49 protein-coding genes, 1 tRNA gene and 4 pseudogenes (1 of these 54 cut by a window edge) are annotated in these 57,415 nt (G+C 54.9%); 31 read left to right on the top strand and 23 right to left on the bottom strand.

Annotation, left to right across the window (positions count from 1 at the left end):
• The 3 genes from CWM52_RS19715 to CWM52_RS19705 form a co-directional block, all read right to left on the bottom strand.
• A protein-coding gene (locus tag CWM52_RS19715; protein ID WP_100685636.1) for an efflux RND transporter permease subunit crosses the window boundary here: on the bottom strand, positions 1-1,851 show its 5' portion. The gene continues 1,233 nt to the left of window position 1, outside the view; 1,851 of the gene's 3,084 nt are visible here — the first part of the coding sequence; it begins with the start codon at positions 1,849-1,851; the stop codon falls past the left edge of the window.
• Complete coding sequence (locus CWM52_RS19710; protein WP_100685635.1) at positions 1,848-2,957, bottom strand: efflux RND transporter periplasmic adaptor subunit; 1,110 nt, start codon at positions 2,955-2,957, stop codon at positions 1,848-1,850. The genes CWM52_RS19715 and CWM52_RS19710 overlap by 4 nt, the downstream gene beginning before the upstream one ends.
• 73 nt (positions 2,958-3,030) lie before the next feature.
• Positions 3,031-3,645: a TetR/AcrR family transcriptional regulator gene (locus CWM52_RS19705; RefSeq protein ID WP_100685634.1), complete on the bottom strand. Its 615-nt coding sequence runs from the start codon at positions 3,643-3,645 to the stop codon at positions 3,031-3,033.
• A 465-nt stretch (positions 3,646-4,110) separates the two neighbouring features.
• Between CWM52_RS19705 and CWM52_RS19700 the strand changes: the two are divergent.
• Positions 4,111-4,365, top strand: a pseudogene (locus tag CWM52_RS19700) (IS30 family transposase); the annotation flags it as partial.
• 29 nt (positions 4,366-4,394) lie between these two features.
• Positions 4,395-4,508: pseudogene (locus tag CWM52_RS27175) on the top strand (hypothetical protein); the annotation flags it as partial.
• 110 nt (positions 4,509-4,618) lie between these two features.
• On the opposite strand, the gene araD reads toward CWM52_RS27175, so the two are convergent.
• On the bottom strand, positions 4,619-5,314 hold the full coding sequence (gene araD, locus CWM52_RS19690) for an L-ribulose-5-phosphate 4-epimerase (RefSeq protein ID WP_100685633.1): 696 nt from the start codon (positions 5,312-5,314) through the stop codon (positions 4,619-4,621).
• Between the two features lie 439 nt (positions 5,315-5,753).
• Here araD and CWM52_RS19685 point away from each other — a divergent pair, with 439 nt between their 5' ends.
• The 7 genes from CWM52_RS19685 to CWM52_RS19655 all read left to right on the top strand — a co-directional run bounded on the left by CWM52_RS19685 (position 5,754) and on the right by CWM52_RS19655 (position 13,833).
• Positions 5,754-6,563, top strand: coding sequence for a DeoR/GlpR family DNA-binding transcription regulator (locus tag CWM52_RS19685; RefSeq protein ID WP_100685632.1), 810 nt, complete (start codon positions 5,754-5,756; stop codon positions 6,561-6,563).
• A 276-nt stretch (positions 6,564-6,839) separates the two neighbouring features.
• Positions 6,840-7,844: a substrate-binding domain-containing protein gene (locus CWM52_RS19680; RefSeq protein ID WP_058670807.1), complete on the top strand. Its 1,005-nt coding sequence runs from the start codon at positions 6,840-6,842 to the stop codon at positions 7,842-7,844.
• Positions 7,845-7,911: 67 nt separating this feature from the next.
• Positions 7,912-9,426: a sugar ABC transporter ATP-binding protein gene (locus CWM52_RS19675; RefSeq protein ID WP_058670808.1), complete on the top strand. Its 1,515-nt coding sequence runs from the start codon at positions 7,912-7,914 to the stop codon at positions 9,424-9,426.
• Complete coding sequence (locus CWM52_RS19670) at positions 9,419-10,405, top strand: ABC transporter permease (RefSeq protein WP_058670809.1); 987 nt, start codon at positions 9,419-9,421, stop codon at positions 10,403-10,405. Before CWM52_RS19675 ends, CWM52_RS19670 begins: the two co-directional genes overlap by 8 nt.
• Positions 10,406-10,418: 13 nt before the next feature.
• The gene (locus CWM52_RS19665) at positions 10,419-11,465 is read left to right on the top strand and encodes an ABC transporter permease (protein ID WP_058670810.1); all 1,047 of its coding nucleotides are present in this window, start codon (positions 10,419-10,421) and stop codon (positions 11,463-11,465) included.
• Complete coding sequence (locus CWM52_RS19660) at positions 11,465-12,358, top strand: L-ribulose-5-phosphate 3-epimerase (protein ID WP_058670811.1); 894 nt, start codon at positions 11,465-11,467, stop codon at positions 12,356-12,358. Before CWM52_RS19665 ends, CWM52_RS19660 begins: the two co-directional genes overlap by 1 nt.
• The gene (locus tag CWM52_RS19655; RefSeq protein WP_100685631.1) at positions 12,355-13,833 is read left to right on the top strand and encodes an FGGY-family carbohydrate kinase; all 1,479 of its coding nucleotides are present in this window, start codon (positions 12,355-12,357) and stop codon (positions 13,831-13,833) included. Before CWM52_RS19660 ends, CWM52_RS19655 begins: the two co-directional genes overlap by 4 nt.
• 40 nt (positions 13,834-13,873) lie before the next feature.
• Here the strand turns inward: CWM52_RS19655 and CWM52_RS19650 are convergent.
• Positions 13,874-14,031, bottom strand: a pseudogene (locus tag CWM52_RS19650) (IS1 family transposase); the annotation flags it as partial.
• 59 nt (positions 14,032-14,090) lie between these two features.
• On the opposite strand from CWM52_RS19650, the pseudogene CWM52_RS26885 reads away from it, so the two are divergent.
• Positions 14,091-14,383 (top strand): annotated as a pseudogene (locus CWM52_RS26885) (hypothetical protein); the annotation flags it as partial.
• On the opposite strand, the gene CWM52_RS19640 reads toward CWM52_RS26885, so the two are convergent.
• Positions 14,370-14,457: transfer RNA gene (locus CWM52_RS19640), tRNA-Ser, on the bottom strand. The pseudogene CWM52_RS26885 and the gene CWM52_RS19640 sit on opposite strands and share 14 nt — an antisense overlap.
• A 144-nt stretch (positions 14,458-14,601) precedes the next feature.
• Positions 14,602-16,230, bottom strand: coding sequence for an ABC transporter substrate-binding protein (locus CWM52_RS19635; RefSeq protein WP_100685630.1), 1,629 nt, complete (start codon positions 16,228-16,230; stop codon positions 14,602-14,604).
• 268 nt (positions 16,231-16,498) lie between these two features.
• On the opposite strand from CWM52_RS19635, the gene yccA reads away from it, so the two are divergent.
• Both yccA and tusE read left to right on the top strand, forming a co-directional pair.
• Positions 16,499-17,158, top strand: a complete 660-nt coding sequence (gene yccA, locus CWM52_RS19630) for an FtsH protease modulator YccA (protein ID WP_004860189.1) — start codon at positions 16,499-16,501, stop codon at positions 17,156-17,158.
• 88 nt (positions 17,159-17,246) lie between these two features.
• Complete coding sequence (gene tusE, locus CWM52_RS19625; RefSeq protein ID WP_100685629.1) at positions 17,247-17,576, top strand: sulfurtransferase TusE; 330 nt, start codon at positions 17,247-17,249, stop codon at positions 17,574-17,576.
• Here the strand turns inward: tusE and yccX are convergent.
• Genes yccX through CWM52_RS19610 form a run of 3 tightly spaced genes read right to left on the bottom strand, consistent with a single transcriptional unit; the run spans position 17,573 to position 19,269 of the window.
• Positions 17,573-17,854 carry an acylphosphatase gene (yccX, locus tag CWM52_RS19620; protein ID WP_100685628.1) on the bottom strand — a complete coding sequence of 94 codons (282 nt, stop codon included), beginning with the start codon at positions 17,852-17,854 and terminating at the stop codon, positions 17,573-17,575. The genes tusE and yccX overlap by 4 nt on opposite strands.
• Positions 17,855-17,905: 51 nt before the next feature.
• Positions 17,906-18,694 carry an AraC family transcriptional regulator gene (locus CWM52_RS19615; RefSeq protein ID WP_100685627.1) on the bottom strand — a complete coding sequence of 263 codons (789 nt, stop codon included), beginning with the start codon at positions 18,692-18,694 and terminating at the stop codon, positions 17,906-17,908.
• A 20-nt stretch (positions 18,695-18,714) separates the two neighbouring features.
• Positions 18,715-19,269, bottom strand: coding sequence for a kinase inhibitor (locus CWM52_RS19610; RefSeq protein ID WP_100685626.1), 555 nt, complete (start codon positions 19,267-19,269; stop codon positions 18,715-18,717).
• Positions 19,270-19,459: 190 nt separating this feature from the next.
• On the opposite strand from CWM52_RS19610, the gene rlmI reads away from it, so the two are divergent.
• Positions 19,460-20,662 carry a 23S rRNA (cytosine(1962)-C(5))-methyltransferase RlmI gene (rlmI, locus tag CWM52_RS19605; RefSeq protein WP_100685625.1) on the top strand — a complete coding sequence of 401 codons (1,203 nt, stop codon included), beginning with the start codon at positions 19,460-19,462 and terminating at the stop codon, positions 20,660-20,662.
• Between the two features lie 59 nt (positions 20,663-20,721).
• Positions 20,722-21,039, top strand: a complete 318-nt coding sequence (hspQ, locus tag CWM52_RS19600; RefSeq protein ID WP_100685624.1) for a heat shock protein HspQ — start codon at positions 20,722-20,724, stop codon at positions 21,037-21,039.
• A gap of 36 nt (positions 21,040-21,075) precedes the next feature.
• Here hspQ and CWM52_RS19595 read toward each other — a convergent pair whose 3' ends face one another.
• Positions 21,076-21,489, bottom strand: a complete 414-nt coding sequence (locus CWM52_RS19595; RefSeq protein ID WP_004860175.1) for a CoA-binding protein — start codon at positions 21,487-21,489, stop codon at positions 21,076-21,078.
• Between the two features lie 153 nt (positions 21,490-21,642).
• Here CWM52_RS19595 and mgsA point away from each other — a divergent pair, with 153 nt between their 5' ends.
• Positions 21,643-22,101 carry a methylglyoxal synthase gene (gene mgsA / locus CWM52_RS19590; protein WP_100685641.1) on the top strand — a complete coding sequence of 153 codons (459 nt, stop codon included), beginning with the start codon at positions 21,643-21,645 and terminating at the stop codon, positions 22,099-22,101.
• A gap of 28 nt (positions 22,102-22,129) precedes the next feature.
• Here the strand turns inward: mgsA and helD are convergent, their stop codons facing one another.
• Positions 22,130-24,184, bottom strand: a complete 2,055-nt coding sequence (helD, locus tag CWM52_RS19585; protein WP_100685623.1) for a DNA helicase IV — start codon at positions 24,182-24,184, stop codon at positions 22,130-22,132.
• 122 nt (positions 24,185-24,306) lie between these two features.
• Between helD and CWM52_RS19580 the strand changes: the two genes are divergently transcribed.
• Positions 24,307-24,753, top strand: a complete 447-nt coding sequence (locus CWM52_RS19580) for a YccF domain-containing protein (RefSeq protein ID WP_100685622.1) — start codon at positions 24,307-24,309, stop codon at positions 24,751-24,753.
• A gap of 17 nt (positions 24,754-24,770) precedes the next feature.
• On the top strand, positions 24,771-26,906 hold the full coding sequence (gene yccS, locus CWM52_RS19575; protein WP_100685621.1) for a YccS family putative transporter: 2,136 nt from the start codon (positions 24,771-24,773) through the stop codon (positions 26,904-26,906).
• Here yccS and CWM52_RS19570 read toward each other — a convergent pair.
• Positions 26,894-27,517, bottom strand: coding sequence for a TfoX/Sxy family DNA transformation protein (locus CWM52_RS19570; protein ID WP_100685620.1), 624 nt, complete (start codon positions 27,515-27,517; stop codon positions 26,894-26,896). The two genes, yccS and CWM52_RS19570, sit on opposite strands and share 13 nt — an antisense overlap.
• Positions 27,518-27,976: 459 nt before the next feature.
• On the opposite strand from CWM52_RS19570, the gene sulA reads away from it, so the two are divergent.
• Positions 27,977-28,486 carry an SOS-induced cell division inhibitor SulA gene (gene sulA, locus CWM52_RS19565; protein ID WP_100685619.1) on the top strand — a complete coding sequence of 170 codons (510 nt, stop codon included), beginning with the start codon at positions 27,977-27,979 and terminating at the stop codon, positions 28,484-28,486.
• Between the two features lie 352 nt (positions 28,487-28,838).
• Entirely contained in the window at positions 28,839-29,912 is a 1,074-nt protein-coding gene (gene ompA, locus CWM52_RS19560) for a porin OmpA (protein WP_100685640.1), read from the top strand.
• A 104-nt stretch (positions 29,913-30,016) separates the two neighbouring features.
• Here the strand turns inward: ompA and matP are convergent, their stop codons facing one another.
• Positions 30,017-30,469 (bottom strand): macrodomain Ter protein MatP, encoded by a 453-nt coding sequence (matP, locus tag CWM52_RS19555; protein ID WP_100685618.1) that lies wholly within the window; start codon positions 30,467-30,469, stop codon positions 30,017-30,019.
• A gap of 185 nt (positions 30,470-30,654) precedes the next feature.
• On the opposite strand from matP, the gene CWM52_RS19550 reads away from it, so the two are divergent.
• Entirely contained in the window at positions 30,655-32,412 is a 1,758-nt protein-coding gene (locus tag CWM52_RS19550; protein WP_100685617.1) for an AAA family ATPase, read from the top strand.
• Positions 32,413-32,481: 69 nt separating this feature from the next.
• Positions 32,482-33,000 carry a bifunctional 3-hydroxydecanoyl-ACP dehydratase/trans-2-decenoyl-ACP isomerase gene (fabA, locus tag CWM52_RS19545; protein ID WP_100685616.1) on the top strand — a complete coding sequence of 173 codons (519 nt, stop codon included), beginning with the start codon at positions 32,482-32,484 and terminating at the stop codon, positions 32,998-33,000.
• Positions 33,001-33,067: 67 nt separating this feature from the next.
• Here the strand turns inward: fabA and rmf are convergent, their stop codons facing one another.
• The 6 genes from rmf to rlmKL all read right to left on the bottom strand — a co-directional run bounded on the left by rmf (position 33,068) and on the right by rlmKL (position 40,986).
• A complete protein-coding gene (gene rmf, locus CWM52_RS19540) occupies positions 33,068-33,235 on the bottom strand; it encodes a ribosome modulation factor (RefSeq protein ID WP_004871568.1) in 168 nt (55 codons plus the stop codon).
• Between the two features lie 255 nt (positions 33,236-33,490).
• Entirely contained in the window at positions 33,491-34,051 is a 561-nt protein-coding gene (pqiC, locus tag CWM52_RS19530; protein WP_100685614.1) for a membrane integrity-associated transporter subunit PqiC, read from the bottom strand.
• Positions 34,051-35,688: an intermembrane transport protein PqiB gene (gene pqiB / locus CWM52_RS19525; RefSeq protein ID WP_100685613.1), complete on the bottom strand. Its 1,638-nt coding sequence runs from the start codon at positions 35,686-35,688 to the stop codon at positions 34,051-34,053. Before pqiB ends, pqiC begins: the two co-directional genes overlap by 1 nt.
• Complete coding sequence (gene pqiA, locus CWM52_RS19520) at positions 35,678-36,946, bottom strand: membrane integrity-associated transporter subunit PqiA (protein WP_100685612.1); 1,269 nt, start codon at positions 36,944-36,946, stop codon at positions 35,678-35,680. The genes pqiB and pqiA overlap by 11 nt, the downstream gene beginning before the upstream one ends.
• A gap of 14 nt (positions 36,947-36,960) precedes the next feature.
• The gene (locus CWM52_RS19515) at positions 36,961-38,868 is read right to left on the bottom strand and encodes an ABC transporter ATP-binding protein (protein ID WP_100685611.1); all 1,908 of its coding nucleotides are present in this window, start codon (positions 38,866-38,868) and stop codon (positions 36,961-36,963) included.
• Positions 38,869-38,880: 12 nt separating this feature from the next.
• Complete coding sequence (gene rlmKL / locus CWM52_RS19510) at positions 38,881-40,986, bottom strand: bifunctional 23S rRNA (guanine(2069)-N(7))-methyltransferase RlmK/23S rRNA (guanine(2445)-N(2))-methyltransferase RlmL (protein WP_100685610.1); 2,106 nt, start codon at positions 40,984-40,986, stop codon at positions 38,881-38,883.
• Between the two features lie 98 nt (positions 40,987-41,084).
• Here rlmKL and CWM52_RS19505 point away from each other — a divergent pair, with 98 nt between their 5' ends.
• Positions 41,085-42,194 (top strand): YcbX family protein, encoded by a 1,110-nt coding sequence (locus CWM52_RS19505; protein WP_100685609.1) that lies wholly within the window; start codon positions 41,085-41,087, stop codon positions 42,192-42,194.
• Between the two features lie 6 nt (positions 42,195-42,200).
• On the opposite strand, the gene zapC is transcribed toward CWM52_RS19505, so the two are convergent.
• Together zapC and pyrD are read right to left on the bottom strand one after the other, a co-directional pair.
• Positions 42,201-42,743: a cell division protein ZapC gene (gene zapC, locus CWM52_RS19500; RefSeq protein ID WP_100685639.1), complete on the bottom strand. Its 543-nt coding sequence runs from the start codon at positions 42,741-42,743 to the stop codon at positions 42,201-42,203.
• 166 nt (positions 42,744-42,909) lie between these two features.
• Positions 42,910-43,920 (bottom strand): quinone-dependent dihydroorotate dehydrogenase, encoded by a 1,011-nt coding sequence (pyrD, locus tag CWM52_RS19495; RefSeq protein ID WP_100685608.1) that lies wholly within the window; start codon positions 43,918-43,920, stop codon positions 42,910-42,912.
• A gap of 250 nt (positions 43,921-44,170) precedes the next feature.
• Between pyrD and ssuE the strand changes: the two genes are divergently transcribed.
• The 5 genes from ssuE to ssuB are packed head-to-tail and all read left to right on the top strand — an operon-like array spanning position 44,171 to position 48,415.
• Complete coding sequence (ssuE, locus tag CWM52_RS19490; RefSeq protein WP_100685607.1) at positions 44,171-44,746, top strand: NADPH-dependent FMN reductase; 576 nt, start codon at positions 44,171-44,173, stop codon at positions 44,744-44,746.
• The gene (locus CWM52_RS19485; protein ID WP_100685606.1) at positions 44,739-45,701 is read left to right on the top strand and encodes a sulfonate ABC transporter substrate-binding protein; all 963 of its coding nucleotides are present in this window, start codon (positions 44,739-44,741) and stop codon (positions 45,699-45,701) included. The genes ssuE and CWM52_RS19485 overlap by 8 nt, the downstream gene beginning before the upstream one ends.
• On the top strand, positions 45,698-46,843 hold the full coding sequence (gene ssuD / locus CWM52_RS19480) for an FMNH2-dependent alkanesulfonate monooxygenase (protein ID WP_100685605.1): 1,146 nt from the start codon (positions 45,698-45,700) through the stop codon (positions 46,841-46,843). The genes CWM52_RS19485 and ssuD overlap by 4 nt, the downstream gene beginning before the upstream one ends.
• Before the next feature lie 10 nt (positions 46,844-46,853).
• A complete protein-coding gene (gene ssuC, locus CWM52_RS19475) occupies positions 46,854-47,645 on the top strand; it encodes an aliphatic sulfonate ABC transporter permease SsuC (RefSeq protein WP_100685604.1) in 792 nt (263 codons plus the stop codon).
• Entirely contained in the window at positions 47,642-48,415 is a 774-nt protein-coding gene (gene ssuB, locus CWM52_RS19470) for an aliphatic sulfonates ABC transporter ATP-binding protein (RefSeq protein ID WP_100685603.1), read from the top strand. The genes ssuC and ssuB overlap by 4 nt, the downstream gene beginning before the upstream one ends.
• Before the next feature lie 91 nt (positions 48,416-48,506).
• Here ssuB and pepN read toward each other — a convergent pair whose 3' ends face one another.
• On the bottom strand, positions 48,507-51,122 hold the full coding sequence (gene pepN / locus CWM52_RS19465; protein WP_100685602.1) for an aminopeptidase N: 2,616 nt from the start codon (positions 51,120-51,122) through the stop codon (positions 48,507-48,509).
• 330 nt (positions 51,123-51,452) lie between these two features.
• Between pepN and pncB the strand changes: the two genes are divergently transcribed.
• From pncB to CWM52_RS19445, 4 genes are all read left to right on the top strand, one after another.
• On the top strand, positions 51,453-52,655 hold the full coding sequence (gene pncB, locus CWM52_RS19460) for a nicotinate phosphoribosyltransferase (protein ID WP_100685601.1): 1,203 nt from the start codon (positions 51,453-51,455) through the stop codon (positions 52,653-52,655).
• 177 nt (positions 52,656-52,832) lie between these two features.
• The gene (asnS, locus tag CWM52_RS19455; protein ID WP_100685600.1) at positions 52,833-54,233 is read left to right on the top strand and encodes an asparagine--tRNA ligase; all 1,401 of its coding nucleotides are present in this window, start codon (positions 52,833-52,835) and stop codon (positions 54,231-54,233) included.
• A gap of 591 nt (positions 54,234-54,824) precedes the next feature.
• Positions 54,825-55,907 (top strand): porin, encoded by a 1,083-nt coding sequence (locus CWM52_RS19450; RefSeq protein WP_100685599.1) that lies wholly within the window; start codon positions 54,825-54,827, stop codon positions 55,905-55,907.
• A 184-nt stretch (positions 55,908-56,091) separates the two neighbouring features.
• Entirely contained in the window at positions 56,092-57,282 is a 1,191-nt protein-coding gene (locus CWM52_RS19445) for an amino acid aminotransferase (protein WP_100685598.1), read from the top strand.
• The last annotated feature ends 133 nt before the right edge of the window (positions 57,283-57,415 follow it).

Here is a 57,415-nt window from a genome sequence, read left to right as displayed (position 1 = left end):
GTCGGGTAGCTCGGGCGCCATCGCCAGATAAAAACGCGGCGAGCCCTGGCCAATATAGGCGGTAACCATTTTCGCTTCCGGCTGTTTTTGCAAAAACGCCTCTATTTTGGCCGCTGCGGAGCTGGTCTGGCCAATAGAGGTACCGTAGGGCATCTGCACTTCGACCAGAACTTCCGGCCGGTCAGAGGTGGGGAAAAATTGTTTTTTCACCAGCCCCATTCCGAGGATGGCCAGAACGAAAATAGCGACGACGGAACCGGCCACGCCCCATTTCCTTGCGATAACGCGGGCCAGCATACGGCGAAAGCGGTTATAGCTCGGCGTGTCATAGATGGCGCTATGGCCGCCTTCCACTTTGGCAATATCCGCCAGCATCTTCACCCCCAGATACGGCGTGAAAACAACGGCAACCAGCCACGAGGCGATCAGGGCGAGGCCAACAATCCAGAACATATTGCTGGTGTATTCCCCGGCGGTAGACTGGGCAAAGCCATTAGGCATAAAGCCAATGGCCGTCACCAGCGTTCCGGCCAGCATTGGCGCGGCGGTATGGCTCCAGGCGTAGGCTGAAGCGTTAATTCTGTCGTAGCCCTCCTCCATTTTCACCACCATCATTTCGATGGCGATAATGGCGTCATCGACCAGCAGCCCCAGCGCCAGAATGAGCGAGCCGAGGGTGACGCGGTCAAAGTTGATCCCGGCGGCTTCCATCACCACAAAAACAATCGCCAGCGTCAGGGGGACCGCCGCCGCAACCACGACGCCCACGCGCCAGCCCATGCTGACAAAACAGACCATCATCACGACCAGCAGGGCGGCGAAGAACTTGATCATGAATTCGTCGACCGACGCGCTGATATTCACCGCCTGATCGGTGACTTTCGTCAGGGTCATCCCCAGCGGCATACTGGCATTGATTTTTGCCGCTTCGCCATCCAGCGCTTTCCCTAACGCCAGGCCATTCCAGCCTTCGCGCATGACAATCCCCAGCAGCAGCGCCGGCTGATCCTGGTTACGAATCTGCAAAGTGGGAGGGTCTTCGTAACCTCGTTCAACCGTTGCCACATCGGACAACTTGAGCGTCTTACCCTGAGCGATCAATGGCGTATCGCGGATCTTCTGTAATTCATCGAAAGCGCCATCGAGGCGGATAAAAATTTGCGCGCCGCGAGTCTCAATGGAACCCGCCGGGGTTAAGGTGTTCTGGCTGTTCAGCGCATTGAAAATATCCTGCGCAGAGAGCCCCAGCGTCGCCAGACGCTGATGCGAGAAGGAGATATAAATCCGTTCAGCCTGCTCGCCGATAATATTCACTTTCTTCACGCCAGGGACGTGCAGAAACTGCTGGCGTAATCGTTCGGCATCACGAACTAACAGACGCTGCGGCTCTCCTTTCGCTTTCAGCGCAAAGAGCGCGAAGGTCACGTCGGAGAATTCATCGTTAATCATCGGCCCCAGCACGCCGGCGGGGAGATTTTTGGCTTCATCGCCCAACTTTTTTCGCGCCTGATAGAACTCTTCCTGCACCTGAGACGGCGGCGTGCTGTCCTGTAATGACAGCGTGATAAACGCCATGCCGGGGCGGGTATAGGTTTCCGTGCGGTCATACCACTTGAGCTCCTGCAGGCGTTTTTCCAGCGGCTCGGCAACCTGATCCTGGATTTCCTGCGCCGTCGCTCCGGGCCAGACGCTGATAATGGTCATCTGCTTGACCGTAAAGGGCGGATCTTCCGCTCGCCCGAGGCCAAAAAACGCGTAAATACCGGCAATCGTCAGCAGAATAATCAAAAACAGGGTGATCGAGCGCTCGCGTACCGCCAGCGCTGACAGATTGAAGCGTTTTGCGCTCATGGTTTGCTCCCGGCCTGAACAGCATCGTGTTGTTCAGCCAGGTGGACGGCTTCGCCTTCGTGCAGCAGATGTGCCCCTAACGCCACAATCTGCTCGCCCGGCTGCACATCGCCCGTTACCTGCACCGCTTCCTCACCCACGCTAAGCACCTTGACGGGCTGCCAGACGACCGTTATCGGCGGCGCGGTAATTCGCCAGATGCCGGGCCCTTTGCCCGCATCGTAAAGCGCAGCCAGCGGCACCTGCATCACCGGGCGTTCCTCGCTATTTTTTGGGATTTGCAGCGTCACGGTGGCCCCCAGCGGGGCGTTCGCCAGCGGGCCTTCCAGCACATATCGCGCCTCGAAGGTGCGGGTCGCCGCATCGGCAGAATCGGACAGCAGCCGCAGCCTGGCGACGACAGGCTGTGTTTCGTTGCCATAGCGCGTGGCCTGCGCTTCGCTACCAATGGCGGGACGCAACGTTTCCGGCAGTTGCACCAGCGCTTCGCGCTGCCCCGCTCTCGCCAGCCGGATCACCGCCTGCCCGGCGCTGACCACCTGGCCGGGTTCGCCGAGCGTCTCCATTACCACGCCGTCGGAATCGGCCAGCAGTACAGCATAGCCCGTCGCGTTTTGCGCCACGTTTGCCTGAGCCTGGGCGGCGCTGAGATCCGCTGTAGCAGAATCGGCCGTCGCTTTAATCTGGTCATACTCAGATGCGGAGACGGCGCCGGAGGCAACGAGGCCGCGATAGCGCGCCTCATCGCTGGAGGCTTTTCTTGCGCGCGCCCTGGCGGCATCAACAACCTTGCGCTGAGCCAGTGCCTGTAGCTTCAGGTCGACAGGGTCCAGCCGCATCAGCGGCTGACCGCGTTTAACGGTCTGGCCGGTATCAACAAAGCGTTCGAGGATCTTACCCTGCACCCTGAAACCAAGATCGCTTTGCGTTCTTGCAACAACCACACCGGTAAAGGTACGAGAAGTGTTGCTCGCGGGTTCAACGGACGCGGTTCTGACAAGCGGCGGCCGCGTGCGCGGATCGTCATTCGCGGAATTGTCGCCGCAGGCCCCCAGAATGAACGGCAGGAGGCAAACGGCAAAACGGGCTGAATTAAGCCTGAGCATGGGAACCTTTGTGAATTATCAGGATGGGATCCGCATTCTCAGACTAGTGACCAATAAAGTCAATGGTCACAAATCAGGGGGCGAGGCTTCTTAAAATCAGTGAGGAAAGCAGTACCGCTGCTTTGGGAGCCGCTTCGAGATTGAACTGCAGCTGCACGGGGTTAACGAAAGGACACATCACCAGATATACCGCATTGGTGGCCTCGTCCAGCGGCGTTTTCCTTTCAAACTCCCCGTTCTTCCGGCCTTCAGCCAGAATGCTCTCAATCAGTTTCAGCAGATGCGCTGCATACTTTTCCGTTGAAGGCCACTTTTCCCGCGCGGCTACGGCGGCTATGTCGTAAAGCTTGCGATCGTGAAAGAACAGTTCGCTCCCCGCCTCGGTGAGTGCCCCGAAGAGACGACGGAGTTTCTCGCTGGCTGACGGCGCATCGGCGATTGCGGAATCGACTGCCTCCATGATCAACGACAGGCGGTTAGCGCAGATCACCTCGCCGATAGCCTGTTTGGAATCAAAAAACTTATAGATATAGGACTTTGAAAAACCTATAGATTTAGCAAGTTCTGCCACGGTGGTTTTTTCATAGCCATAATGGCCGAAATGCGCAAAAGCGGCTTCGACAATTTGCTCTCGCACGCTGTGATCAAGTGGACCACGTGATGGTGGGACGTTCATATTCTTAGTCATGTTTTCAGCTTAGCGTGATAGCCATTGATTGACAACGCGTAACCATTTTAGAAATTAGTCACAACCTCAGCTTGTTTCAAGGTCGCGCAATGTTCTCCTCGTAGGTGACTGCTGGTACGCAGAGCCGCGGTTTCTTGTGGGATAAGCGGTTGGATCGGCTACGGATACTCCAGTATCGAAATTGTACCAGACAAACCGCCCTGCCAGTAAAAGCGCCGAATTCCTGTCTCAAAGCTTATCTCAATGGCAGAAGTGAATGCCACCGCTGGAATGACCTCTGCCGCACGGGAGAAGAGTGTTCTGTCGCGACAACCTCAGCGACTAGCAGGCTTATCAGGCAAACGGTGGCATGATGCAAAGCGGGAAGCGACTGGCACCTTCCACGACATCAAGGCAAAGGCGATATCAGACTTTGAAGGGGTACGCTCCCTGTCAGCGAAAGGCCACCTGAAGCCCCCCTGACAGAGCCACACCCGGTTTACTGTAGCCACAGATATTCAGGTTTACTTCTGCGATCCTCAATCCCCCTGGCAACGTGGCTCTAATGAAAATACGAACAGATTGCTCAGGCAGTATTTTCCAAAAGGAACTGACTTATCGGTTCACCGCCAACAAAGACTAAACCGTGTTGCCAGGCAGCTCAACGAGAGGCCACGAAAAACACCAGACTATGAATCACCCGCAGAGCGGTTCAATGAGTGTGTTGCATCCATCGGTTGAACTCACAGCCGAAAGCGCAAAGTCGGTCGGCGCAGGTGAATCTGGCGGTGGCGTTCAGTCATTACAACGAGCATCATCCCTACCGTGCGCTGGGGTACCGCTCACCACGGGAATATATACGCAGGAAGTTATCGCAACCGTAAGGGAGAAAAAGCGTCTGGATATATAGGGTCAAATCCACATTACCTAAAACTGGCATGGCCGATCCACCATACCAGAACGAATAAATTCTCTCTTCCTGAGTAAAACGCGATTATTGCCCGTAATACGCATTCACCCCGTGCTTACGCAGGAAGTGTTTATCCAGCAGCGTCTGCTGCATACTGTCAACGCCGGGCTGTAGCTGACGGGTGAACAGATTCATATAGGCGATCTCTTCCAGCACTACGGCATTATGCACGGCATTATCCGCATCGGTGCCCCAGGCAAAGGGACCGTGGCCATTGACCAGCACCGCAGGGATATCCTTCGCGCTAATCCCCTGCTGATTCACCGTTTCCACAATGACATTCCCGGTTTCATGCTCATACTGACCGTTAATTTCCTCATCGCGCATCAGCCGGGTGCAGGGAATCGTGCCATAGAAATAATCGGCGTGAGTGGTGCCCAGCGCCTTTAGCGGCTGACCGGCCTGCGCCCAGATCGTCGCGTGGCGAGAATGAGTATGTACCACGCCGCCGATATGCTCAAAGGCACGATACAGCACCAGATGCGTCGCGGTATCGGAAGAGGGTTTTTTATCACCCTCTACCACTTTCCCGGTTTGCAGATCGACCACCGCCATATCTTCCGGCCGCATATCTTTATAATCCACGCCGGAAGGTTTAATCACCACCAGACCGCATTTACGATCGATTCCGCTGACGTTTCCCCAGGTAAAGGTAACCAGCTTGTGGGCGGGTAATAATAGGTTTGCTTCAAATACCTGTTGTTTTAATTTCTGCAGCATAGTTTAACCTCACGTAATAAAAAATTATTTGCAGATGACGAATAAATCGCTGCAAATATTCATTTCATCAATTAAGAAGGAGCGAATGGTTTATTACGTTACGTCTAATACCCCGCGGCGAAAAGCCTGTGGGAATGGCAAAATTAGCCAAACAAACGAAAACGGTCGAATTTGGTCACAAACGGGCATTTATGACTTGACCATTTATGTTGATTTAAAGCTGTTAATGATTTTTTATCTGCAATAACGCCCGCTTTTAAGTGATAAAAATCACATTAAAATGCAAAAAAGAAATAAAAAACATCAAAACATTGTGATATTTATCACGTTAGGGTATATGAAAAAACCAGCTATCAGGTTTCTTGAAATCAGTCACTTTAAAAATAACTGAAAAGTATGAATATTAGGCCATGTGATAAGCAATGGAATCGGGCTATTTATGTTACAGGCTGAGCGTTACAAGATGATTTGTAGCTATGTGCAACAGAATGGCTCCGCGCTGGTTGCTGAACTGTCGGCTATGTGCAGCGTTTCGCAGGAAACTATCCGCCGCGATTTAAATCTGCTGGAACGTAACAAGAAACTGATTCGCAGCTTTGGCGGCGCAGTGTCACTTGATGACTATGATGACCGCACCCGGCCCGTGCAGGATGCTTTCTACAAAGCGGATACTATCGATTGGGCAGAATCGTTACGCAAAAGAACGGAAGAACATCCCGATATCAAGATGAAACTGGCCAAGGCTGCGCTGCAGTTTATTCAACCCGGCGACTGCATCCTGCTGGATAACAGCAGCACCTGCTGGTTCCTGGCACGACAGATCCCGGATATTGATATCACTGTCGTAACCAACTCGGTCAAAATCATCCAGGCGCTGGCCTGCCGCGATAAAGTGCGTATTATCGGCTGCGGAGGTGAATACTCTGAACGTCACGACGATTTCCACGGCCCGGTGGCGGAAAGCGCGATTCGTAACTTTCAGATCAATACTTTCTTTTTTTCCTGTCAGGGACTGAATCTGGAAAATGGCATTCGTGACGGCAGTGAAATTAACGCCCGCTTAAAGCAGGTGATGCTACAGGTTTCCGGCAAGAAAATTCTGCTGGCCGACTCCAGTAAATTCGATCAGTTCGCATTTTGTAAGATTTGCATGCTCGATGACATTGACATTTTAATCACCAATAAAGTGGCTGAAGAAAGAAACTGGGGAGACAGTCCTGAATTTAGTGTGATTGAAGTTGATAAATAAGTTCTTTAGCGAAAATAAAATCCGTCCGTTCTGACTCAATTAACCAGAACGGTTTTATTACCGTCAATAACAGTAAAAGTTGTAATAAACCGGAACCGAAATACACTATCACCATTGTTTTATTCAATGGCTAAAGCGGATTAATGCATACTTTGCGTTAGCCGTTGCCGCTCATTTTATTTAGCAACGCGCGGTGTAATGGCGAAGGGGAAACCAACCAAATAACGAACTATTCGGCAACGATGAGAATTAAAATAACCTTCTGAGGATCTAATAATGAAAAAATTACTCTTACCCTGTGTAATCGCCTCACTGATCGCTTCATTTTCCACCTGGGCTGATGACGCAGCGGTCCCTCAAAAAGCCAACAAGCCTTTTACCATGGGCGTGGTGGTGAAAGTAGGTGGGATTCCCTGGTTTAACGTGATGGAACAGGGGATTAAAGAAGAAGGTAAAGCCCTGGGTGTGAACGCCTGGCAGGTGGGGCCAACCACCGCCGATCCGGCCGAGCAGGTGCGCGCCATTGAAGATTTGATTGCCAAGAAAGTGGATGTGATTGGCGTGGTACCAAACGACGCCAAAGTGCTGGAACCGGTACTGAAACGCGCGCAGGAAGCGGGTATCAAGGTTATTACCCACGAATCACCGGCACAGGCCAATGCGGACTGGGACTTTGAATTGCTCGACACCCAAACCATGGGCGCTAACCATATGAAAGATATGGCTGCCTGCATGGGTGAAGAAGGCAAATATGCCATGTTCGTTGGCAGCCTGACCGTTCCGCTGGTAAACGACTGGGCCAACGCGGCCATCGCCTACCAGAAAGAACACTATCCGAAAATGCAGCTGGTTGAAGACCGTTTTGGCGTCGCCGAATCGGTAGATGACTCCATGCGTACCGCCAACGACCTGATGTCAAAACACAAAGATCTGAAAGGCATTATGTCCTTCGGCTCGCAGGGCCCAATCGGCGCAGGCCGCGCTATCGACAAGCGTAAGAAAAACAATGATATCTGCGTCTTCGGTACATTTACCCCGGGTCAGGGCATCAAGCTGCTGGAGAAAGGAGCGATCGATGGCGGCTATATCTCTAACCCGATGACCGCCGGCAAGGTCTTTGTGCAGGTGGCGACGGCGATGATGAACGGAGAACCGATCAAAGACGGCGTCAAACTGGGCGACATGGGCGAAATCAAAATCAAAGGCAACACCATCCTCAGCGATAACCCGGAAAAACTGGATGTGGAAAACACCAAACGTCTGGTGAAACTGGGCCTCTGACCCTGAGCCGTATCGCCGGAGCCTTTGCGCTCCGGCTTTATTCACGTCTAACACCAGGGCAAGAACGATGCTTAATAATAACAATGTCGATAATGCCGCCGCGCTGATCACGCTGAACGCGCTGTCAAAAAGCTTTGGCGGTCATCAGGCATTAAAAAACATCACGCTGACCTTAAACCAGGGCGAAGTCCACTGCCTGGCCGGAGCCAACGGCTGCGGTAAAAGTACACTGATTAAAACCATCAGCGGCGTCTACGCGCCCGATGCCGGCAGCGAAATCATCATCGACGACAAAACCCATGCTCGCCTGACGCCCGATCGCGCCAGGGCCTTAGGCATTCAAGTGATTTATCAGGACCTGTCGCTGTTTCCGAATCTGACCGTCGCCGAAAACATTGCCTTCGAATACAACCTTAAGGGCTATTTCGGCTGGTTTAAGCAAAAAAAACTGAAAGAAAAAGCGCAGCAGATCCTCAACGAACTGGCGTTCAATATCGATCCGGACGCGCTGGTGCAGCATCTTCCAATAGCCCAACGTCAGCAAATCGCCATCTGCCGCGCGTTGGTTGCAGATGCCCGGCTGGTGATTATGGATGAGCCCACCGCCTCGCTGACACGTACCGAAGTGAACCAGTTGCTGCGCACAGTGAACTACCTGCGTGATAAAAACATCACTGTGGTCTTCGTCAGCCACCGTCTGGATGAAGTGAAAGAAATTTCCGACCGCATTACCGTGATCCGCGACGGCGAGAAGATCGGCACCTGGGACGCCGCCGCCCTATCCACCGGCAAAATCACCGAGCTGATGACCGGATTAGTCATTGAACACCAGCAGAAGCTGCCGAACGCCGAACTGGGTAAAGTGGTGCTGGAGCTGAATCACCTCAGCCGCAAAGGCCAGTTTGACGATATTTCCCTCCAGCTACATCGTGGCGAAGTACTGGGTCTGTGCGGCCTGCTGGGCTCCGGCCGTACCGAGCTGGCGCTGAGCCTGTTTGGTATCACTCATCCCGATAGCGGCAAGATCCTCCTTGATGGTAAACAGGTACAGATCAAAGACAACACCCAGGCACGAGAAATGGGCATTGCCTATGTTTCAGAAGACCGTCTGACGCTGGGTGCCATTCTGCCGCAGTCGGTTGCCGACAACATGGTGATTTCCATTCTCGATGAGATCAAAACACCGTGGCATATGATCGATGAACAGCGCAAAGACGCGCTGGTGCAGGAGTGGATCAAAGATCTGGATATCAAGGTGACCAACCCGGATAACCCGCTTTCAACCCTTTCCGGCGGCAACCAGCAGAAGGTGGTGCTGGCGAAATGGATACTCACCCGGCCAAAAGTGTTGATTCTTGATGCGCCCACCGTCGGCGTGGATATCGGTGCGAAAGACAGTATCTACAAGTTGATCCACCGCCTGTCCGGCGTCGGTATTTCGGTGCTGCTGATCACTGATGAAGCCCCGGAAGCCTATTACAACTGCGATCGCGTGCTGCATATGAAGCAGGGAAAAATCATTAACGAGTTAATTCCTTCAACGCTGAGCGAACATCAATTCGCGGAGGCCATCAATGGCTAACATTTTTAAAATGCCACGTTCGGTCGAAGGCTGGCTGGGCTGGGTTATCGCGTTAATGCTGGTGCTGTTTTCAACCTTAAGCAGCGAGTTTTTGTCGATCCAGAATCTGCTGGATTTGACCGAAAGCTATGCCGTAACCGGGATTTTCGCGCTGGGTTTATTTGTGGTGCTGGTGACCGGCGGCATTGATATTTCCTTCGCCGCCGTGGCTTCCGTAGCGCAGTATTTTATTGCCTCACTGTTGCTCAACGATGTGATTGCCAGCCCACTGCTGTGCATCGTGCTGGCGATTGTCTGCGGTGTGGTCTTCGGGCTGATTAACGCCGTGCTGATCTACTACCTCAATATCGTCTCGATCATTATCACCATCAGTATGCAGTCGCTGCTGTTCGGCATGCTGATGTGGATTACCAACGGTCATAGCATTTACGACCTGCCCGACTGGTGGATCAGCCAGCGCACTATCCTGCCCTTCGAATACGGCGGCGAAAGCTACCAGGTGGGCCTGCCGGTGGTCGTGATGCTGGGCATGGCGCTGCTGACCTGGCTGCTGCTGAATAAAACCCATATCGGTCGGCAGCTCTACGCCGTCGGCGGCAGCAACGAATCCGCCCGTCGTATCGGCATCCGCGTCTCCGTTATCTATCTGTTTGCCTACGGCTATCTGGGCGCGTCGGCGGCGATTGGCGGCATGCTGCAGGCGTACCGCATGAGCGAAGTGGTGCCTAACGCGCTGGTTGGCGGCGAGCTGGATGTGCTGGCTGCGGCGGTGCTGGGCGGTGCCAGTCTCTCAGGGGGCAGAGGCTCGGTGATCGGCACGCTGATGGGCGTATTCCTGATCGGCATTCTGAAAAACGGCCTGAACCTGATCGGCGTTTCCAGCTATTTCGTCAACATCGTGATTGGCGTCGTTATCGTCGCCGCGATCTGCGTCACCCACTACAAGAAACGCAAAGAAACCGATGTCGGCTTCGTCTGACGGAGACTGTTTAATGAAAAATAAACCCTTTTTACCTCTGGACGGTACCAGCACCGGTCTGCTGGCTATCTGCCTGATTGCCACGGTGGCCTTTTCACTGGCGATGCCGGGCCGCTTTCTGACCGAAAACACCTTTCTGAGCATTGCGTTTCAGTTGCCGGAACTCGGCCTGCTGACCTTTGCGATGTTTGTACCCATGCTGAGCGGCGGCCTGAATCTGTCGATTATCGGCACAGCCAACCTCACCAGCCTGTTTATGGCCTGGCTGCTGATCAACTACATTCCGGTTGATGCCAGCATTGGCATTCAGTTGATGTGGCTGGTACTGGCGCTGCTAGGCGCAGCGGGGATTGCGGTGCTGATTGGCGTACTGACCGGGCTGATGATTTCCCGCGTGGGTGCGCACCCGATTCTGGTGACCCTCGGCAGCATGACGATTATCAGCGGCATTGGGGTGTACCTGACCAAAGGCGCGGCGCTGAGCGGCATGCCGCCGATCGTGCGCAGTATGGGATCGGAAGTGATATGGGGAGTCCCGGTTCCGCTGATTATCTTTATCGTCGCCACCGTATTTTTGGCCTTGCTACTGGGCAGAACGCGCCTCGGCAAAAATATCTACATGTGCGGCAGCAACATTAACGCCACCTGGTTCAGCGGCATCCGCACCGACCGAATCATGATGGCGATTTACGCCATTTCCAGCCTGCTGTGCGTGCTGGCGGGGCTTATCATGATGGCCCGCTTTAACTCGGCGCGCATGGGCTACGGAGACTCCTATCTGCTGCTGACGGTGCTGGCTATTGTGCTGGGCGGAACCGATCCGTTCGGCGGCGTGGGCAAAATTATCCACGTCTTCTGTGCGCTGCTGGTGCTACAGGTTATTGCCACCGGGCTAAGCCTGGCGGGTGTCAGCCTGCACTTCAATCTGGCGGTATGGGGCATCACGCTGATTTTCGCCCTGGCGTTCAAATTCTTTAAAAACAAATGGCAGGCGCAGCGGGCGATGAAGCTGAACCAGAAAAAGCACCGGCAGTTGCTGGCAACACGTGGGGAAAGATAATGCGTAAGCATCCATTAGGGATTTACGAGAAGGCCCTACCGAAAGGGACCAGTTGGGTGGAGAAACTGGCCGTGGCGAAATCCTGCGGGTTTGATTTCGTCGAGATGTCGGTGGATGAAAGCGATGAACGCCTGGCGCGCCTGGACTGGACGCAGGCAGAGCGCATGGAGATCATCCAGGCGATTCAGCAGACCGGCGTGCGTATTCCCACCCTGTGCCTGTCGGCACACCGCCGCTTCCCGTTCGGCAGCCGCGACGCGCAGACCCGCCAGCAGGCGTATGCCATTATGGAAAAAGCAGTGCGGCTGGCGCAAGATTTGGGCATCCGTACCATTCAACTGGCCGGCTACGACGTCTATTACGAACCACAGGACGACGACACTATCGCCCGCTTTGAGGACTCCGTGGCCTGGGCCGTTGAACTGGCCGCCGGGGCACAGGTGATGTGCGCGGTGGAAATCATGGACACGCCGTTTATGAACTCCATCAGCAAGTGGCAGGCGCTGAATCAGAAAATTAACTCGCCATGGTTCACCGTCTATCCCGATATCGGCAACCTCAGCGCCTGGGGAAATGAGGTGGACAGCGAGCTGACCGGCGGTATCGATCGCATTGCGGCTATCCACTTGAAAGATACGCTGCCGGTCACGCCGGACTCGCCGGGCCAGTTCCGCGATGTGCCGTTTGGCGAGGGCTGTGTTGATTTCGTCCAGTTCTTTAAAACCCTGCGCCGCCTGAACTATCGCGGCACCTTCCTGATTGAAATGTGGACGGAAAAAGCCGACGAGCCACTGCTGGAAATCATTCGCGCCCGTCGCTGGATTGAAGACAAAATGGCCGCAGCCGGCTGGGGTGAAACTCGCGCCGCGCTGCTCAGCCCGGAGGCAGTATGAGCCACTACTTTATGGGCGTTGATTTAGGTGGGACGGTAACCAAAGCGGGGATTTACACCGCGGACGGTCTGGAGATCAAAGTCGTTGAGCTGGCAGTACCGCTGCTCAGTGAACAGATGGGGTTCTGCGAACGCGATATGGCAGAGCTGTGGTCCGCCACCAGCCAGGTGATTCGCCAGGTGTTGAAAGACAGCGGTATTGCGGCAGATGCGATTCACGGCGTGAGCTTTTCCGCCCACGGTAAGGGTCTGTACCTGGTGGATAAGCAGGGCCAGCCGGTGCGTAACGGCATCGTCTCCTCCGACTCACGCACACAGCCACTGGTCAGCCGCTGGAAAAGTGAAGGCCGCGACGCCGAAGCTTACGGGCGCAGCCTGCAACAGCTGTGGCCGTCGCATCCGGCGGCGCTGCTCGGCTGGCTGAAGGAGCATGAGCCGGACAGCTATCAGCGCACGGGCTATATTCTGATGGTCCACGACTATATCCGCTACTGCCTGACCGGCAAGTTCGCCTGCGAAGAAACCAATATCTCCGGCAGCAATTTGTTTAACCAGCAGCAGGGGGCATTCGACCCTACTCTGTTTAACATCTTCGGTATTGCAGAGATGGCGGAGAAAGCGCCGCCGGTGATCGGTTCCGCCGAATGCGCCGGATACGTCACCGAACAGGCAGCCGTGCGGTGCGGTTTAAAAGCCGGAACGCCGGTGTTCGGCGGGCTGTTTGACGTTGTCGGCGCAGCGTTGGCCTCGGGCGTACACGACAGTTCCTGCCTGAGCGCCGTAGCAGGCACCTGGAGTATTGCCACTCGCGTTTTCGACTGTATTGAACCGTCTGACTATCCCTACGTGTGGGGGAAATACTGCATTCCCGGCACTTTCTTTGTTCATGAAGGCAGTCCGACCTCGGCCAGCAACCTCGCCTGGTTTGTGCAGCAGTTCTTCCCGGATCTGCCGGACAGCTATCGCCAGCTTAACCAGTGGGCGAAAGACGGCTACGAAAAGGATCTCAACATCCTGTTTTATCCGTGGCTGTACGGCTCCAACTTCCACGATAGCCTGCACGGTGGCTTCCTTGGCTTAAGCGGCCACCACAGCCGGGAAGACATAATCTACGCCATCTATCAGGGCATCGTCTTCTCACATCTGCTGCATCAGGATCGCGTGCAAGATCTGGGCACAGGCAGCGACTTCATCCGCTTTACCGGCGGGCCAACTCATTCGGATATCTGGATGCAAATGTTTTGCGACGCCAGCAACCTGCCGCTGGAAATCGTCGACGTGAAGCAGTCCGGCTGCCGCGCGGCAGCGATTTGTGCGGCGGTGGGGGCCGGTGAATACAGCGATTTCCAGACGGCAATGAAGCACTGCCAGCCGCCCACCCTTCGCCTGGAGCCAAACCCGGCTAAACACGTGATACTGAGAAAACGCTTCGAGCGCTTTAAGCAGATTGCGCAGGCATTAAGTGAAGTGAAGTGAAGTGAAGTGAAGACTCCCGTCTGACGGTCATGACTCCAATTTATGGGTAATGATTTATCGTCAGATAATGTCCAATGACTTTGTCATGCAGTTCCACCGATTTTGAGAACGACAGCGACTTCCTGCCCAGCCTTGCAAGATGCTGCCTCAGATTAAGATTATGTGCTGCGTATACCGATTGCTGATAACGTGCAGCTTCCGCACATCGATTTTTGCTATCACGGCCGAAATTCAGGAAATGAAAAAAATGCCATCGATGGGAGGAAGCAAGACATAAAGCGTCAGTAAAACTGGGGGACGTTCTCGACTGTAGATTCCACTACCTGAAGGAAAAGGTATCTCTGATTACGAAGGAAGCAGTAGAGATAAGCAACTGTTCAGCGGGCATAAAACAGAAAGCCTGGTACTGATATACGACCGTAAAACGAAGGTGTCTTCCACCCTCGATAAACCGCCAACCGAGACTAAATATTCTAAGTCTATTCTAAGAGCCCAAAGCAAAAAGGGGCTACCTTTCGGTAACCCCTTCTTTTATTTGGCGGAAGCGTAGAGATTCGAACTCTAGAACCCTTTCGGGTCGCCGGTTTTCAAGACCGGTGCCTTCAACCGCTCGGCCACGCTTCCGGTATGGGGCGCACTATAAACACCTCTGTTCAGGCTGTAAAGCACGAATTTGTTCAACCGCCTTAAAAATAAACAAAACCGTGTTATTCGTCTGAAATTCAGTCAGTTCGCGCAAAAAATCAACGTCAGTCGGGCTGGCTGTGGTTAATGTTTTTTGATGTACATATCTTTAGTGAAATAGTACCCCAGCTTATCAGGCGTAAATCCCCCCACCCACGGCTTCACCAGGTGCGTGCGAACATAGTGATAAACCGGAACCGCCGGCACCTCTTTCGCCAAAAGATCCTCCGCCTGCTGGTAGTACTTGCCTCGTGCCACCACATCCGACGCTTTGGCGGCATTCTGTAAGGCTTCGTCATAGGCAGGATTACTGTACTGGCTGGTATTCTCACTATCGCCGGTGCGGAAGTTATTCAGGAAAGTAGCGGCATCGTCATAGTCGGCAATCCACGCATAGCGCACCGCGTCAAAATTGTGCGTGTGCATGGTGTCGAGCATCGTCTTCCACTCCTGGTTTTGCAGCTTCGCCTCCACACCGAGGTTTTTCTTCCACATCGAACTGGCGGCGATCGCCACGCGCTGGTGTGATTCCGACGTGTTGTAGAGCAGATTAAACACCAGCGGGTGACTATCCGAGTACCCCGCTTCGCTCAGCAGTTTTTTGGCTTCGGCAATGCGTTTCTCGCGCGGCCAGCTGGCATAATCCGGATTTTGCAGTTTTACGCCGCCAATATCAGGCTGGCTAATCAGCCAGGCCGGGCGTTGTCCCTGCCCCAGTACTTTTTCCGCAATGATGTCTTTATCCAGCGCCATGTTCAGCGCCAACCGGACACGCGGATCGTTAAATGGCGGCCGGGTGGTGTTGAATTCGTAATAATAGGTCGCCAGTTGCGGCGCCACGTTCAGCTGATCGCCCATGGTCTTTTTAAGCTGCGCGAACTGGTTAATCGGCAGCGTATAAACAATGTCGATTTCACCCGCTTTATAACGGTTAACGTCCGCCGCTTCTGAATGAATCGGCAGCCAGGTCACTTTATTGATGACCGTATGCTCATTGTCCCAATAACGCGGGTTGCGTTCGGCCACGATGCGCTCGTTCACGACCCACGCGGACAGCTTATACGGACCGCTGGTCACGATATGCTCCGGTTTGGTCCACTGCTCGCCAAAGCGGTTTACCAGCACTTTATCAATCGGAACCAGCGAAGGGTGCGCCAGCATCGCTAAAAACGCCGCGTTCGGCTGCGTTAATCTAACTTCCAGCGTCGTATCATCAACCGCCTTCACGCCCAGCGTCTCCGGCGCTTTTTTCCCCTCGGCAATCTCCTGCGCGTTGACAATATGCATATTGCCCGGGTAGCTGGAATAAGGTGATGCCGTCAGAGGAGAGACCAGACGCTGCCAGCTCCAGACAATATCCTGCGCGGTAATGGCGGTCCCGTCAGACCAGGTCATGCCCGGACGTAAATGGAAGGTCCAGACGGTGTTCTCTTTATTTTCCCACTTCTCCGCCAGCCGCGGCTGTATTTCACCTGCCGGTGAGACGCTGACCAGCCCCTCGAAAAGATCGCTGATAATATTAAACTCAACGTCACTCTCGACCTTATGCGGATCCAGAGATGCCGGCTCGCTGCCGTTATTTCTCACCAGCTCCTGCTTCTCTGCCAGCACCGTCCCCGGGGGAACCTGAGCGGCAAATACCGTGGCCGTCGTGCAGAGTAGACCGAGAGCCAGCAAAGCCTGCGTGATGTGATTGTATTTTTGTGATTTCATATCCCTTGCCTTTATTATGCTTCGTTTGTACCCTCTCCACACTTAGCCACAGAACAGCAATAACGCAATATCTTTCAGTAACCTATCAGATTCCGATCGGGTTCCTGAAACCAAACACACAAACACACCACCTTTTCATCATTTATTAGCATAATATGCTGCATGATTGCCTCGGGGGTCTAAGTAAAGATGGGTAAAAGCACTATGGCTTCCGTCGTGGTTTTTTTATGCTTCATTATTAATTACATCTGTCATAAGAGAGTGACTCATGGATCGTATTATTACGTCGTCGCGTGACCGTTCATCGCTGCTCAGTACGCATAAAGTTCTGCGGAACACCTATTTCCTCCTCAGTCTGACGCTGGCATTTTCCGCCATTACGGCAACGGCCAGCACGGTGCTGATGCTGCCTTCTCCAGGGCTGATTCTGACGCTGGTGGGGATGTATGGTCTGATGTTCCTGACCTATAAACTGGCCAATAAGCCGACGGGTATTCTGGCGGCCTTCGCTTTCACCGGCTTCCTGGGTTATATCCTTGGGCCAATGCTCAACGCCTATCTGTCTGCGGGCATGGGTGACCTGATTGGTCTGGCGCTGGGCGGTACCGCACTGGTCTTCTTCTGCTGCTCGGCCTATGTGCTGACCACTCGTAAAGACATGTCCTTCCTCGGCGGTATGCTGATGGCAGGCGTAGTGGTGGTGCTGATCGGTATGGTGGCTAACATCTTCCTGCAGCTGCCGGCTCTGCACCTGGCCATCAGCGCGGTGTTTATCCTGATTTCTTCAGGCGCAATCCTGTTTGAAACCAGCAATATCATCCGCGGCGGTGAGACCAACTATATCCGCGCTACCGTCAGCCTGTACGTGTCGCTGTACAACATCTTCGTCAGCCTGCTGAGCATCCTTGGCTTCGCAAGCCGGGACTAACCTCTGCCAACGCTGTGCTCAGGCCCCGCTTATGCGGGGCCTTATTTTTTGCTACACTGCGGCCAGTCTGGACGGTATGTGAAGAATTATGTTTATCTTTGAAGGCAACGAAATTGAGACCGATAGCGACGGCTATCTGAAAGAGACGACACAGTGGAACGAAGCCATGGCGGAAGTTATCGCCGCGCAGGAAGGCATTACCCTTGCCGTTGAACACTGGGAAGTGGTGCGCTTTGTACGCGAATTTTATCTGGAGTTCAACACCTCGCCCGCCATTCGCATGTTAGTCAAGGCGATGGCGAATAAGTTTGGCGAAGAGAAAGGCAACAGCCGCTATCTCTACCGCCTGTTCCCGAAAGGGCCAGCCAAACAGGCGACAAAAATTGCCGGCCTGCCTAAACCGGTGAAGTGTATCTAATAGAGAATGGCAAATTTTTGCCATTCTCTGGTGGGTTGATGAGGCTCGGTATTCACCCGGTCAACCCGCGCGCTGCGCGGCCCGCCGGCTTTCAGCCAGGCGATAAGTGCCGCCACCTGCTCGTCTTCCCCGCAGGCCAGCACCTCCACGCTGCCATCATCAAGATTACGGGCATAGCCCGCCAGCCCCAGGCGTAGCGCCTCCCGCTGCGTCGAGTAGCGAAACCCCACGCCCTGAACCGATCCATACACCCATGCCATTGTGCAGATTGTCGCCATCGTTACGCCCCTTTTTTGCCCTGCCCTGATGCAGAGAATAGCAAATTCTCGTCAGCGTACATGCTTCGGCAACAGGCCATAGTGCTGACGAAAACGCGCGGTAAAGCGTGACCCTGACTGATAGCCGCTGTTGAGCGCTATCTCGCCGATGGGCAGCGACGTTGACTGCAGCTGGCCTAAGGCGTACGCCATGCGCACCTCCTCAACAATCAGGCGAAAGCTTTGCGATTCCTGCTGTAAACGGCGGCGCAGCGTCGATTCTCCCACAAACAACATCTTTGCCACCCGAGGAACGCTCCACGCTTTCGCCGGCGACAGCATGATAATTTGCCGAACCTGAGCGGTCAGATCCTGCTGTCTTTCGTTCAGCAGCGGCCCGGCATATCCCGCCTGCTGCAACGCCAGCAGCAGCCCCATCGTCTGGTGATGCTGCAGCTCCGTCGAGAGTCCCCCACGCACCGCTTGCAACACGTTCTGCCACATAAACGACAGTTCAGGGGTCATCGGCGCGCATAATGACGTCAGCCGGCCGGGAGGCGGCTCGCTCATATAGCGCGCTTTAAAATCCGCGAGCAGGTCTGCGGTCAATGACAGCAGGTCGGAACAAAATAACCCATTGTCCGGCTGATTAATGACCTCAAGCTCAACGTCGGCGGGCAAAATAATCAGCTGCTGCGGCGTGACCTGCATCTGACTGGTCCCCTGCACGATGATTTTACTTCCGCGATTGACCCGGCACAGCGCCGGCGAAAAAAGCCTGACGCGATGCAGTTTGTATAATCGCCGGGAGGTGATTTCCGCCGCCGATAACGCATTATGCTGAAAGTGAATATTGTGCATTTGAGCTCTCTGTCCGTCGTTTAGCGTCCTGACATGGCCGTCAGCTGCGCGCTGGCGATAGCGTGGCTGCGCAGCATAAAGCCCACCAACGCGCCGCTGGCCTGGGCATCAATCGGTAACGACGGCGTATTCAGCGCCCATACCGTAAAGTGATAATGATGAGGCTTATCGCCCGGCGGAGGGCAGGCTCCGCCAAACCCTGCATAACCGAAATCATTTCGCCCCTGCACGGCGCCTGCAGGCAGTTTAGCGTTATTTTTATCTCCGGCACCAGTCGCCAGGCTGGAAACCGTCGACGGTATATTCACAACCGTCCAGTGCCACCACCCGCTACCGCTGGGGGCATCCGGGTCGTAGGCGGTCACCGCAAAACTGCGGGTGCCCGTCGGCGCATGTTCCCAGGTCAACTGGGGCGAGACATTCCCCCCGTTGCACCCAAAACCGTTAAACTGTTGCGATACCGCCAGGCTCTCGCCTTCGCGCATATCGCTGCTGGTGACGCGAAATGGCGCTGCTGCCGCGCTGGTACTGATAACCACCATCAAAATGGCTGCTAACCCGGTTCCTGTTTTCATCGTATTTTCCTCCGTTGGGTGAGGAATCACTGTAAGATCGCGGGAAGGTTTTTATTGTGCCAAAGCGCCTGCGTTTTGTGCCGAAACGCTCATCTGACGGCGCAGGTGGAATGATGCTTGCGTCGGTCACTTGTGCTAACCTACGCGCCATTTTTCGGTGCCGATATTCCCGTTGCTTAAAGGTAGCTCCATGACAGATTCCATTTTCCCCCGCTTAGTGTTGACTAAAGGACGCGAGAAATCCCTGCTGCGTCGCCATCCGTGGATTTTCTCCGGCGCCGTCGCCCGGATGGAAGGTAAAGCTCGTTCCGGTGAAACCATCGATATCGTTGATTCACAGGGAAAATGGCTGGCCCGCGGCGCATATTCGCCCTCTTCGCAGATCCGCGCCCGCGTCTGGAGCTTCGATCGCAATGAAGCTATCGATAACGCCTTTTTCGAGCGTCGTCTGCAGCAGGCGCAGAGCTGGCGCGAATGGCTGGCAGCCCGCGATGGCCTTGACAGCTATCGGTTGATCGCCGGCGAATCCGACGGTCTGCCGGGCGTGACCATCGATCGCTTTGGTCACTTCTTCGTACTGCAGCTGCTGAGCGCCGGTGCTGAATACCAGCGTGCCGCCATCGTCAGCGCGTTGCAAACGCTGTTCCCGAACTGCTCTATCTACGATCGTAGCGACGTCGCGGTGCGTAAAAAAGAGGGGCTGGAGCTGGCGCAGGGTCTGGTTGTCGGCGAACTGCCGCCTGCCCTGCTGCCGATTACCGAGCACGGTATGCAGCTGCTGGTCGACATTCAGGGCGGCCACAAAACCGGTTACTATCTCGACCAGCGCGATAGCCGTCTGGCAACCCGCCGCTATGTCGCCGACAAGCGCGTTCTGAACTGTTTCTCCTACACCGGCGGTTTCGCGGTTTCCGCTCTGATGGGCGGCTGCCGCCAGGTTATCAGCGTCGATACCTCCCAGGAGGCGCTGGACGTTGCAAAACAAAACGTTGAGCTGAATAAGCTGGATCTTTCCAGAGCGGAATTTGTTCGTGACGACGTCTTTAAACTGCTGCGTAAATATCGCGATCAGGGGGAGAAATTTGACGTTATCGTCATGGATCCGCCGAAGTTCGTTGAGAACAAAAACCAGCTGATGGGCGCCTGCCGTGGCTATAAAGATATCAATATGTTGGCGATTCAGCTGTTAAATCCCGGCGGGATCCTGCTGACCTTCTCCTGCTCAGGTTTGATGGCGACCGATTTATTTCAGAAAATCATTGCCGATGCCGCAATTGATGCCGGACGTGATGTACAATTTATAGAACAGTTCCGTCAGGCTGCCGATCACCCGGTGATTGCAACCTACCCGGAAGGGCTGTATCTGAAAGGGTTTGCCTGTCGCATCATGTAACTTGAAAAGCGGAACATTGCCCGCATATAGCAGGTAATAACGTTTCCCAGGAGGTGCCTATGATTGCCAGCAAATTCGGTATCGGCCAGCAGGTTCGCCATACGCTATTGGGCTACCTCGGCGTGGTTGTTGATATCGATCCCGTCTACTCGCTCGCCGAGCCGGAAGAGGATGAAATTGCGGCCAATGACGAACTGCGCGCAGCGCCCTGGTATCATGTGGTCATGGAAGATGAGGACGGTCAGCCGATCCACACCTATCTTGCGGAAGCGCAGCTGAGCAGTGAAGCCAGCGATGAACATCCGGAACAGCCGTCGATGGACGAGCTGGCCAGAACGATTCGCCGACAGTTGCAGGCCCCGCGGCTACGTAACTGATGTCAAGAAACCCCGCGCTATCGCGGGGTTTCTTATTTACTTCGCCAGCCCTAAGCGCGGTATTTCAATCGCCGGGCAGCGATCCATCACCACATTCAGCCCAGCCTCGCGCGCCAGGACCGCCGCCTGTTCGTTAATCACTCCCAGCTGCAACCACAGCGTTTTCGCCCCAATGGCGATGGCTTCCTGAGCAACGGCCAGCGCCGCATCGGAGTTGCGGAAGACATCGACCATATCCACTTTTTCCGGCACATCGCCAAGGGTCGCGTAGCCTTTCTGCCCCATCAGCGTGGTGCCCGCGACTTTCGGCGACACAGGAATAACGTGATACCCCTGTTCAAGAAGGTATTTCATCACCCGATAACTCGGGCGATCCGGTTTGTCGCTCGCCCCGACCAGCGCAATCGTCTGGGTTGAGGTGAGAATGCCTGCGATATCGTTCTCTTTCATTTTATCCTCCACTCTTTAGCCCAAGTGTATGTTAATCAGAACGAACGAGCCATTCATCCTGACTTACGGATGCGTCAAAAATTTTCACCCGGATGCTTGCAGCAGCAGTCACTTCCAGTAATCTGTCTGCAGGTCAACATGTGGAATGAAAATATGGAACTGACGACACGTACGTTACCCGCACGCAAACATATTGCGCTGGTTGCTCACGATCACTGTAAAGATATGCTGATGAAATGGGTTGCGCGCCACCAGCCGCTGCTGGCCCAGCATGAACTCTATGCAACCGGCACTACCGGTAACCTTATCTCCCGCGCAACCGGGCTGGAGGTTAACGCGATGCTGAGCGGACCGATGGGTGGCGATCAGCAGGTCGGCGCGCTAATCGCGGAAGGTAAAATCGATGTGCTGATTTTCTTCTGGGATCCGCTCAACGCCGTACCGCATGACCCGGACGTCAAGGCGCTGCTGCGCCTGGCGACGGTGTGGAACATCCCTGTCGCCACCAATGCCTCAACGGCCGACTTTATCATTCTGTCGCCGACCTTCGGCGAACCTCTCGATATTCTGATCCCGGATTATCAACGTTACCTCGCCGACCGTCTGAAGTAATTCCGGCCGGCGGCCCACCCGCCGGCACTTACGGTTTTCTCGCCACCGGCACAGCCAATTCTTCTAACGTGCCGACAAACGGCGAAGGCCGCACTTTGTTGAACAATAACCAGACGCGAAGCCGCGCGCGCGTGATAGCGACATAGAGCAACCGCCGCTCTTCCGCATCCGGAAAATCCTCCGGCTGCGGCAGCAGCGCCTGCTCCATAATGGATTCACGCGCCGGGGCCGGAAACGCATCATCGCCATCCTGCAGCCCCAGCACAATAACATAATCCGCCTGCTGGCCCTTACTGGCATGGATGGTCATAAAATCGAGCTGCAGATGCGGCCAGCGCGTCGCCGCTTTTTCCAGCGCCTCGGGTTTCAAATGATGATAGCGCGCCAGCAATAAAATCCGCTGCTCCGGTTTCGCATAGCCGCTGAGCTTATCGAGGAGATCGTCGAGCTTATCGTCCGCCAGCAGCGTCACGGCTTTCTTGTCTCCGGCCGTCAGGCTGTTCAATGGTTTGCTCAGCTGATGCGGATTTTGTTGTATAAAGCCGTTCGCTACTTCACCAATACGCCCGTTAAACCGGTAGGTGGTATCCAGCGCGCAGCAATCGCCTTCGCCAAAATAGTGATTAAATGCGGTGGTCAAAGAGAGCTTTGCCCCGCTAAAGCGATAGATAGCCTGCCAGTCATCACCAACGGCGAATAACGTCGTCTGCGTGTTCTGCCGCCGCAGCGCAGCCAGCAAAGCGGCGCGCTGCGGCGAGATATCCTGAAACTCGTCGACCAGAATATGTTTCCACGGGCTGACGAAGCGCCCTTTGTCCAGAATATTAATCGCCTGGTGTATCAGCCCGGAAAAATCGACCGCGCCCTCGTCTTTCAGCGCCGTTTTCCATGCCTTCAACAGCGGCGCCATCAGCTTAACGCGCTTGCCGAACAGGTCGCGCACCTCTTCCGGCGCACCGGCGATCATCTCCGCCTGCGATCCGCCGTGCATTCGCATCAGGCTCACCCAGCGATCGAGGCGACTGGCCATTCGCCGCTGGATTTTTTTATCCTGCCAGAATTCGCCGTCCGGCACCTGCCAGTCCATCTCTTCTTCCAGCCATTGCCGCCATCCCTTAGCCTGCGCTTTTTTCTCCTGACACTGCTGGCGCCAGTTTTGCAGCAGCAGCGTCTGACGAGCCGCGCTGTCGCTCTCCAGCTCGCTGATGGTCGGCACTTTTTTGCTGCCTTGCTGAATAATATGTAATGCCAGAGAGTGAAAGGTACGCGCCGCTATCTCTTCTGAGCCCAGCCGCTCACGAATACGTTCATCCATTTCCTGCGCCGCCTGGCGGCCAAATGCCAGCAGCAGAATCTGATCGGCGGCGGCTTCTCCCCGCGTTAATAACCATCCGGCTCGCGCCACCAGCACGGAGGTTTTGCCGCTTCCGGCACCGGCCAGCACCAGCAAAGCGCGCTCGCCGTTGACCACCGCCCGCGCCTGCGCGGGATTCAGTGGCGAGGTTTCGACGCTGGCAAAAAATCCGCGATACTGCTCGAGCATCGATGCCGTAAAAGCCTGATTATGTACCTGCCGGGCCTCTTCCGTATTGGCCAGCCAGCCCTGGCACTGCCGCCACAGCTCACGGCAGTTGTCGAAAGCGTCAAGGCGGCTGGTCGGCATCGGCAGGCCGGTCAAGGCGCGGCGAATCTTCACCTGAATGTCAGTCACCTGCTGCCGGGTCAGCCACTTACCCTCCGCACTGGCGCGGGCGACCTCCTCCAACTGCTGGCGGAGAACACCGGCGGCAATGTCGCTCATTTCCACGCTCCACTGCTGCCAGAGGGTATTCAGATGATGATAAAAACGCTGCGTTTCATTCCACTCGGTACCGTGTAAACGCACAACTTTGCTGTCCGGTAAAACGAACTCCAGCTCACCCCAGACCAGACCGCGCTTACATTGAACTGACAATAACTGATTGAAAGGGATAAGATACTCATGGTTATCACCCGAAACTTTTACTCCCGCGTTAAGCAATTGCACCCGGTCGTAGGGGTGCTGTGCCATACGTTTGCCCAATGTTGTCGCTTTAAGTTCCATATCATGCCGAATTTCAATCAGGTTGGATGTTTTTAAGTTTAACCGCCAGCGACCAGGTGCTCCAGCGTAAAAAACGTTACAATGGTCAGGTCTTATTATCTCCAGGACTGAACTGAGGGTTTATGCGTACCATTCTGAATATTTTGAACTTTATCCTTGGCGGTTTCGCCACCACGCTGGGATGGCTGCTGGCAACGCTGGTCAGCATCATCCTGATCTTCACCCTGCCATTAACCCGCTCATGCTGGGAAATTACCCGTCTCTCCTTGCTGCCTTACGGTAATGAAGCTATTCATGTCGATGAACTTGAACCGCAAGGCAAAAATAGCCTGCTGAATGCCGGCGGCACGATTCTGAATATTTTGTGGTTTCTCTTTTTCGGCTGGTGGCTGTGCCTGATGCATATTTTCAGCGGTATCGCCCAATGCCTGACTATCATCGGCATCCCGGTCGGTATTGCCAATTTTAAAATTGCCGCTATTGCATTATGGCCGGTGGGACGTAGAGTGGTTTCTGTCGAAACGGCTCGTGCAGCGCGTGAAGCGAATGCGCGTCGTCGCTTTCAGTAATCGGACGGAACACGACCATGCTTAGCCCCTTGCTACGCCGTTATACATGGAACAGCGCCTGGCTGTACAACGCCAGGATTTTTATCGCACTCTGCGGCACAACCGCCGTTCCATGGTGGCTTGGCGAAATCAAACTGACCATTCCCCTGACGCTGGGCGTGGTGGCCGCGGCATTGACCGACCTCGACGATCGTCTGGCTGGCCGGTTGCGCAACCTGGCCATCACGCTAGTGTGTTTCTTTATTGCTTCCGCCTCGGTGGAGCTGCTGTTCCCCTGGCCCTGGCTGTTTGCGCTGGGGTTAACCGTATCGACCACCGGATTTATTTTGCTCGGCGGTCTGGGACAGCGTTACGCCACTATCGCATTTGGCGCCTTGTTGATCGCCATTTATACCATGCTGGGCGTAACGCTCTACGATCGCTGGTATCTGCAGCCGTTTTTTCTGCTGACCGGTGCGGTCTGGTACAACCTGCTGACGCTCTGCGGACACCTGATTTTCCCGATCCGTCCTCTGCAGGATAATCTTGCGCGCAGCTATGAGCAGCTGGCGCATTACCTGGAACTTAAATCCCGCCTGTTCGACCCGGATATTGAGGATGAGAGCCAGGCACCGCTCTATGATTTAGCCATTGCCAATGGTCAACTGGTGACGACGCTCAATCAGACCAAGGTCTCTCTGCTGACGCGTCTGCGCGGCGACCGCGGCCAGCGCGGCACCCGCCGCACGTTGCAATACTATTTTGTGGCTCAGGATATTCACGAACGCGCCAGCTCATCGCACATTCAGTACCAAACGCTGCGCGATCATTTCCGCTATAGCGATGTGATGTTCCGCTTCCAGCGCATGCTGTCGATGCAGGCGCAGGCATGCCAGAAACTATCGCGCGCAATTCTTTTACGCGAACCTTACCAGCACGATGCCCATTTCGAGCGGGCATTTATGCACCTTGACGCCGCCCTCGATCGCGTACGCGCCAGCGGCGCGCCGGCAGAACAGATGAAAGCGCTGGGCTTTCTGCTGAATAATCTCCGCGCGATTGACGCGCAGCTGGCGACAATTGAGTCGGCGCAAACCAGCGCCCCGGTGAACAGCGCGACCGAAAACCTGCTCGCGGACGATGGTCTGAACAATTTCAGCGATATTTGGCTGCGGCTGCGCCGCAATATGTCGCCAGAATCGGCGCTGTTCCGCCATGCGGTAAGAATGTCGTTGGTGCTCTGTACCGGCTATGCGTTTATCCAGCTTACCGGGTTAAACCACGGCTACTGGATACTGCTGACCAGCCTGTTTGTCTGCCAACCAAACTATAACGCCACCCGCCATCGGCTCGCGCTGAGGATTATCGGTACCCTGATCGGGGTGGCCATCGGCCTGCCGCTATTACTGCTTGTGCCATCGGTTGAAGGCCAGCTCTTGCTCATTGTCCTGACCGGCGTGCTGTTCTTCGCTTTTCGCAACGTCCAGTATGCCCACGCGACCATGTTCATCACCCTGCTGGTTCTGCTGTGCTTTAACCTGCTAGGCGAAGGTTTCGAGGTCGCGCTACCGCGTATTTTCGATACCCTGATTGGCTGTGCTATCGCCTGGGCGGCCGTGAGTTTTATCTGGCCAGACTGGAAGTTCCGCAACCTGCCACGAGTTCTGGATCAGGCTATCAACGCCAACTGTCGCTACCTTGATGCCATTCTCGAACAGTATCACCAGGGGCGCGATAACCGCCTGGCCTATCGCGTTGCCCGTCGCGATGCCCATAGTCGGGATGGTGAACTGGCTTCTGTGGTGTCGAACCTGTCGACGGAACCGCGGGCAAACGCAGCCATGCGAGAAACGGCATTCCGTTTACTGTGCCTGAACCATACCTTTACCAGCTATATTTCCGCGCTCGGCGCGCACCGGGAAAAACTCACGACAGCGGAAATTCTGGCCCTGCTTGATGATGCCGTCTGTTACGTTGATGATGCGCTGCACCACACGCCCGCCGACGAACAGCGGGTGCAGCAGGCGCTTAATAGTTTGCAGACCCGGATCCAACACCTTGAGCCCCGGGCAGACAGCAAAGAACCGCTGGTGCTTCAGCAAATTGGTCTGCTGCTGGCGCTGTTGCCGGAAATCTGCAGATTGCAAAAGCAGGTTGCGGTTCAACCCGAGTAAGCATCGATTTTTTTGTGCTGGGTGCCGGCCCATACCTTAAGCTCCTGACGCCGCTGCGTCGGGAGCGCTGCGGAATGCACTCCGGCAATCGCCCCTTCCAGCGCATAGAGAACATTCAACGTGAGCGCTTTGTTCGACTCCCGCAATTTCAGCCAGACTTTCTCCGCACCAAACTGACGCAGCATTTTTTCATCGCTCACCCCCGCGTTAATTAGCAGCAGTTCCATATGAAAACTGATATTCGGGAGATCTTTTAATCTTCCGGAAGCGCGTTGTCGTCGCTTTTCATTACGTGCGCTTTGTAATGAGGACGCCGATAGATTGAAAAGCGTTTTGCTATCACGCCAGAGAGTCTCGTCAACCTGATAATATTTCAGCAAGACCGGGCGACCATTTTTCCGCATCGTCAAAAGAGGGGTGGCATGCACCACACGATATTCCGCGCTCTGCTCACAAATTTTAAGATAGATTTCGCCCTCGGCGACCATAGCAAAAACGGTATCGTCGATGGCAAGGCTATAGCCGCCAAAGAGCGGGCGACAGCTTATTTTACCGAGTGGAGATAAACATTCCTGGAATTGATGGAACCGTAAAGATGAAATTTTCTTCATGATTATTCCTTTGTTAATCATGTAAATAGAAGATTATTTGTGAACGGATCCGTTAATATAGAAAGTAAGTGACTTCGTATATTGCAGCAAGATGATTTTGACGCTGTTCAAGATTTAATCATCGTTTTGCGAGGTGCTTTCAGAAAACAGTCGGGCGGAAATACTCAATATATAAGTAATAAATACGCCAGCCCTGCTTACTGAAATGCTGGTGAATAGTTTGGCTATCCGCGTGGCAAATCTGAGCGATGTGGCTCTACCTATGAACCTGGCGCACGGCTGCCGCCGTGACGATTGGCGATAAAAATCGATCTTCCTCACTCCCCACCAGAACGGTCTGGCGCGGAATTGACAAAAACCATGTACAATTTTCAACCAGCGAAGTGATAAATGAGGTTGATCTTTTCCCCTGTCGGATATACTGTATATTCATACAGTAACCCACAGGCGGGATAGACTATGTTTACTTCAGCTTACGCAAATCGTTCATCACTGACTTCTGCTTCAGTACGTCGCCCCTCACATGACGTCGCCGAACAACCGGCCAGCGGGCTGATCAGTGAAATTGTCTACCGTGAAGATCAACCGATGATGACGCAATTACTGCTGCTACCTTTATTGCAGCAACTCGGCCAGCAGTCTCGCTGGCAGCTCTGGCTGACGCCGAAGCAGAAATTGAGTCGCGAATGGGTTCAGTCTTCCGGATTACCGCTGTCGAAGGTTATGCAGATTAATCAGCTCTCCCCTTACAATACCGTCGAATCGATGATCCGTGCGCTGCGCACAGGGAATTACAGCGTGGTGATTGGCTGGCTGGCCGATGAGCTGACGGCGGAAGAGCATGAACGCCTGGTTATCGCCGCGCAAGAGGGTCACGCAATGGGGTTTATCATGCGGCCGGTTGGAAATACGAACCAGGCAGGGAGACAACTCAGCGGGCTAAAAATTCACTCTAATTTGTACCATTAAGCCAAATTAGGATTAATCCTGGAATTTTTTTTGCTTACAGCAATACCCTTTTCGGAAAAGGGTGATTTGTAGCGGAATGCCTGTCTGATGCGGTTTCGCGGCTTTATCCGCTGATTGAAAATCAACCATATTTGTTAAATGTTGTGTACACAACCCTTTTTTTTCATATGCCTGACGGAGTTCACACTTGTAAGTTTCGAACTAAGTTGTAGACTTTACATCGCCAGGGGTGATCGGCTTACGCTGCATGTATCAGCATAGTTAACAACAAGTCACGCCCCGGGTGAAGGATTTAACCGTGAGGTCTTTTGTAACTTCATGGCGAATTTTGGATGATAATGAGGCGCAAAAAATGAAAAAGACAGCTATCGCGATTGCAGTGGCACTGGCTGGCTTCGCTACCGTAGCGCAGGCCGCACCAAAAGATAACACCTGGTATGCAGGTGGTAAACTGGGCTGGTCCCAGTATCACGATACCGGTTTCTACGGTAACGGTTTCCAGAACAACAATGGCCCGACCCGTAACGATCAGCTGGGTGCTGGTGCGTTCGGTGGTTATCAGGTTAACCCGTACCTCGGTTTTGAAATGGGTTACGACTGGCTGGGCCGTATGGCTTATAAAGGCAGCGTAGACAACGGCGCTTTCAAAGCTCAGGGCGTTCAGCTGACTGCTAAACTGGGTTACCCGATCACTGACGATCTGGACATCTACACCCGTCTGGGTGGTATGGTCTGGCGTGCAGATTCTAAAGGTAACTACGCTTCTACCGGCGTTTCCCGCAGCGAACACGACACTGGCGTATCCCCGGTATTTGCTGGTGGTTTAGAGTGGGCTGTGACTCGTGACATCGCTACCCGTCTGGAATACCAGTGGGTTAACAACATCGGTGACGCAGGTACCGTTGGTACTCGTCCTGACAACGGCATGCTGAGCCTGGGTGTTTCTTACCGTTTCGGTCAGGATGAAGCACCAGCTCCGGTTGTTGCACCAGCTCCGGCTCCGGCTCCGGAAGTGACGACTAAGCACTTCACTCTGAAGTCTGACGTTCTGTTCAACTTCAATAAAGCTACCCTGAAACCAGAAGGTCGACAGGCTCTGGATCAGCTGTACACCCAGCTGAGCAACATGGATCCGAAAGACGGTTCCGCAGTGGTTCTGGGCTACACCGACCGTATCGGTTCTGACGCTTACAACCAGCAGCTGTCTGAGAAACGTGCTCAGTCCGTTGTTGACTACCTGGTGTCTAAAGGTATCCCGGCTGGCAAAATCTCCGCACGTGGCATGGGTAAATCCAACCCGGTTACTGGCGCTACCTGTAACAACGTGAAAGCTCGCGCTGCACTGATCGACTGCCTGGGTCCAGATCGTCGCGTAGAGATCGAAGTTAAAGGTTACAAAGACGTAGTAACTCAGCCGCAGGCTTAAGTTTTACTACCGATAAAAAACCCCGCTTTGCGGGGTTTTTTTTGGCCTGAATTCGGATATCAACACAGAGCCAGCCCGGTACCACTTTGCCCTGTCCTCTGCAGCTATTCTTTTCCCAGCAGCACCTGCAAATCGTGCTTCAGGCTGGACATTTTACTGGCGTACTTCTCTTTATGCTCCGCGTTTTCAATCAACTGTACGATGGTTTCAGACAGGGTTTTCCCACGCCGCTGCGCGAGTCCCGCAAGACGCTGCCAGACGATAAACTCCAGGTCGATCGATTTTTTACGCGTATGCAGATGCTCAGCGTTGAAGTGCCGTTTCCGACGCGCGCGGATTGTCTGCTTCATCCGGTTCATTAACTCCGGATTCATATGCTGCTCAATCCAGGTATGCACCAGAACAGGTTCATTTTCGAGCGTCAGTAAGACATCGACCGCGGCTTTCGCTGCGCTGGCTTCAATGTAGCGGGTAATCAGCTCACCTTCCCGGTGTTTTTTTACCAGATATTTCCATTTCCAGCCGCTTTCAAGATTTTCCAGTTGTTGATATTTCATTGCGATCTCAATGTGACCGTGTAACTCATTTCAGGATATCAGTTTTTTCCCAATGTGCTGAGAATAAATCATCATTCGTGATGCAGGTAACCCGGTAATCACCACGGCAGATGCAATCCCCCGTGTGCTCAGACGCAGCATAAGGTATAATCGCGCGTTTTACATCTGACTAAAAAACAGCGACTTTGACCATTACGAAACTTACCCGAAACGACCTTGCTCCTGATACGGAAAGTTATCAGGCGCTGTTTGCACAAGCCGATTTATCCCAGGCAGAAGATGGCCTCTCCGGCGAACTGCAGCCCCGTTTATTCTATGGTCTGGAGCAGCTTCTGGTGACTCCGACCATTTCGCCATTCATGCTGGTGAAGGCCCCGGAAGAACCGGAATACCTGCAGTGGCTGGCGGCGGAAACGCGAACCTTACATGAACCTGCCGCACCGCTCTACGGTGTGCGTTATCAGGTTAATGGCGGCAACGTCACCCTCACCCCGGCTAAAGCTGCCGATGATAATTTTGCCAGCTCCGCGCCGGTTGAATCTACCGACTGGACAGAAGCAGAGCAGCTCTTTGGCTGCGTACGGCAATTTAACGGCGAAATCACTCTCCAGCCAGGGCTGGTACACCGCGCCAACGGCGGCGTGCTGATTATCTCTTTGCGTGCGTTACTGGCTCAGCCGCTGCTGTGGATGCGCCTGAAAAGTATGGTCACTCGCCAGCGCTTTGACTGGTTGTCCATTGATGAGTCGCGTCCTCTGCCGGTCGCGATTCCCTCTATGCCGCTCAGCCTGAAGGTGATTCTGGTGGGTGAACGTGATTCATTGGCCGATTTCCAGGAGATGGAGCCCGAACTCTCCGCCCAGGCAATTTACAGTGAATACGAAGAGAATATCCAGATTGCCGATGCCGACACGCTCAAGCTGTGGTGTCAGTGGGTAGGCAAAAACGCTCAGCAGCTCGGACTACCGGGACTGGCCGCTGACGCCTGGCCTCTGCTGATTGAGGAAGCCGCGCGTTATACCGGCGATCAGGAGACATTACCGCTGTGCCCGCTGTGGATAGCCCGCCAGCTGCGCGAGGCTGCGGCGTTCTGCGAAGGTGGCCAAATCACCGCAGAAGAGATGCAAACCATGCTGGCTCGTCGCGAGTGGCGTGAAGGCTACCTCGCCGAACGGATTCAGGATGAAATCCTGCAAGAGCAGATAATGATTGAGACCGAAGGCGAATGCATCGGCCAGATTAACGCCTTGTCGGTCATCGAATTCCCCGGACATCCGCGTCCGTTTGGCGAACCGTCGCGCATCAGCTGCGTCGTGCATATCGGCGACGGTGAGTTTATCGACGTTGAACGTAAGGCGGAGCTGGGCGGCAACATTCATGCCAAAGGCATGATGATCATGCAGGCGTTCCTGATGTCCGAGCTGGAACTCGAACAGCAGCTCCCCTTCACGGCTTCGCTGACCTTTGAACAGTCCTACAGTGAAGTCGATGGCGACAGCGCCTCGATGGCCGAACTGTGCGCGCTGATCAGCGCTCTCGCTGGCGTGCCGATTAATCAGAGCATTGCCATTACGGGTTCCGTCGATCAGTTTGGTCGCGTGCAGCCGGTAGGCGGCCTTAATGAGAAGATCGAAGGCTTTTTCACCATTTGTCAGCAGCGCGGATTAACCGGTAAGCAAGGGGTGATTATTCCTGCGGCAAATATCCGCCACCTGAGTCTGGCGGCAGAACTCCGGCAGGCCGTCGCTGACGAGCAGTTTTTCATCTGGGCGGTGGAAGATGTCACGGAAGCGCTGCCTGTTCTGACCCAGCTGCTATGGGATGGCGAAGGGCAAACTTTACGGCAAACCATTCAGGAACGGATCGCGCAGGCGACGCAGCAAGAGAGTCGTCATCGTTTTCCGTGGCCGCTACGCTGGTTAGGCGGTTCAGGTTCCAACTGATCGGACTTGTTCAGCTTACACGTGTTAGCTATCCTGCGTCCCGAACTCAAAATAAGGCTTACTGAAAACATGGTAGATAAACGCGAATCCTATACGAAAGAAGACCTTCTTGCCTCTGGCCGTGGTGAACTGTTTGGCGCAAAAGGCCCACAGTTACCTGCGCCGAATATGCTGATGATGGACCGCGTCATCAAAATGACCGAGACCGGTGGTAACTACGATAAAGGTTATGTTGAAGCAGAACTCGATATTAACCCGGACCTGTGGTTCTTCGGTTGCCACTTTATCGGCGATCCGGTTATGCCTGGCTGTCTGGGACTGGATGCCATGTGGCAGTTGGTTGGCTTCTACCTCGGCTGGTTAGGCGGCGAGGGTAAAGGGCGTGCGTTAGGCGTAGGTGAAGTTAAACTCACTGGCCAGGTGCTGCCAACGGCAAAAAAAGTGACCTACCGCATTCATTTTAAACGTGTGATAAACCGCCGTTTGATTATGGGCCTGGCGGATGGTGAAGTGCTGGTTGACGATCGTCTGATCTACACCGCAACCGATCTGAAAGTGGGTCTGTTCCAGGATACGTCTGCATTCTGATAAGCAGCGATAGCTTGAAAAAGGCGAAGCCCCCGCTATGCGGAGGCTTCTTTTTTTAAAGAGACAGTCAGGCAGTTTGTACCCTGTCCTCCATGGCTTCTCGCCAGCCTCCTAGCCAGTAGGACCTTTGGTTCAAGGTCTGGTAGGGACACATTTCTTTCGATCTTCCGGTTATCCCGGCCTGGTATCCACGTTGATGTGCCCGTTCCAGGCGATCTCGTTTTTGTCTCTTCATGCCTCGTTTCCCTCATTATTTGATCTGGTGGAAAAGAAAACAGTGGTCACTAAATATGCAACCACGGTTAACGAATACCGCGAATCAGGGGCAACGTCAATGCGCAAAATTCACGCCATTGTCATAATTGTGAGCTACATGAAAATTCATTTGTACAAAAAATGTGAACCGGCACAAGTAACGACCTGACGAGACAAATAAAAAACCGCGGTGGTTTTTCAGTCCACCGCGGCGCTTCATTTTCATTCATTTTACTTATGGCAGGCGATTCAATTCGCTGGCAATTGCCGTGGCTTCCTGAGACCAGGCCTGAGCCAGGGTCTTCACCATGGCATCATAGCCATCCTGCTGCTGCTTAAGCTCAATGTTAAACGGGCGCTTAATCAACTGTCCCTGATGCTTGAGCAGCCACTCGCCGCTGACGATGACCCGCCCATCGTAACGGCCATGAAAGCCATTGACCGCCACGTTGAGCGTATCCTGATCGCTGCCGAGAGGCTGCGAAGCAACTACCCAACCCGGGAGTTGCGCACTCAGATTCGCCACCAGCGTAGTACGCAGCTGCTGATCGAGCGGGCTGGCCCACAGATTGTTACTGGCTATGACATACTGCACGTCGCTGGTCTGATAGACCACACCGTTGCCCGCCAGATAATCCGGGATACTGACCTGTTCAACCCACAGCAGGTTTTTGCTTTGGTGGGCGGTGCTTTGCGCGCCGCTTTGTGCAACCGGAAGCTGATAGTAGGTTTTATTCTCCCCACTGCTGCAAGCCGCCAGCGCACAGGCCGCAGCCACGATTAACCATTTTTTCATTATTTCGCTCCCTTCGGCTGAGGATCTTTTTTATCCTTCGCCTCAAATACCAGCGCGTTGCTCTTATCATTGAGCGTTTTCAGTACCGGCTGCAGTTCGCGAAGAACCTGATCCAGGCGCTGCATATCTGCCACCATCTTATTGTATGCCGCCGAACCGGGCTGGAAGCCCTGCATGCTGCGGTTCAATTCGCGCAGCGTATTCTGCATATCGGCAGGAAGCTGCTGCATTGACGGGCTTGCCGCTATCTTGTTCAGGCTATCCAGCGTGGTCTGAACGTGCTGCATCGTTTTTTCACTTTGCGCCAGCGTGGTGGTCGCTTGCTCCAGCAGCGGATTTATCGGCAGGTTGTTAATCTTATCCAGCGCGTCCATCAGGCGCTGCTGGATCTGCGCCAGACCACCGCTGATTGTTGGAATGATCGGATAGGTTCCAAACTCCCGGATCTTGCCGCGCGCAGGCGCTTTCGGATAGAAGTCGAGATCGATGTACAGCGCGCCGGTCACCAGGTTGCCTGTTTTCAGCGATCCCCGCAGGCCGCGGTTAATCAGATCATCAATATGCGTACGGATATCGAGATCGCCGCCGAGCTGACTGATCAGCCGTTCTGGTTCAATACGGACTTCCACCGGGATGCGATAGTCTTCGTTCAGGTGCTGATACAGTCCTGGAATAAAGAACGGCACTTTACCGACGGTACCTAAGCGGATTCCACGGAACTCGACCGGCGCCCCCGGCTGCAGGCCGCGCACGGAGTCTTTAAAGAACATGACGTAATCAATATGCTGGGTAAAGACGGAATCCTGAATGCTCTTCTGATCGTCGAAGAGATGGTAGCCCGTTTTGTTCGCCACCGGTTCGCCCATATCCAGACCTTCCGGGATATCAAAGCTGACGCCGCCGCCGAACAGGGTCGCCAGCGACCCCATCTCCACGCGCATCCCGGACGAAGAGAGATCGACCGCAATGCCGCTGTCTTTCCAGAAGCGAACGTTGGTTGTGACCAGACGATCGTTGGGCGCATTGATAAACAGCTGATAGGTGATGCTGCGCTTTTGCGCATCAAAGGAGCTGGTTTCCACCGAACCAACGCGATAACCGCGGAAGAGTACCGGGTCGCCAGGCGACAGTTGCCCCGCTTTATTACTCTCCAGCAGGATACGGATCCCTTTGGCATCCGGCGAAGCCAGCGGCGGAGAATCCAGCAGCGGGAAACGGGCGGGTTCCCCACCTTTCGTCCCCGGCTGCAGTTCAATGTAGGCCCCGGACAACAGCGTGCCGAGTCCACTGATCCCTTCACGTCCTACCTGCGGTTTGACGACCCAAAATACCGAATCTTCATGCAACAGTTTCTTCATGCCGGCGTTCAGCCGGGCTTTAATCTCTACGTGCGTCAAATCGTCGGTCAGCGTGGCGCTCTCGACTACCCCGACATCCACGCTGCGGCTTTTAATCCGGGTTTTACCCCCTTCAATCCCTTCAGCATTGGTGGTGATCAGCGTCACCTCCGGCCCTTGATGGCTGTAGTGATAAAAAAGAATCCACGCGCCGATTAGCACAGTGACGATGGGGAAGATCCACACGGGTGACCAGTTCTTCACCTTTTGCACTTTCGCTTCTCCGCTCTTATTTTCCATGCTGCTGCCTTTCCTCATGGCTTGAATCTGGTTCACGGTCCCACAACAAACGAGGGTCAAAGGTCATGGCTGAGAACATTGTCATGACAACAACGAGCGCAAACATCACCGCCCCTATCGCAGGATAGATACTCATCAACCCTCCCATGCGCACCAGCGCCGAGAGCACCGCGATGACAAAAACATCAATCATTGACCAGCGGCCAACAAACTCCACAATTTCGTAAATCAGGTGCATACGCTCGGAATCGCGCTGCCCGTTACCGTTGGCGTTCCAGCACAGCCAGGCAATGGCGAGCATTTTCAGCGTCGGCACCATAATACTGGCGATAAATATCACCAGCGCCACCGGATACGACCCTTCACTCCACAGCAGGATCACCCCCGCCATGATCGTTGATGGCAATTTATCGCCCAGCAAATCGGTAATCATGATCGGCATGATATTGGCGGGCAGATAAAGAATGCACGAGGTCAGCAGCAGGGCCATCGTCCACTGCAGGCTATGTTTGCGTCGCGCGGTGCCTTTAGTCTGACAGCGAGGGCAAACGGCTTCATCAACAGCTAAAACCGCGGTACAGCACGAGCATGAACGTAGGCCCTGGCGGAGCCCCGTCACGCCGACCTTCAGCGGCTGCCTCACCGCCGGCATCGGGGCAATATCGTCCCACAACCAGCGTCGGTCTACGCACTGCAGCGCACGCAGTTGCAGCAGGCAGAACAAACACCAGGGGATAAAGCTTAAGCCGACGCCGATATCGCCATATGCCATCAGCTTGACGAAACTCACCAGCACACCGGCGAGAAAAATCTCCGCCATTCCCCAGGTTTTGAGATGAAACAGAATGCGCGCCAGAAACGCCTTCAGCGCGCGCGGCATACGAATACGGTTGACCAGTAGCAGAATGGTGACCAGACAAAAAGCCGGCACCAGCTGTACAAAGAGTACAAAGAAGGTGCCGAGGCTGGCGTAATCTTCGCTAAACAGCACGTCGGGGATTTCCAGCAGCTTGATTTCGCTACTGAGACCGCTCACCCGCATATACACAAAGGGGAACAGGTTGGCCAGCAGCAGCATAAACAACGCCACCAGCGCATAGGCTGTGGGACGCTGCCGGGGCGCGTCCCATGAAGTTGTCAGCGTCGTACCGCAGCGCGGGCACACGGCTTTCTGGCGATGCTCCAGCTGCGGCAAAGCCACCAGCAAATCACATTGTGGGCACAGAATATGCCGCGCAGCATGATGATTATCGCACATGAAAACTCCTCAGCTTATGCGCCGTTTTTTAATCCTTCGAGATATTCCCAGCGTTCAAAGGCCGTTTCCAGCGCCTGTTCCGCCTCGGCCAGCTGTGCCAGCACCTGCTGCGTATGGTCGTGTGACTGGCCAAAGAAAGAAGGATCGGCAACCTGCTCCTGCAGAGTTTGCAGCCGGGTTTCCAGTTCTTCGAGCCGTTGCGGCAACTGTTCCAGTTCGCGCTGCAGGTTATAGCTTAGTTTGCCTGACGCTCGTTTGACACTTTCTGCTTTCTGTTGGCTAACTTCTACCGTCTTTTTGGTAGTCTGCTGCTTTTGCGCCAGATACTGCGCCTGCTGACCGCGGGCGTCGTGGTAGCCGCCGACATATTGCCCGATGCGCCCTTCCCCTTCGAAGATCCAGCACTCGGTGACGGTGTTATCGACGAATTGACGGTCGTGGCTGACCAGCATCACGGTGCCCTGATAGCCGTCAACCAGCTCTTCCAGCAGTTCGAGGGTTTCGACATCCAGATCGTTTGTCGGCTCATCGAGGATCAGCAGGTTGCTGGGCTTCAGGAACAGACGCGCCAGCAGCAGACGGTTACGCTCGCCGCCGGACAGCGCGCGCACCGGGGTCATCGCGCGTTTCGGATGGAACATAAAGTCCTGCAGGTAGCCCAGAACGTGGCGCGGCTTGCCGTTGACCATCACTTCCTGCTTGCCTTCCGCAAGGTTGTCCATCACCGTTTTATCCGGGTCAAGCTCCGCGCGGTGCTGGTCGAAATAGGCCACTTCCAGCTTAGTCCCGACGTGAATACGTCCGCTATCCGCTTTCAGCTGACCCAGCATCAATTTCAGCAGCGTGGTTTTCCCGCAGCCGTTCGGGCCAATCAGGGCAATTTTGTCACCGCGCTGGATCTGGGCGCTGAAATCCTTAACCAGCACCTTGCCATCAACCTGGTAGTTGACGTCCTCCATTTCGAAGACAATCTTGCCCGAGCGTGCGGCCTCTTCGACCTGCATCCTGGCGCTGCCCATCACTTCACGGCGCTCGCCACGTTCGCGGCGCATGGCTTTCAGGGCCCGCACACGCCCTTCGTTACGGGTACGACGCGCTTTGATCCCCTGACGGATCCACACCTCTTCCTGCGCCAGTTTGCGATCGAACTCCGCATTCTGGAGCTCTTCCACGCGCAGCGCTTCTTCTTTATCCAGCAGATACTGATCGTAGTTCCCCGGATAGGTCACCAGCTTGCCGCGATCGAGATCGACAATTCGCGTCGCCATATTGCGAATAAAGGAACGGTCGTGCGAGATGAAAATAATGGTCCCTTTGAAGGTCTTGAGGAAACCTTCCAGCCAGTCAATGGTTTCAATATCAAGGTGGTTGGTCGGTTCATCGAGCAGCAGAACGCGCGGCCCGCTGACCAGTGCACGGCCGAGCGCCGCTTTACGCAGCCAGCCGCCGGAGAGCGAGGAGAGCTCGGCGTTGGCATCGAGATTAAGCTGCTCCAGCACTTCGTTGATACGGCTGTCGAGCTGCCACAGCCCTAAATTATCCAGCTGCTCCTGCAGACGCGCCAGTTCATTCAGGTTCTTGTCGCTCGGATCGGTCATCACCAGCTGTGAAACATCGTGATAGCCTTTGAGGTAGGCCGCCTGCTCGGCGATGCCTTCCGCAACGAAATCATAGACGGTGCCGGTCACGTTACGCGGCGGATCCTGCTGCAGTCGCGCGACAACCAGATCCTGCTCATAAATAATGCGCCCGTCATCCAGCCCCTGCTCCCGGTTAAGGATTTTCATCAGGGTGGATTTACCCGCGCCATTGCGCCCGACCAGGCAGACGCGTTCGTTATCTTCGATATGCAACTCGGCATTATCCAGCAACGGAGAGTCGCTGAAGGAAAGCCAGGCACCATGCATACTAATCAATGACATTCTTTATTCCTTTCAGGCTGCGGTAATCAGCCAGCAGTTGTGGATCTGACGGTTACGGGCGAAATCCTGAGACAGTGTTTTTTGGCTAATTTCTTGCGCTTTCAGCCCCAGCTGCGCCAGCCCGTCATGATCCATACGGAAACCGCGTTTGTTATTCGAGAACATAATGGTGCCGCCTTTACGCAGCAGACGTTTGAGATCCGTCATCAGACGCAGGTGATCGCGCTGCACGTCGAAGGCATCTTCCATGCGTTTGGAGTTAGAGAACGTCGGCGGATCGATAAAGATCAGATCGAACTGTTCATCGCTATCGCGCAGCCAGCTCAGCACGTCAGCCTGCATCAGGCGATGCGCGCGCCCGGTTAAGCCGTTGAGGCGCAGGTTACGTTCGGCCCATTCGAGATAAGTACGCGACATATCGACGGTGGTCGTCGAACGCGCCCCGCCGAGGCCGGCATGAACGCTGGCGCTGCCGGTATAGGAAAAGAGGTTGAGGAAGTCTTTCCCTTTGCTCATCTGGCCCAACATACGACGCGCAATACGGTGGTCAAGGAACAGACCGGTATCCAGATAGTCGGTCAGGTTGACCCACAGACGCGCGTTATACTCCTGAACCTCGAGGAAATCGCCCTTCTCGGCCATTTTCTGATACTGGTTTTTGCCTTTCTGCCGCTCGCGGGTTTTCAGCACCAGCTTGTTCGGCGCAATGCCGAGCACGGAGATCGTCGCGGCGATAACATCGAACAGACGTTGACGCGCTTTATGCGCATCCACCGTTTTCGGCGGCGCATACTCCTGTACCACAACCCACTCGCCGTAGCGGTCGATCGCGACGTTATACTCCGGCAGATCGGCATCATACAGGCGGTAACACTCGATTCCTTCCTGACGCGCCCATTTCTCGTATTTCTTCAGGTTTTTGCGCAGACGGTTAGCGAAGTCTTCCGCCAGGGAGACCGCGCCGCTGCCGTCGTTTTCCGCCAGGTGGTAGTTCTTCTGTACGCAGTCCAGCGGGCCATTCTTGGCTTTAAACTGCTTGTCCGCGCGCAATTGCAGACAGCTCAAAAGCTCCGGCGAAGCGCTGAACAGCGACAGATTCCAGCCGCCAAACTGGGTTTTCATCGTCCGCCCAAGCAAGCTATGCAGGGCGATCAGCGCCGGCTCGCTTTCAAGACGTTCGCCGTACGGCGGATTGCTGATAACGGTGCCGTACGGGCCTTTTGGCAGCGGGTTGCTGAGTTGGGCAACATCTTTCGCTTCAAATGTAATCAGTTCGCCGACGCCCGCGCGACGGGCGTTGCTGCGCGCGCGTTCAATGACCCGGGTATCGACATCAGAACCATAGAAACGCGACTCATAGGCCGCCAGCCCTTTACGCGCGCGGGTTTGCGCTTCGGCCTTCACCTCTTTCCAGACCGCGTCATCGTGCTGCAGCCAGCCGTTGAAACCCCAGTGACCGCGATGCAGGCCCGGTGCGCGATCGGTCGCCAGCATGGCGGCTTCAATCAGCAGCGTACCGGAACCGCACATCGGATCGAGCAGCGGCGTTCCCGGAACCCAGCCAGAGCGCATAACGATAGCCGACGCGAGCGTCTCTTTGACAGGCGCCATACCGGTGCCGTCGCGATAGCCGCGCAGATGCAGACCTTCGCCGCTGAGATCGAGTGAAATATGCGCCGTTTCTTTATTCAGCCAGACATTAATCCGCAGATCGGGATTTTCACGATCGACGTTGGGCCGCGGCAGATTTTTACGCGTAAAGCTGTCGACGATCGCATCTTTAACCTTTAACGCCCCGTACTGACTGTTGCGAATCTCATCGTTCAGTCCGCTAAAATGCACGGCGAAGGTGGCGTCAGGGGTGAAAATCTCCGTCCATGGAATGGCCTGCACCCCGAGGTACAGATCCAGGTCGCTATACACGCTGCACTGGCCCAGCGGCAGCATGATGCGCGAAGCCAGTCGGCTCCACATCAGGCTTTGATACAGCAGGCGCGTATCTCCCTGAAAATGGACCCCGCCCTGGACTACCTGGCAGTCCACCGCGCCAAGTGCTTCCAGTTCAGTTTTTAACAGCTCTTCAAGGCCACGAGCCGTACTGGCAAACAGAGAATTCATATCGTCACTTTTACTAAAAGAAAATTGTTGCGCATTATAGCCAATATGCGCCTCATGTCATAAAGTTAAAGGCTTATTTTTAAGCCCAGAGGCAGCGCATGATAACGCTATCGCGACTTTTTATTCATCCCGTCAAATCCATGCGTGGAATTGGTCTGACACACGCGTTTGCCGATATTAGCGGCCTGGCCTGCGATCGCGCCTTTATGGTGACGGAAACCGATGGCACCTTTATTACTGCCCGCCAGTTTCCGCAGATGGTGAAGTTTACGCCGTCCCCGTTGCACGACGGTATTCATCTGACGGCGGTAGACGGCAGCAGCGCGATAGTGCGCTTCAGCGATTTTTCGCCGCAGGGAGCGCCGACCGAAGTCTGGGGGAATCACTTCACCGCGCTGATTGCTCCGCCCGCGGTCAACCAGTGGCTCAGCGGTTTCTTTAACCGCGATGTTCAGCTCCGCTGGTTAGGCCCTCACCTCACCCGACGGGTGAAACGCCATGATGCGGTCCCGCTCACCTTCGCCGATGGTTTCCCCTACCTGCTGGCCAACGAAGCCTCGCTGCGCGATCTGCAAAAGCGCTGTCCGGCCAGCGTGCGAATGGAGCAGTTTCGCCCTAACCTGGTGGTGACCGGCGCGGCGGCCTGGGAAGAGGATACCTGGAAAGTGATTCGCATTGGCGAGGTGGTTTTTGATGTGGCAAAACCCTGCAGCCGCTGCGTGCTGACCACCGTCAGTCCGGAGCGGGGGCAAAAGCATCCCTCCGGCGAACCGCTGGCCACCCTGCAGCGGTTCCGTACCGCGCTGGATAATGGCGATGTCGATTTTGGGCAAAACCTGATTGCCCGCAACAGCGGCGTAGTGCGCGTGGGCGATGAAGTGGAGGTGCTGACTCGCGGCCCGGCAAAAGCCTACGGCGCAGGCGAAAGCGACGAGAATCCAGCGGTCGTCGCGCAGCCGGATGCCGTGATTGAAATTGAATGGCAGGGACAGCGGTTTAGCGGCAATAATCAGCAGGTATTGCTGGAACAGCTGGAGCAAAAAGGCATTCGCATCCCCTACTCTTGTCGGGCGGGCATTTGCGGCAGTTGCCGCATCAGACTGGAAGAAGGCGAGGTCAGCCCGTTGAAGAAAAACGCGGTCGCTGACGATGGTACGATTCTGTGCTGTAGCTGTATACCGAAAACGGCCTTACGGCTGGTGCCTTAGCGCGTTTTAAACCGCCTGACCCAGGCTGTAGCTGGTCATACCCTGTGCCGGTTGCAGCCTGTCGTTCATGATTTTAATCACATCCCCCAGTTGCATGACTCGCCCGGCGACCGTTACCCCTGGCTGCGCCAGCAGGCAGAGCGCGGCATTTTCGCCCGGTTCAATCACCAGCAGATTCACCTGCTGTCCGCTATCGCTGAGCCAGGCGCTAGCGGCATCGCCGGTGGCGGGCTGCCAGGAGATTTCATGCGTTGTGAAATGCCAGCTTTTTGGCATTTGCGGTTTCAGGAAGCGAATGGCGACCAGCGCATTCAGAACTAATTCCGCGCGCTGCTCTTTAGATAACTCAATATCGCGACATTTTTCTTCAAAAGAGAAATACAGCGCGGCATCGTCAACACAGAATCCGGAAGGCGCGAAGGCATCGGGCGTCAACATTCGACGCGCAAACCGCGAACGGAACAACATACCATTGGCCAAATCGAGCATCATGCGATCGTGCTCTTCATCGTAATACCAACGCCAGTTATCGTCAGGTTTAATTCGCATCGTTTCCCCGTCCTCTTTCCCGTGCATCTGTAATGCAATGGCAGCCTGCAACAGAATAATTTCCAAAATTAAGAAAAGACTAAAATGTCTAAATAAGCAACAGTGGAGGAATATAAAACAACCAGGGCCGGAAATAAAGCCCTGGGGGGATCAGAGGGGGAAAAGATTAGATATGGGTAACAATTTCTTTAATCAGCGGAGGGCCTTTAAAAATAAATCCGGAATAAATCTGGACGAGGCTTGCACCGGCGGCGATTTTTTCCCGTGCCGCGATCACCGAGTCAATCCCTCCGACTCCGATAATGGGCAAACGACCATTTAATTCTGTCGCCAGCATACGGATAATTTCCGTACTCTTTAATTGCAATGGACGACCGCTGAGGCCACCCGTTTCATCACAGAATTTCATTCCCTGGACCAGCGAACGATCGAGAGTAGTATTGGTGGCAATGACGCCATCAATATTATGCCGAACTAAACTGTCGGCCACCTGGATCAATTCCTCAAGAGAAAGATCCGGGGCGATCTTCACCGCGACAGGGACATATTTTTGATGTTTTTGCTGCAGCTCAAGCTGCTTATTTTTAATACCAGAGAGTAAGTCATCGAGGGCGTCACCGTATTGTAAGGTGCGCAGGCCCGGGGTATTCGGTGAGGAGATATTAATGGCGATATACCCGGCATATGGATAGACTTTTTCCATACAAATCAGATAATCATCTTTACCCTGCTCAACCGGCGTATCTTTATTCTTACCGATATTAATACCGAGAATACCGTCAAAATGCGCCTTTTTTACGTTCTCAACCAGGTTATCAACACCGTGGTTATTAAAGCCCATGCGGTTGATCAAACCTTCGGCATCCACCAGGCGGAAGATCCTCGGCTTATCGTTCCCCGGCTGCGGACGCGGCGTTACGGTACCGATTTCAATGGCGCCAAACCCCATGGCGCCGAGCGCATCAATGCACTCGCCGTTCTTGTCCAGCCCAGCGGCCAGACCCAGCGGGTTTTTAAACGTGAGTCCCATACAGGTGACCGGTTTGGACGGCACCTTCTGACGGACCAGCATTTCCAGCGGCGTACCTGATACACGACGTAATTGTTGAAAAGTAACTTCATGAGCGCGCTCAGGATCGAGCTGAAAAAGGGCTTTACGAACGAAGGGGTAGTACATGAACTCTCCTGGATTCCCGGTGTGCAAACCGGGGGCGTATTATGTTCGATCGACGCCGGAAAGGGAATTGACCTGCGACAAAAAATCTCGCATCCAACGCAAACGTTTACTTTTCTCCCCCGCATTATGCAATTTCTGACAAAACAAGGGTGGAAAAATCATTTAGGGAAATAAATCGGCTCTGTCACACTGCCAGCAAATGTTATCAATTATAGATAAATGCAAACATTTGGTTATAAGGAGAGAGAAGATGCGTGTTATTACACTTGCGGGCAGTCCGCGTTACCCTTCCCGTTCCAGCGCGCTTCTGGAATATGCCAGAGAGACGCTCTCCGCGGCAGACGTTGAAGTCTGCCACTGGCATCTGCAAAATTTTGCTCCGGAAGACCTGCTGTACGCTCGCTTCGATAATCCGGCGTTACATACGCTGAACGAACAGCTGGCCGGCGCCGATGGGCTTATCATCGCCACCCCGGTGTATAAGGCCTCTTTTTCCGGCGCGCTGAAGACGTTGCTCGACCTGCTCCCGGAACGGGCGCTGGAGGGGAAAATCGTCCTGCCGCTGGCGACCGGCGGCACGATTGCCCACATGCTGGCGGTGGATTATGCGCTAAAACCGGTGCTCAACGCCCTCAAAGCGCAGGAGATTCTGCACGGCGTGTTCGCTGACGATAGTCAGGTCACCGACTATCAACATAAACCGCAGTTTACCCCTAATCTGCAGGGGCGACTCGATCTGGCGCTGGAGACCTTCTGGCAGGCGCTGCACCGTCCGACCAGCCGCGCTCCCGCGCTCAAGACTCTCCATGGGGTGGAACATGCATAACCTTTTCAGAACTCTCGCGCTGGGCGGGTTGCTGACGCTATCAGCCCTGGGCCAGGCGGCACAATCCGCGCCGGATGCGCTGCGCATCGGCTACCAAAAAGGCAGCGTCAGTATGGTGCTGGCCAAAAGCCATCAACTGCTGGAAAAGCGCTACCCAAACACCAAAATCTCGTGGGTAGAATTTCCCGCCGGCCCGCAAATGCTTGAGGCGCTAAACGTCGGTAGTATCGATCTGGGCAGTACCGGCGATATCCCACCGATTTTCGCCCAGGCCGCCGGAGCCGATCTGGTTTACGTCGGCGCGGAACCGCCGAAGCCAAAAGCGGAAGTGATTCTGGTCGCGGAAAACAGCCCGATCAAAACCGTCGCTGAACTGAAGGGGCGCAAAGTCGCGTTTCAGAAAGGCTCCAGCTCCCACAACCTGCTGCTCAGGGCACTACAGCAGGCGGGCCTGAAATTCAGCGATATTCAACCCGTTTATCTTGCCCCCGCGGACGCCCGCGCGGCATTTCAACAGGGCAATGTTGATGCCTGGGCTATCTGGGATCCCTACTATTCCGCCGCTCTGCAACAGGCGAACGCCAGGGTGCTCAAAGACGGAACCGATCTGAAACAAACCGGCTCTTTCTATCTGGCTTCGCGCCCCTATGCGGAGAAAAATGGCGCCTTTATTAGCGGCGTGCTCGACACCTTCAGCCGGGCGGATGCCCTGACGCTGAGCCAACGCCCGCAAAGTATTACCCTGCTGGCAAAAACGATGGGACTCCCTGAAGCGGTGATCGCCAGTTATCTGGACCATCGGCCGCCGACCACCATTACTCCGGTCAGTCGCGAAACCGCCGCCCGGCAGCAGCAAACCGCCGATCTGTTCTACGAGAACAAACTGGTGCCGAAAAAAGTCGATATCCGCACCCGCATCTGGCAGCCCGCAACCGCACAAGGAGCGAAATCATGAGTCTGAATATGTTCTGGTTTTTACCGACCCACGGTGATGGTCGCTACCTGGGGACCGAAGAAGGCGCCCGCCCGGTTGATTACGGCTACCTGCAACAAATTGCGCAAACCGCGGACCGCCTCGGTTTTACCGGCGTGCTGATCCCGACCGGACGCTCCTGCGAAGATGCGTGGCTGGTTGCCGCTTCGATGATTCCCGTCACCCAGCGCCTGAAATTTCTTGTCGCCCTGCGCCCGAGCGTCACCTCCCCGACGGTCGCCGCCCGCCAGGCCGCGACGCTCGACCGCCTTTCCAACGGCCGGGCATTGTTTAACCTGGTGACCGGCAGCGACCCGCAGGAGCTTGCTGGCGATGGGGTTTTCCTCGACCATACCGAACGTTACGAAGCCTCGGCTGAATTTACTCATATCTGGCGCCGCCTGATGGAAGGCGAAACCGTGACCTTCGATGGAAAATACCAGCGGGTGCGCGGCGCGAAACTGCTGTTTCCGCCCCTGCAGCAGCCGCGTCCGCCGCTCTACTTTGGCGGTTCGTCCGATGTGGCGCAGGAGCTCGCCGCCGGGCAGGTCGATCTCTATCTCACCTGGGGAGAACCGCCGGAGCAGGTTGCGGAAAAAATCGCCCAGGTGCGTGAAAAAGCCGCCCGTCACGGTCGTACGGTTCGCTTCGGTATTCGTCTGCATGTCATTGTGCGGGAAACCAATGAAGAGGCCTGGGAAGCGGCCGAAAGCCTCATCTCGCATCTTGATGACGATACCATTGCCCGGGCGCAGGCCGCGTTTGCCAAAACCGATTCCGTCGGACAGCAGCGGATGGCCGCGTTGCACAATGGTCGGCGCGACAAGCTTGAAATCAGCCCTAACCTGTGGGCTGGCGTCGGGCTGGCGCGCGGAGGGGCGGGAACCGCTCTGGTCGGCGATGCGGCTACCGTGGCTGAACGAATCAATGAATATGCGGCGCTGGGTATCGATAGCTTCATCTTCTCCGGCTATCCGCATCTTGAAGAGGCTTATCGCGTCGGCGAACTGCTGTTCCCGCTGCTGGATGTCACTATCCCATCGATTCCGCAACCGCAACCTCTTGGTCTGCAGGGCGAGGCGGTGGCCAACGAGTTTATTCCGCGCAAAGTCGCACAAAGCTAAGGAGCACGCCATGGCTACGTCTGCGCAAAAGCTGCTGCTGCGGGTCGCCCCCTGGCTTCTGCCGGTGGGGACCGTCATCATCTGGCAACTCGCCTCTTCCGTGGGCTGGTTATCCACCCGCATCCTTCCCTCTCCGGAAGGGGTACTCAAGGCCTTCTGGACGCTTTCCGCCAGCGGCGAACTGTGGCAACACCTGGCCATCAGTTCATGGCGCGCTCTGCTGGGCTTCGCCATCGGCGGCTCCATCGGGCTGGTGCTGGGCCTGATAAGCGGCCTGTCGCGTTGGGGGGAGCGGCTGCTGGATACCTCGATTCAGATGCTGCGCAACGTCCCGCATCTGGCGTTGATTCCGCTGGTTATTTTATGGTTTGGCATTGATGAAAGCGCCAAAATCTTCCTCGTCGCGCTGGGGACCATGTTCCCGATTTACATCAACACCTGGCACGGCATCCGCAATATCGATCGCGGGCTGGTGGAAATGGCGCGTAGCTATGGCCTGTCCGGCTTCGCCCTGTTCCGCCATGTGATTCTGCCGGGGGCCCTGCCCTCGATAATGGTCGGCATCCGCTTCGCCCTCGGACTGATGTGGTTAACGCTGATTGTCGCCGAAACCATCTCCGCTAACGCCGGCATCGGCTATCTGGCGATGAATGCGCGGGAGTTTTTACAAACGGATGTGGTGGTCGTCGCCATTATTCTTTACGCCATTCTTGGCAAACTGGCCGACTTCAGCGCGCAACTGCTGGAACGCGCGTGGCTACGCTGGAACCCGGCTTATCATCTTCAGGAGGCCAACGCATGACGACTGCCCGTCTGAACCCAGGGATCCCGCTGTTGCTTAACGGCGTGACCAAACGCTACGGCGAAAATACCATTCTTAACGCACTGGATTTACATATTCCGACCGGGCAGTTTGTCGCGGTGGTCGGGCGCAGCGGCGGCGGCAAAAGTACCCTGCTGCGTCTGCTGGCGGGGCTCGAAAAACCTAACGGCGGCGAGCTGCTGGCCGGTTCAACGCCGCTGGCGCAGGTTCAGGATGACAGCCGCATGATGTTCCAGGACTCGCGGCTGCTGCCGTGGAAATCGGTGATCGACAATGTCGGTCTTGGGCTGAAGGGCCAGTGGCGTGATGCCGCCCTGCAGGCGCTGGCCAGCGTTGGCCTGGAAAACCGCGCCGGTGACTGGCCGGCGGCGCTCTCCGGCGGACAAAAACAGCGCGTTGCGCTGGCCCGCGCGCTGATTCATCGCCCTCGCCTGCTGCTGCTCGATGAACCGCTGGGCGCGCTCGATGCGTTAACCCGGCTGGAGATGCAGGATCTGATCGTCTCGCTGTGGGAAGAATACGGTTTTACCGTACTGCTGGTCACCCATGATGTCAGTGAGGCGGTGGCCATGGCGGACCGGGTGCTGTTGATTGAAGAAGGGAAAATTGGCCTCGATGTCGCCGTCGATATTCCGCGGCCGCGGCGCACCGGATCGGCCAGACTGGCTGAACTGGAAGCCGAGGTACTGAACAGAGTGATGAAACGCGGTAAGAGCGAATCGGCGCCGCGCTTATTGAGCCACGGTTAATCCCGCTGCGCTTACCGGGGCGGCTACCGTCTGAGGGTGTTGATAGCCCGGATAAGGCGCATCCGCGCCGTTATCCGGGAATGGTATCGCCTTACGCCAAAGCCTTACTGATTTTCTCGAACAGATCTCCGGAGAGATTCTCCAGACCTTTCAGCTGCTCCAGCGCCGCGCGCATCAGCGCCTGGCGTTTAGCATCGTAGCGTTTCAGACGAATCAACGGCTCAATCAAGCGGGAGGCCACCTGCGGGTTGCGGCTGTTGAGCTCGGTCAGCATCTCCACCATGAACTGATAGCCGCTGCCATCTTCGGCGTGGAATGCCGCCGGGTTACTGCCAGCAAACGCGCCAATCAGCGAACGTACACGGTTCGGGTTGCTGATACTAAACGAGCGGTGATTCAGCAGGCCGCGTACCGTCTCCAGAACATTGTCCGCCGGGCTGGTGGACTGCAGGATAAACCATTTATCCATCACCAGGCCGTCCTGATGCCATTTGTCGTCATACTCCTGCATCAGGGCATCGCGGCAAGGCAGCTGCGCGGCGACCGCGGCCGACAGGGCGGCCAGCGCATCGGTCATATTGTCAGCCTGATGATACTGGGCGACGACCAGCTTATCCGCCAGCGCAACGTCGCCGAACGCCAGATAGCGCAGACAGGTATTGCGCAGTGAACGCTTGCCGATATCGGCGTGTTCCACGCGATAGCTCGCCAGCTTGTTGGCGTTGTAAACCGCGAGGAACTCGTCCGCCAGCTCTTTCGCCAGCGTGCGGGTCAGCGCTTCACGGACCGCGGCAATGGCGATCGGGTCGATGATGGCAAACAGCTCAGCGATTTCATTGGCGGAAGGCAATGTCAGAATTTCAGCCGCCAGCGCCGGATCGATCTTCTCATCCAGCAGGATCGCGCGGAATGCGTCGGCCACATGAATCGGCAGCGACAGCGGCTGACCCTGCTGATGGCGGTTGACGTTCAGCCTGATGTAGGTTGCCAGCAGGCTCTGCGCGGCATCCCAACGGGAGAAGTCGTTGCGCGCGTGGCGCATCAGGAAGGTGAGCTGCTGATCGCTCCATTTATACTCCAGCTTCACCGGAGCGGAAAATTCGCATAGCAGCGCCGGTACCGGCTGGAAGTAGACGTTGTCGAAGACAAAGGTCTGCTCGGCCTGGGTCACATTCAGCACGTGATGCACCGGATGCCCCCCCTTCTGCAGCGGGATCACCTTGCCTTCGTTATCATACAGTTCTATCTCGAACGGAATGTGCAGCGGCTGTTTCTCCGGCTGTTCCGCGGTCGGCGGGGTGCGCTGGCTGATGGTCAACGTGTACTGTTCGGTTTCCGGGTTGTAGTCATCATGGACGCTCACCACCGGCGTACCGGACTGGCTGTACCAGCGGCGGAAATGCGACAGGTCGACGTTAGAGGCATCTTCCATCGCCTGAACAAAATCGTCGCAGGTGGCGGCGCTGCCGTCGTGGCGTTCGAAGTACAGCTGCATCCCTTTCTGGAAATTGGCTTCGCCCAGCAGCGTATGGAGCATGCGGATCACTTCGGCACCCTTCTCATACACCGTCAGGGTATAGAAGTTATTCATCTCGATGACGCTATCCGGGCGAATCGGATGGGCCATCGGGCTGGCGTCCTCGGCGAACTGCAGACCGCGCATGGTGCGCACGTTGTTAATCCGGTTCACCGCGCGCGAACCGTGATCGGAGCTGAACTCCTGATCGCGGAACACGGTCAGCCCTTCTTTCAGGCTCAGCTGGAACCAGTCGCGGCAGGTCACGCGGTTGCCGGTCCAGTTATGGAAGTATTCGTGGCCGATGACGCGTTCAATATCGAGATAATCTTTATCGGTGGCGGTATCGGTGCGGGCCAGCACATATTTGGAGTTAAAGACGTTCAGTCCTTTGTTCTCCATCGCCCCCATATTAAAGAAGTCGACGGCGACAATCATATAGATGTCGAGATCGTACTCGAGGCCAAAACGGGTTTCGTCCCATTTCATCGAGTTTTTCAGCGAGGTCATCGCCCACGGCGCGCGGTCGAGATTGCCGCGGTCAACGAACAGCTCCAGCGCCACTTCACGCCCGGAACGGGTTTTGAAGGTATCGCGCAATACGTCGAAGTCGCCGGCGACCAGCGCAAACAGATAGCACGGTTTCGGGAACGGGTCCTGCCACTGGATCCAGTGACGACCATTTTCCAGCTCGCCCTGCGCCACGCGGTTGCCGTTGGAGAGCAGGAACGGGTATTTCGCTTTGTCGGCGATAATTTTAGTGGTGAAGCGGGCCAGCACATCCGGACGATCCAGATACCAGGTAATATGACGGAAGCCTTCCGCCTCGCACTGGGTGCACAGGGCTTCGCCAGACTGATAGAGGCCTTCCAGGGCGGTATTCGCCGCCGGGCTGATTTCATTGACGATGGTCAGGGTGAAATGTTCCGGCAATCCGCCGATCGCCAGTTGGTTATTTTCTTCTTTATAGTTGCTCCACGGTTGGCCATCCACCAGCAGGGAGACCAACGTCAGGTCTTCGCCATCCAGACGCAACGGCACATCGGACGCCGCCGCGTGACGGGAGACTTTGCTCTCAGCCGTAACCACGGTTTTCCCGGCATCCAGGTCAAAGGTCAAATCGATATCGCTAATGAGATAATCCGGCGCACGGTAGTCGTGGCGGTATTTGGCTTGGGGCTGTTGTGTCATAAAAAACCTTTAGCATGTTCCGTAAAGTGTCAAACCCAGTCTATTCCTGTTGCGTAGATCGCGCTATGCAGAATCTTCATCTTTTCAACGCTAAACACGAAAATTGCTACATATTGATAACACAAGAGGCACGAAATGCGCTCGACCCGGTGCAAAGCTTGTGGTGTGATCCCTGTTCAATATATTAAACTAGGCCTCGCAAATGACCGTCAGCGTCGCCATCGGCCGTCACTGCGGGACAGAGTCGGGTAATAAAGGTATACTCCGCCTCCTTTTTTCTGCTTCGGTTTTTGATGGAAACGCTCCAGTGAGAGGACGCTACTGCGCACCATGACACAATTCACTTCTCCTGTACTGCACTCGCTGCTCGATACGGACGCCTACAAGCTGCATATGCAACAGGCTGTCTTCCACCGCTACGGCGATGTACACGTTGCGGCGGAGTTCCGCTGCCGCGGGGACGATCTGCTCGGTATCTATGCCGACGCAATTCGCGAGCAGGTTGAAACCATGCGCGACCTGAAGCTGCAGGACGATGAATATCACTGGTTATCTACCCTGCCGTTCTTTTCCCATGACTATCTCGACTGGCTGCGCGACTTCCGCTACGACCCGGGCCAGGTCACCGTCACCAACGACAATGGCAAGTTGAATATTCGCCTGTCCGGCCCGTGGCGTGAAGTCATCATGTGGGAAGTTCCGCTGCTGGCGGTGATTAGTGAGCTGGTCCATCATTACCGCTCGCCGGAAATCGGCGTCGATTTAGCGCTGGAAACCCTCGAACACAAGCTGGCCGGTTTTGCGCAAATCACCGCCGATCTCGATCTCAGCCGCTTCCGTCTGATGGACTTCGGCACCCGCCGCCGCTTCTCGCGCGAGGTACAGCAGGCCATCGTCAAACGTCTGCAGCAGGAACCGTGGTTTATCGGTACCAGCAACTACGATCTGGCTCGTCGGCTTCATCTGACGCCAATGGGCACCCAGGCGCATGAATGGTTCCAGGCGCATCAGCAAATCAGCCCCAGTTTAGCCAACAGCCAGCGCGCAGCGCTGGCAGCCTGGCTGGAAGAGTATCCTGACCGGCTCGGCATCGCCCTCACCGACTGCATTACTATGGACGCCTTCCTGCGGGATTTCGGCCCGGAATTTGCCAGCCGCTACCAGGGGCTGCGCCACGATTCCGGCGACCCGGTAGAATGGGGCGAAAAAGCCATCGCCCATTACCAGAAGCTGGGAATCGACCCCATGAGTAAAGTGCTGGTCTTTTCCGATAACCTCGATCTGGCGAAAGCCGTCGATCTCTATCGCCACTTCTCTTCGCGGGTCAATCTGAGCTTCGGTATTGGCACCCGTTTAACCTGCGATATCCCGCAGGTTAAACCGCTAAACATCGTGATAAAGCTGGTGGAATGTAACGGTAAGCCGGTCGCGAAACTCTCCGACAGTCCGGGGAAAACCATCTGCCACGACAAGGCCTTTGTCCGGGCCCTGCGTAAAGCCTTTGACCTTCCGCCGGTGAAAAAGGCCAGTTAATCGCCACATTTATCGCCACAAGGAGCCGTTCTGGCTCCTTGTTGTTTATTTATTTCCGAAAACTCCCCTTGATGGTGCGAAATCTGCTTGTCTGATGGAAGATGACAGGTAACATAGATATCCCCCATTATCGGGGGAAACAGATTTTTTTATTGGACTACGAATAGAGAGACTATTATGAGCGTTGTGCCTGTAGCCGACGTACTCCAGGGCCGTGTTGCCGTTGACAGCGAAGTCACCGTGCGCGGATGGGTACGTACCCGCCGAGATTCAAAAGCTGGCTTTTCCTTCCTGGCCGTCTATGACGGTTCCTGCTTTGATCCTGTACAGGCCGTTATTAATAATTCTCTGCCCAATTACAATCAGGAAGTGCTGCGCCTGACCACCGGCTGCTCGGTCGTCATTACGGGTAAAATCGTGGCATCTCAAGGTCAGGGCCAAAGTTTTGAAATCCAGGCCAGTCACGTTGAAGTGACCGGTTGGGTAGAAGATCCGGATACTTATCCGATGGCCGCTAAGCGTCACAGCATCGAGTATCTGCGTGAAGTGGCGCACCTGCGCCCGCGCACTAACCTGATTGGCGCGGTCGCTCGCGTGCGTCATACCCTGGCGCAAGCGCTGCATCGCTTCTTTGACGAGCAGGGCTTCTTCTGGGTTTCCACGCCGCTTATCACCGCTTCTGATACCGAAGGCGCGGGTGAAATGTTCCGCGTCTCCACGCTGGATCTGGAAAACCTGCCGCGTAACGATCAGGGCAAAGTGGATTTCGATAAAGACTTCTTCGGTAAAGAGTCGTTCCTGACCGTATCCGGCCAGCTGAACGGCGAAACCTATGCCTGTGCGCTGTCTAAAATCTACACCTTTGGCCCAACCTTCCGTGCCGAAAACTCCAATACCAGCCGCCACCTTGCGGAATTCTGGATGCTGGAACCGGAAGTCGCGTTTGCCAACCTGAACGATGTCGCCGGCCTCGCGGAAGCCATGCTGAAATACGTTTTCAAGGCGGTACTGGAAGAACGTGCGGACGATATGAAATTCTTCGCCGAGCGCGTGGATAAAGATGCGATCGATCGCCTTGAGCGTTTCGTGTCTGCCGATTTTGCCCAGGTTGATTATACCGACGCGGTAACCATCCTCGAAAACTGCGGTAAGCAGTTTGAAAACCCGGTTTACTGGGGCGTAGATCTCTCCTCCGAGCACGAACGCTACCTGGCGGAAGAGCACTTCAAAGCGCCGGTGGTGGTGAAAAACTATCCGAAAGACATTAAGGCGTTCTATATGCGCCTTAACGAAGACGGTAAAACCGTCGCCGCAATGGACGTTCTGGCGCCGGGTATCGGTGAAATCATCGGCGGCTCTCAGCGTGAAGAACGCCTGGATGTGCTTGACGCGCGTATGGCGGAAATGGGGCTGAATAAAGAAGACTACTGGTGGTACCGCGACCTGCGTCGTTACGGCACCGTACCGCACTCCGGCTTCGGTCTGGGCTTCGAACGTCTGATCGCCTATGTCACCGGCGTACAAAACGTGCGTGATGTGATCCCGTTCCCGCGTACTCCGCGCAGCGCCACATTCTGATTAATTTTTCTTATCATTGCCGAAGGCCAGCGTAAGCTGGCCTTTTTTTATGTCAGATTTTGTTAACGAACATCAAGAAATTCAAACATCAACCCTTCCGGTTCACATTTATGTTACTCACTATTACGACCTCTTCCCGCACGATAAACCGCACCTTATGTTCATTCACCGACGAAGCGCCTGATAATTTTGTTTATTTTTTAACCTGTCGCAGCACAAGATGCAAAGACAAATGCTGAGCGAAAAAAAAGCGAAATGCAGACATAAAATGTACAAATGCGCCTTTATCTAAATTAATCATAATTAATTCATATAGATATATATGGTCTGTTTGTTTTACGAGCAAAGTGGAACGGAATTTTGACTGAGTTCACAAAGTTCCCAAAAATACATATTTAGTTACATACTATTTCTTTTTGTTACTCATATGCGACATTGGTAGCATTTTCCGGCTAGCGAAACGCTGGCGCGGATGGAAAGATGCCTTCAGACACCAAACTATCATCAATAGTTCTGTAAATTTTTATTGACGGAAATTATTGGCGGCAGTGGCGAGTGTTCATATAAAAATATTAATGAGGGTAATAAATAATGATGAAGCGCAATATTCTGGCAGTGGTAATCCCTGCCCTGCTGGTAGCCGGCGCAGCTAACGCTGCAGAAATCTATAACAAAAACGGCAACAAACTGGACTTCTACGGGAAAATGGTTGGTGAGCACGTCTGGACCACCAATGGTAACACCAACAACAGCGACACGACCTATGCACGTATCGGCCTGAAAGGCGAAACCCAGATCAACGATCAGCTGACCGGTTACGGCCAGTGGGAATACAACATGGATGCGTCCAACGTTGAAGGTTCCCAGCCGACCAAAACTCGTCTGGCCTTCGCGGGTCTGAAAGCGGGCGATTACGGTTCATTCGACTACGGTCGTAACTATGGCGCTATCTACGACGTTGAATCCGCAACCGATATGCTGGTTGAGTGGGGCGGTGACGGCTGGACCAACACCGACAACTTCATGACCGGCCGTACCAACGGCGTGGCAACCTACCGTAACTCTGATTTCTTCGGTCTGGTTGACGGTCTGAGCTTCGCACTGCAGTACCAGGGTAAAAACGACAGCAGCCGTGCAATCCAGAAACAGAACGGCGACGGCGTCAGCACCTCTGCAACCTATGCATTTGGCAACGGTATCGCGCTGTCCGCAGGTTACTCTGGCTCCAACCGTAGCGTCGCGCAGAAAGCTGACGGCAACGGCAACAAAGCTGAGGCATGGGCAACCTCCGCTAAGTACGATGCAAACAACGTCTACGCCGCAGTCATGTACTCTCAGACCTACAACATGACCCCGGAAAACCAGGAGAACTTCTTCGCTGGTAAAACTCAAAACATCGAAGCCGTGGCTCAGTATCAGTTCGACTTCGGTCTGCGTCCGTCCATCGGCTACGTTCAGACTAAAGGTAAAAACCTGCAGGATCGTGCCGGCTTCACTGGCGGCGATGCTGACCTGGTTAAATACATCGAAGTGGGTAGCTGGTACTACTTCAACAAGAACATGAACGTCTACGCAGCATACAAATTCAACCTGCTGGACGACAACAGCTATACCAAAGCAGCTAAAGTGGCCACCGATGACCAGGCTGCAGTTGGTATCGTTTACCAGTTCTAATCACTACACCCCTTCGTGATATGCCTAAAAAGCAGGACTTCGGTCCTGCTTTTCTACATTACTAAGATAAAGATCGTAACTTTCGAAAACCTTCTCGCTTTTTGTCGCAAACGGTTGGCAATTTGCAGATCTCCCGTTACCCTGATAGCGAAATTCCCTTCAGTAATCACAATGGAACCTCGTCATGTTTGAGAACATTACTGCCGCCCCTGCCGACCCCATTTTAGGCCTGGCCGATCTGTTTCGTGCCGATGACCGCCCGACTAAAATTAACCTCGGGATTGGTGTTTACAAAGATGAAACGGGTAAAACCCCGGTCCTGACCAGCGTTAAAAAAGCAGAACAGTATCTGCTGGAAAATGAAACCACCAAAAACTATCTGGGTATCGACGGTATTGCGGAATTTGGCCGCTGCACCCAGGAACTGCTGTTCGGTAAAGGAAGCGCAATCGTCAGCGATAAGCGCGCGCGCACTGCCCAGACCCCTGGCGGTACCGGCGCCCTGCGCGTTGCCGCTGACTTCCTGGCGAAGAACACCGCCGTTAAGCGCGTCTGGGTAAGCAACCCGAGCTGGCCGAACCACAAAAGCGTCTTTAACTCCGCAGGCCTCGACGTTCGCGAATATGCCTATTACGATGCGGCCAACCACGCCCTCGACTTCGACGGTATGCTGGCAAGCCTCAATGAAGCGCAGGCGGGCGACGTGGTGCTGTTCCACGGCTGCTGCCATAACCCAACCGGTATCGATCCGACGCTGGAGCAGTGGCAACAGCTGGCGCAACTGTCCGTTGAAAAAGGCTGGCTGCCGCTGTTCGACTTCGCCTACCAGGGCTTTGCCCGCGGTCTGGAAGAAGATGCCGAAGGTCTGCGCGCGTTCGTTGCGCTGCATAAAGAGCTGCTGGTTGCGAGCTCCTACTCGAAGAACTTCGGCCTGTACAATGAGCGCGTGGGTGCCTGCACGCTGGTTGCTGCGGATGCCGAGACCGTTGACCGCGCCTTTACTCAGATGAAGTCGACGATTCGTGCTAACTACTCCAACCCGCCGGCACACGGTGCGTCGGTGGTGGCGACAATTCTCAGCAACGACGCGCTGCGCGCTATCTGGGAACAAGAGCTGACCGATATGCGCCAGCGTATTCAGCGCATGCGTCTGCTGTTCGTCAATACCCTGCAGGAAAAAGGGGCCAGCCGCGACTTCTCTTTCATCATCAAGCAAAACGGGATGTTCTCGTTTAGCGGCCTGACCAAAGAGCAGGTGCTGCGTCTGCGTGAAGAGTTCGCGGTCTACGCCGTGGCCTCCGGGCGTATTAACGTTGCGGGCATGACGCCAGATAACATGGCGCCGCTGTGTGAAGCAATCGTCGCCGTACTGTAATCTCGCCAGCCGACAAAAAAGGCCGCTTGCGCGCTGAGGAATCCCCAGAAAAAGAAGGATAAAACGAGACAGGCATAACGCGATGTGATCTACTGATTTTTCCACAAATTCAATAAGATCACCGCTATGCCTG

It is taken from the genome of Raoultella sp. T31, assembly GCF_002806725.1.
GTDB classification, from domain to species: domain Bacteria; phylum Pseudomonadota; class Gammaproteobacteria; order Enterobacterales; family Enterobacteriaceae; genus Klebsiella; species Klebsiella electrica.
Note: the sequence above shows the minus strand (reverse complement) of the source record. Positions and strands in the feature narration are given on the sequence as shown.

What these genes read in the sequence shown, in the direction of transcription:
- CWM52_RS19710 (WP_100685635.1), bottom strand. Translation starts at nt 2,957, where the DNA reads ATGCTCAGGCTTAATTCAGCCCGTTTTGCCGTTTGCCTCCTGCCGTTC.
- CWM52_RS19705 (WP_100685634.1), bottom strand. Translation starts at nt 3,645, where the DNA reads ATGACTAAGAATATGAACGTCCCACCATCACGTGGTCCACTTGATCAC.
- araD (WP_100685633.1), bottom strand. Translation starts at nt 5,314, where the DNA reads ATGCTGCAGAAATTAAAACAACAGGTATTTGAAGCAAACCTATTATTA.
- CWM52_RS19685 (WP_100685632.1), top strand. Translation starts at nt 5,754, where the DNA reads ATGTTACAGGCTGAGCGTTACAAGATGATTTGTAGCTATGTGCAACAG.
- CWM52_RS19680 (WP_058670807.1), top strand. Translation starts at nt 6,840, where the DNA reads ATGAAAAAATTACTCTTACCCTGTGTAATCGCCTCACTGATCGCTTCA.
- CWM52_RS19675 (WP_058670808.1), top strand. Translation starts at nt 7,912, where the DNA reads ATGCTTAATAATAACAATGTCGATAATGCCGCCGCGCTGATCACGCTG.
- CWM52_RS19670 (WP_058670809.1), top strand. Translation starts at nt 9,419, where the DNA reads ATGGCTAACATTTTTAAAATGCCACGTTCGGTCGAAGGCTGGCTGGGC.
- CWM52_RS19665 (WP_058670810.1), top strand. Translation starts at nt 10,419, where the DNA reads ATGAAAAATAAACCCTTTTTACCTCTGGACGGTACCAGCACCGGTCTG.
- CWM52_RS19660 (WP_058670811.1), top strand. Translation starts at nt 11,465, where the DNA reads ATGCGTAAGCATCCATTAGGGATTTACGAGAAGGCCCTACCGAAAGGG.
- CWM52_RS19655 (WP_100685631.1), top strand. Translation starts at nt 12,355, where the DNA reads ATGAGCCACTACTTTATGGGCGTTGATTTAGGTGGGACGGTAACCAAA.
- CWM52_RS19635 (WP_100685630.1), bottom strand. Translation starts at nt 16,230, where the DNA reads ATGAAATCACAAAAATACAATCACATCACGCAGGCTTTGCTGGCTCTC.
- yccA (WP_004860189.1), top strand. Translation starts at nt 16,499, where the DNA reads ATGGATCGTATTATTACGTCGTCGCGTGACCGTTCATCGCTGCTCAGT.
- tusE (WP_100685629.1), top strand. Translation starts at nt 17,247, where the DNA reads ATGTTTATCTTTGAAGGCAACGAAATTGAGACCGATAGCGACGGCTAT.
- yccX (WP_100685628.1), bottom strand. Translation starts at nt 17,854, where the DNA reads ATGGCGACAATCTGCACAATGGCATGGGTGTATGGATCGGTTCAGGGC.
- CWM52_RS19615 (WP_100685627.1), bottom strand. Translation starts at nt 18,694, where the DNA reads ATGCACAATATTCACTTTCAGCATAATGCGTTATCGGCGGCGGAAATC.
- CWM52_RS19610 (WP_100685626.1), bottom strand. Translation starts at nt 19,269, where the DNA reads ATGAAAACAGGAACCGGGTTAGCAGCCATTTTGATGGTGGTTATCAGT.
- rlmI (WP_100685625.1), top strand. Translation starts at nt 19,460, where the DNA reads ATGACAGATTCCATTTTCCCCCGCTTAGTGTTGACTAAAGGACGCGAG.
- hspQ (WP_100685624.1), top strand. Translation starts at nt 20,722, where the DNA reads ATGATTGCCAGCAAATTCGGTATCGGCCAGCAGGTTCGCCATACGCTA.
- CWM52_RS19595 (WP_004860175.1), bottom strand. Translation starts at nt 21,489, where the DNA reads ATGAAAGAGAACGATATCGCAGGCATTCTCACCTCAACCCAGACGATT.
- mgsA (WP_100685641.1), top strand. Translation starts at nt 21,643, where the DNA reads ATGGAACTGACGACACGTACGTTACCCGCACGCAAACATATTGCGCTG.
- helD (WP_100685623.1), bottom strand. Translation starts at nt 24,184, where the DNA reads ATGGAACTTAAAGCGACAACATTGGGCAAACGTATGGCACAGCACCCC.
- CWM52_RS19580 (WP_100685622.1), top strand. Translation starts at nt 24,307, where the DNA reads ATGCGTACCATTCTGAATATTTTGAACTTTATCCTTGGCGGTTTCGCC.
- yccS (WP_100685621.1), top strand. Translation starts at nt 24,771, where the DNA reads ATGCTTAGCCCCTTGCTACGCCGTTATACATGGAACAGCGCCTGGCTG.
- CWM52_RS19570 (WP_100685620.1), bottom strand. Translation starts at nt 27,517, where the DNA reads ATGAAGAAAATTTCATCTTTACGGTTCCATCAATTCCAGGAATGTTTA.
- sulA (WP_100685619.1), top strand. Translation starts at nt 27,977, where the DNA reads ATGTTTACTTCAGCTTACGCAAATCGTTCATCACTGACTTCTGCTTCA.
- ompA (WP_100685640.1), top strand. Translation starts at nt 28,839, where the DNA reads ATGAAAAAGACAGCTATCGCGATTGCAGTGGCACTGGCTGGCTTCGCT.
- matP (WP_100685618.1), bottom strand. Translation starts at nt 30,469, where the DNA reads ATGAAATATCAACAACTGGAAAATCTTGAAAGCGGCTGGAAATGGAAA.
- fabA (WP_100685616.1), top strand. Translation starts at nt 32,482, where the DNA reads ATGGTAGATAAACGCGAATCCTATACGAAAGAAGACCTTCTTGCCTCT.
- rmf (WP_004871568.1), bottom strand. Translation starts at nt 33,235, where the DNA reads ATGAAGAGACAAAAACGAGATCGCCTGGAACGGGCACATCAACGTGGA.
- pqiC (WP_100685614.1), bottom strand. Translation starts at nt 34,051, where the DNA reads ATGAAAAAATGGTTAATCGTGGCTGCGGCCTGTGCGCTGGCGGCTTGC.
- pqiB (WP_100685613.1), bottom strand. Translation starts at nt 35,688, where the DNA reads ATGGAAAATAAGAGCGGAGAAGCGAAAGTGCAAAAGGTGAAGAACTGG.
- pqiA (WP_100685612.1), bottom strand. Translation starts at nt 36,946, where the DNA reads ATGTGCGATAATCATCATGCTGCGCGGCATATTCTGTGCCCACAATGT.
- CWM52_RS19515 (WP_100685611.1), bottom strand. Translation starts at nt 38,868, where the DNA reads ATGTCATTGATTAGTATGCATGGTGCCTGGCTTTCCTTCAGCGACTCT.
- rlmKL (WP_100685610.1), bottom strand. Translation starts at nt 40,986, where the DNA reads ATGAATTCTCTGTTTGCCAGTACGGCTCGTGGCCTTGAAGAGCTGTTA.
- CWM52_RS19505 (WP_100685609.1), top strand. Translation starts at nt 41,085, where the DNA reads ATGATAACGCTATCGCGACTTTTTATTCATCCCGTCAAATCCATGCGT.
- zapC (WP_100685639.1), bottom strand. Translation starts at nt 42,743, where the DNA reads ATGCGAATTAAACCTGACGATAACTGGCGTTGGTATTACGATGAAGAG.
- pyrD (WP_100685608.1), bottom strand. Translation starts at nt 43,920, where the DNA reads ATGTACTACCCCTTCGTTCGTAAAGCCCTTTTTCAGCTCGATCCTGAG.
- ssuE (WP_100685607.1), top strand. Translation starts at nt 44,171, where the DNA reads ATGCGTGTTATTACACTTGCGGGCAGTCCGCGTTACCCTTCCCGTTCC.
- CWM52_RS19485 (WP_100685606.1), top strand. Translation starts at nt 44,739, where the DNA reads ATGCATAACCTTTTCAGAACTCTCGCGCTGGGCGGGTTGCTGACGCTA.
- ssuD (WP_100685605.1), top strand. Translation starts at nt 45,698, where the DNA reads ATGAGTCTGAATATGTTCTGGTTTTTACCGACCCACGGTGATGGTCGC.
- ssuC (WP_100685604.1), top strand. Translation starts at nt 46,854, where the DNA reads ATGGCTACGTCTGCGCAAAAGCTGCTGCTGCGGGTCGCCCCCTGGCTT.
- ssuB (WP_100685603.1), top strand. Translation starts at nt 47,642, where the DNA reads ATGACGACTGCCCGTCTGAACCCAGGGATCCCGCTGTTGCTTAACGGC.
- pepN (WP_100685602.1), bottom strand. Translation starts at nt 51,122, where the DNA reads ATGACACAACAGCCCCAAGCCAAATACCGCCACGACTACCGTGCGCCG.
- pncB (WP_100685601.1), top strand. Translation starts at nt 51,453, where the DNA reads ATGACACAATTCACTTCTCCTGTACTGCACTCGCTGCTCGATACGGAC.
- asnS (WP_100685600.1), top strand. Translation starts at nt 52,833, where the DNA reads ATGAGCGTTGTGCCTGTAGCCGACGTACTCCAGGGCCGTGTTGCCGTT.
- CWM52_RS19450 (WP_100685599.1), top strand. Translation starts at nt 54,825, where the DNA reads ATGATGAAGCGCAATATTCTGGCAGTGGTAATCCCTGCCCTGCTGGTA.
- CWM52_RS19445 (WP_100685598.1), top strand. Translation starts at nt 56,092, where the DNA reads ATGTTTGAGAACATTACTGCCGCCCCTGCCGACCCCATTTTAGGCCTG.